At 39.8% G+C, this 57,671-nt stretch carries 47 protein-coding genes (2 of these 47 cut by a window edge); 20 read left to right on the forward strand and 27 right to left on the reverse strand.

What is annotated here, in order from left to right; all coding sequences use genetic code 11:
• The 7 genes from RYH73_RS21830 to RYH73_RS21860 form a co-directional block, all read right to left on the reverse strand.
• A protein-coding gene (locus RYH73_RS21830; RefSeq protein WP_335315609.1) for a glycoside hydrolase family 9 protein crosses the window boundary here: on the reverse strand, positions 1–1,602 show its 5' portion. 210 nt of this gene lie to the left of the window's left edge; the window shows 1,602 of its 1,812 coding nt (coding positions 1–1,602); it begins with the start codon at positions 1,600–1,602; its stop codon lies beyond the left edge, outside the window.
• Positions 1,602–3,440 (reverse strand): outer membrane protein assembly factor BamB family protein, encoded by a 1,839-nt coding sequence (locus RYH73_RS21835; protein WP_335315610.1) that lies wholly within the window; start codon positions 3,438–3,440, stop codon positions 1,602–1,604. Before RYH73_RS21835 ends, RYH73_RS21830 begins: the two co-directional genes overlap by 1 nt.
• A 70-nt stretch (positions 3,441–3,510) precedes the next feature.
• On the reverse strand, positions 3,511–4,755 hold the full coding sequence (locus tag RYH73_RS21840; protein WP_335315611.1) for an exo-beta-N-acetylmuramidase NamZ family protein: 1,245 nt from the start codon (positions 4,753–4,755) through the stop codon (positions 3,511–3,513).
• A gap of 110 nt (positions 4,756–4,865) precedes the next feature.
• Positions 4,866–6,584, reverse strand: a complete 1,719-nt coding sequence (locus tag RYH73_RS21845; protein WP_335315612.1) for a RagB/SusD family nutrient uptake outer membrane protein — start codon at positions 6,582–6,584, stop codon at positions 4,866–4,868.
• 10 nt (positions 6,585–6,594) lie between these two features.
• The gene (locus RYH73_RS21850) at positions 6,595–9,894 is read right to left on the reverse strand and encodes a SusC/RagA family TonB-linked outer membrane protein (protein ID WP_335315613.1); all 3,300 of its coding nucleotides are present in this window, start codon (positions 9,892–9,894) and stop codon (positions 6,595–6,597) included.
• 395 nt (positions 9,895–10,289) lie between these two features.
• On the reverse strand, positions 10,290–11,597 hold the full coding sequence (locus RYH73_RS21855; RefSeq protein WP_335315614.1) for a RagB/SusD family nutrient uptake outer membrane protein: 1,308 nt from the start codon (positions 11,595–11,597) through the stop codon (positions 10,290–10,292).
• A 39-nt stretch (positions 11,598–11,636) separates the two neighbouring features.
• The gene (locus RYH73_RS21860; protein ID WP_335315615.1) at positions 11,637–14,714 is read right to left on the reverse strand and encodes a SusC/RagA family TonB-linked outer membrane protein; all 3,078 of its coding nucleotides are present in this window, start codon (positions 14,712–14,714) and stop codon (positions 11,637–11,639) included.
• Positions 14,715–15,175: 461 nt separating this feature from the next.
• Between RYH73_RS21860 and RYH73_RS21865 the strand changes: the two genes are divergently transcribed.
• From RYH73_RS21865 to RYH73_RS21875, 3 genes are all read left to right on the forward strand, one after another.
• On the forward strand, positions 15,176–15,919 hold the full coding sequence (locus tag RYH73_RS21865) for a DeoR/GlpR family DNA-binding transcription regulator (RefSeq protein WP_335315616.1): 744 nt from the start codon (positions 15,176–15,178) through the stop codon (positions 15,917–15,919).
• Between the two features lie 152 nt (positions 15,920–16,071).
• Complete coding sequence (locus RYH73_RS21870; RefSeq protein ID WP_335315617.1) at positions 16,072–16,347, forward strand: hypothetical protein; 276 nt, start codon at positions 16,072–16,074, stop codon at positions 16,345–16,347.
• A 221-nt stretch (positions 16,348–16,568) separates the two neighbouring features.
• Positions 16,569–18,188, forward strand: a complete 1,620-nt coding sequence (locus RYH73_RS21875) for a S41 family peptidase (protein ID WP_335315618.1) — start codon at positions 16,569–16,571, stop codon at positions 18,186–18,188.
• Between the two features lie 29 nt (positions 18,189–18,217).
• On the opposite strand, the gene RYH73_RS21880 is transcribed toward RYH73_RS21875, so the two are convergent.
• Both RYH73_RS21880 and smc read right to left on the reverse strand, forming a co-directional pair.
• Positions 18,218–19,168 (reverse strand): M28 family peptidase, encoded by a 951-nt coding sequence (locus RYH73_RS21880; RefSeq protein ID WP_335315619.1) that lies wholly within the window; start codon positions 19,166–19,168, stop codon positions 18,218–18,220.
• Between the two features lie 396 nt (positions 19,169–19,564).
• Positions 19,565–23,107 (reverse strand): chromosome segregation protein SMC, encoded by a 3,543-nt coding sequence (smc, locus tag RYH73_RS21885; protein WP_335315620.1) that lies wholly within the window; start codon positions 23,105–23,107, stop codon positions 19,565–19,567.
• 189 nt (positions 23,108–23,296) lie between these two features.
• Between smc and RYH73_RS21890 the strand changes: the two genes are divergently transcribed.
• Positions 23,297–23,707 carry a hypothetical protein gene (locus tag RYH73_RS21890; RefSeq protein ID WP_335315621.1) on the forward strand — a complete coding sequence of 137 codons (411 nt, stop codon included), beginning with the start codon at positions 23,297–23,299 and terminating at the stop codon, positions 23,705–23,707.
• 64 nt (positions 23,708–23,771) lie between these two features.
• Here RYH73_RS21890 and RYH73_RS21895 read toward each other — a convergent pair whose 3' ends face one another.
• Positions 23,772–24,554, reverse strand: a complete 783-nt coding sequence (locus tag RYH73_RS21895) for an amidohydrolase (protein WP_335315622.1) — start codon at positions 24,552–24,554, stop codon at positions 23,772–23,774.
• Between the two features lie 217 nt (positions 24,555–24,771).
• Positions 24,772–25,920: a methionine aminotransferase gene (locus tag RYH73_RS21900; protein ID WP_335315623.1), complete on the reverse strand. Its 1,149-nt coding sequence runs from the start codon at positions 25,918–25,920 to the stop codon at positions 24,772–24,774.
• A gap of 227 nt (positions 25,921–26,147) precedes the next feature.
• Here RYH73_RS21900 and RYH73_RS21905 point away from each other — a divergent pair, with 227 nt between their 5' ends.
• From RYH73_RS21905 to trxB, 9 genes are all read left to right on the forward strand, one after another.
• Positions 26,148–27,122 (forward strand): ABC transporter substrate-binding protein, encoded by a 975-nt coding sequence (locus RYH73_RS21905; protein WP_335315624.1) that lies wholly within the window; start codon positions 26,148–26,150, stop codon positions 27,120–27,122.
• Between the two features lie 15 nt (positions 27,123–27,137).
• The gene (locus tag RYH73_RS21910; RefSeq protein ID WP_335315625.1) at positions 27,138–28,013 is read left to right on the forward strand and encodes an ABC transporter permease; all 876 of its coding nucleotides are present in this window, start codon (positions 27,138–27,140) and stop codon (positions 28,011–28,013) included.
• A gap of 2 nt (positions 28,014–28,015) precedes the next feature.
• Entirely contained in the window at positions 28,016–28,771 is a 756-nt protein-coding gene (locus tag RYH73_RS21915) for an ABC transporter ATP-binding protein (RefSeq protein WP_335315626.1), read from the forward strand.
• Positions 28,772–28,793: 22 nt separating this feature from the next.
• On the forward strand, positions 28,794–29,444 hold the full coding sequence (locus tag RYH73_RS21920; RefSeq protein ID WP_335315627.1) for an ABC transporter ATP-binding protein: 651 nt from the start codon (positions 28,794–28,796) through the stop codon (positions 29,442–29,444).
• 43 nt (positions 29,445–29,487) lie between these two features.
• A complete protein-coding gene (locus RYH73_RS21925; RefSeq protein WP_335315628.1) occupies positions 29,488–29,964 on the forward strand; it encodes a hypothetical protein in 477 nt (158 codons plus the stop codon).
• A gap of 28 nt (positions 29,965–29,992) precedes the next feature.
• Positions 29,993–30,625 carry a hypothetical protein gene (locus RYH73_RS21930; RefSeq protein WP_335315629.1) on the forward strand — a complete coding sequence of 211 codons (633 nt, stop codon included), beginning with the start codon at positions 29,993–29,995 and terminating at the stop codon, positions 30,623–30,625.
• A gap of 92 nt (positions 30,626–30,717) precedes the next feature.
• Entirely contained in the window at positions 30,718–31,755 is a 1,038-nt protein-coding gene (locus RYH73_RS21935; protein WP_335315630.1) for a LacI family DNA-binding transcriptional regulator, read from the forward strand.
• Between the two features lie 127 nt (positions 31,756–31,882).
• Positions 31,883–33,511 (forward strand): acyl-CoA carboxylase subunit beta, encoded by a 1,629-nt coding sequence (locus RYH73_RS21940; RefSeq protein ID WP_335315631.1) that lies wholly within the window; start codon positions 31,883–31,885, stop codon positions 33,509–33,511.
• A gap of 152 nt (positions 33,512–33,663) precedes the next feature.
• Complete coding sequence (trxB, locus tag RYH73_RS21945; protein WP_335315632.1) at positions 33,664–34,632, forward strand: thioredoxin-disulfide reductase; 969 nt, start codon at positions 33,664–33,666, stop codon at positions 34,630–34,632.
• 54 nt (positions 34,633–34,686) lie between these two features.
• On the opposite strand, the gene RYH73_RS21950 is transcribed toward trxB, so the two are convergent.
• The 5 genes from RYH73_RS21950 to RYH73_RS21970 form a co-directional block, all read right to left on the reverse strand.
• A complete protein-coding gene (locus tag RYH73_RS21950) occupies positions 34,687–35,004 on the reverse strand; it encodes a DMT family transporter (RefSeq protein ID WP_335315633.1) in 318 nt (105 codons plus the stop codon).
• Between the two features lie 78 nt (positions 35,005–35,082).
• On the reverse strand, positions 35,083–35,661 hold the full coding sequence (locus RYH73_RS21955) for a Crp/Fnr family transcriptional regulator (RefSeq protein WP_335315634.1): 579 nt from the start codon (positions 35,659–35,661) through the stop codon (positions 35,083–35,085).
• Positions 35,651–37,633: an OmpA family protein gene (locus RYH73_RS21960; RefSeq protein ID WP_335315635.1), complete on the reverse strand. Its 1,983-nt coding sequence runs from the start codon at positions 37,631–37,633 to the stop codon at positions 35,651–35,653. The genes RYH73_RS21955 and RYH73_RS21960 overlap by 11 nt, the downstream gene beginning before the upstream one ends.
• A gap of 23 nt (positions 37,634–37,656) precedes the next feature.
• A complete protein-coding gene (locus RYH73_RS21965) occupies positions 37,657–38,280 on the reverse strand; it encodes a 7-carboxy-7-deazaguanine synthase QueE (RefSeq protein ID WP_335315636.1) in 624 nt (207 codons plus the stop codon).
• Between the two features lie 202 nt (positions 38,281–38,482).
• Entirely contained in the window at positions 38,483–39,832 is a 1,350-nt protein-coding gene (locus tag RYH73_RS21970; RefSeq protein WP_335315637.1) for a Gfo/Idh/MocA family protein, read from the reverse strand.
• 257 nt (positions 39,833–40,089) lie between these two features.
• Between RYH73_RS21970 and RYH73_RS21975 the strand changes: the two genes are divergently transcribed.
• Together RYH73_RS21975 and RYH73_RS21980 are read left to right on the forward strand one after the other, a co-directional pair.
• Entirely contained in the window at positions 40,090–41,220 is a 1,131-nt protein-coding gene (locus RYH73_RS21975) for a phosphotransferase enzyme family protein (RefSeq protein ID WP_335315638.1), read from the forward strand.
• Between the two features lie 14 nt (positions 41,221–41,234).
• Positions 41,235–41,870 carry a carbohydrate-binding family 9-like protein gene (locus tag RYH73_RS21980; protein ID WP_335315639.1) on the forward strand — a complete coding sequence of 212 codons (636 nt, stop codon included), beginning with the start codon at positions 41,235–41,237 and terminating at the stop codon, positions 41,868–41,870.
• 13 nt (positions 41,871–41,883) lie between these two features.
• On the opposite strand, the gene rnhA is transcribed toward RYH73_RS21980, so the two are convergent.
• The 4 genes from rnhA to RYH73_RS22000 form a co-directional block, all read right to left on the reverse strand.
• Positions 41,884–42,348: a ribonuclease HI gene (gene rnhA, locus RYH73_RS21985; RefSeq protein ID WP_335315640.1), complete on the reverse strand. Its 465-nt coding sequence runs from the start codon at positions 42,346–42,348 to the stop codon at positions 41,884–41,886.
• Positions 42,349–42,379: 31 nt separating this feature from the next.
• Entirely contained in the window at positions 42,380–42,823 is a 444-nt protein-coding gene (locus RYH73_RS21990; protein WP_335315641.1) for a MarR family winged helix-turn-helix transcriptional regulator, read from the reverse strand.
• Between the two features lie 92 nt (positions 42,824–42,915).
• Positions 42,916–43,512 carry a hypothetical protein gene (locus RYH73_RS21995; protein ID WP_335315642.1) on the reverse strand — a complete coding sequence of 199 codons (597 nt, stop codon included), beginning with the start codon at positions 43,510–43,512 and terminating at the stop codon, positions 42,916–42,918.
• The gene (locus RYH73_RS22000; protein WP_335315643.1) at positions 43,499–43,996 is read right to left on the reverse strand and encodes an RNA polymerase sigma factor; all 498 of its coding nucleotides are present in this window, start codon (positions 43,994–43,996) and stop codon (positions 43,499–43,501) included. Before RYH73_RS22000 ends, RYH73_RS21995 begins: the two co-directional genes overlap by 14 nt.
• Before the next feature lie 176 nt (positions 43,997–44,172).
• On the opposite strand from RYH73_RS22000, the gene RYH73_RS22005 reads away from it, so the two are divergent.
• Complete coding sequence (locus tag RYH73_RS22005; protein WP_335315644.1) at positions 44,173–45,579, forward strand: dicarboxylate/amino acid:cation symporter; 1,407 nt, start codon at positions 44,173–44,175, stop codon at positions 45,577–45,579.
• A 66-nt stretch (positions 45,580–45,645) separates the two neighbouring features.
• Entirely contained in the window at positions 45,646–46,149 is a 504-nt protein-coding gene (locus tag RYH73_RS22010) for a hypothetical protein (RefSeq protein ID WP_335315645.1), read from the forward strand.
• Here the strand turns inward: RYH73_RS22010 and hutG are convergent.
• Genes hutG through RYH73_RS22035 form a run of 5 tightly spaced genes read right to left on the reverse strand, consistent with a single transcriptional unit; the run spans position 46,146 to position 52,099 of the window.
• The gene (gene hutG / locus RYH73_RS22015; protein ID WP_335315646.1) at positions 46,146–47,144 is read right to left on the reverse strand and encodes a formimidoylglutamase; all 999 of its coding nucleotides are present in this window, start codon (positions 47,142–47,144) and stop codon (positions 46,146–46,148) included. The genes RYH73_RS22010 and hutG overlap by 4 nt on opposite strands.
• Positions 47,125–48,357, reverse strand: coding sequence for an imidazolonepropionase (gene hutI, locus RYH73_RS22020; protein ID WP_335315647.1), 1,233 nt, complete (start codon positions 48,355–48,357; stop codon positions 47,125–47,127). Before hutI ends, hutG begins: the two co-directional genes overlap by 20 nt.
• A gap of 20 nt (positions 48,358–48,377) precedes the next feature.
• Positions 48,378–50,063, reverse strand: a complete 1,686-nt coding sequence (gene hutU, locus RYH73_RS22025; protein ID WP_335315648.1) for a urocanate hydratase — start codon at positions 50,061–50,063, stop codon at positions 48,378–48,380.
• The gene (hutH, locus tag RYH73_RS22030; protein WP_335315649.1) at positions 50,029–51,591 is read right to left on the reverse strand and encodes a histidine ammonia-lyase; all 1,563 of its coding nucleotides are present in this window, start codon (positions 51,589–51,591) and stop codon (positions 50,029–50,031) included. Before hutH ends, hutU begins: the two co-directional genes overlap by 35 nt.
• A 19-nt stretch (positions 51,592–51,610) precedes the next feature.
• Positions 51,611–52,099, reverse strand: coding sequence for a MarR family winged helix-turn-helix transcriptional regulator (locus tag RYH73_RS22035; RefSeq protein ID WP_335315650.1), 489 nt, complete (start codon positions 52,097–52,099; stop codon positions 51,611–51,613).
• Between the two features lie 333 nt (positions 52,100–52,432).
• On the opposite strand from RYH73_RS22035, the gene rplU reads away from it, so the two are divergent.
• From rplU to asnB, 3 genes are all read left to right on the forward strand, one after another.
• Positions 52,433–52,744 carry a 50S ribosomal protein L21 gene (gene rplU, locus RYH73_RS22040; protein WP_335315651.1) on the forward strand — a complete coding sequence of 104 codons (312 nt, stop codon included), beginning with the start codon at positions 52,433–52,435 and terminating at the stop codon, positions 52,742–52,744.
• A 46-nt stretch (positions 52,745–52,790) separates the two neighbouring features.
• Entirely contained in the window at positions 52,791–53,063 is a 273-nt protein-coding gene (gene rpmA / locus RYH73_RS22045; protein ID WP_335315652.1) for a 50S ribosomal protein L27, read from the forward strand.
• 462 nt (positions 53,064–53,525) lie between these two features.
• Positions 53,526–55,214, forward strand: coding sequence for an asparagine synthase B (asnB, locus tag RYH73_RS22050; RefSeq protein WP_335315653.1), 1,689 nt, complete (start codon positions 53,526–53,528; stop codon positions 55,212–55,214).
• Between the two features lie 129 nt (positions 55,215–55,343).
• Here asnB and RYH73_RS22055 read toward each other — a convergent pair whose 3' ends face one another.
• Positions 55,344–57,245, reverse strand: a complete 1,902-nt coding sequence (locus RYH73_RS22055) for an AMP-dependent synthetase/ligase (protein ID WP_335315654.1) — start codon at positions 57,243–57,245, stop codon at positions 55,344–55,346.
• 187 nt (positions 57,246–57,432) lie between these two features.
• Positions 57,433–57,671, reverse strand: partial view of a hypothetical protein gene (locus RYH73_RS22060; protein WP_335315655.1) — the 3' end only. It continues 268 nt past the right edge of the window; only the last 239 of its 507 coding nucleotides appear in the window; the start codon falls outside the window, past its right edge; the stop codon is at positions 57,433–57,435.

Raw genomic sequence — 57,671 nt, forward strand, 5'->3', positions numbered from 1 at the left:
CGGGCCGTCCACCAAGCCACCGTCTATCGGGAAGTTTTTCAGATGTGTAAATGCGGAGTGCGGATCTGTAGGGTTGTCGCCATTATGCGGTAAACCGTACACCATGCTTGTTCCCCAAGGATTGCAGCCAAAGAGCCAGTCGATATTTGATTGTTCGAGTTCTGCATAAGATTCATCATCCGCTAAATCTCGATACCATAAGCATTGAATGGCAAATGAAACTGTTAAATTGTTACTACACCAAATAAAAGGGACACCACGGAAGAACGCATTTTGTTTTGCCCTTGTCCAAACTTTTTCTATTCCTGTCCGATAATAAGAAATAATTTCTTCCCGATGTTTTCCATCCAATTGCTTCGCTAATTCATAATGGCCAAGGTTGATAAAGGGGTACCATTGATAATGGGCAGCGGTGTCAGTTTCTAACCACGGCGTTATTTTCTCCTGCCTTGCGTACTGTAATGCTTCGTTTTTGAATTTAATATCACCTGTCATCTGTAAATTGGTTGCCGCTGCTAATTCCATGTCATCTACCCAATTGTCTTCGGCATAGATGTAGGGCGATTTTACTGAAACGGTCTGAGTAACACCGGGCTTTATATTGGCAAAATGGTACGCACTTTCTGCTTTAACTCTTAACTGATGCGCATAATTACCATCTATAGCTGTAAAGATTTGGCTTCCTATACTGAAAGCGCTACTGAATTTGGCAGCAGTAGAACTCGTGCCGGTTGTATTGTTTGAGAATTTTCCGCGCTGTTGTGGCCGTCCATCGATAAAGTAAACCGGGCGCTCGTAAGCTCGACCGTAAAAGGCATCTTCGGCAGGCATTCGCATTCCGGCGTGATCACGGTCATCGGCAATTTGGTTGAACATAAGATGCGGTTCAGGATGCATTTTTAATAACCAGTCTAGTCCCCATTTCGCTTCGTCTAACACATCGGCGATACCATTGGCGCCTTCGAGTCCGTTTGCTTGCTTTTGATCCGTAAATACAGCTGGAAAGTCCCTATATGCGGCTAACAAATGATAGATCGCATTTGCGGACGTAGTGGAATATTGCAGGTAATCTGATGCATCATGCCAACCTCCTCCCACGTCAATTTTGGTGCTGTCGGGCAGACCTGCTTTTGATGCATATAAAGTGAAGCCGTCATGCGTATGACAACTATCTTGGAGGAATGGATTAAATAGACTTCGCTGTTGACGCATATAGCGAAGTACAAAATCAGCCGTCCCTCTGTACACTTCGGGTGCTATCCGAAAGGTAGGTGACTGTGTGCTACCGGCCAGAATATAGAAGCTCCCGGTATCGGTAAAATTAGAAAAATTCAATCGACGACTTTGTTGGAAAGGGCCATATGCGCCATACGATTTACCAGCTTGGATTGTTAATACTTTTTGCTCAGTGCGTGCATTTACCAGACTAAACGAATCAATATCTTCTTGATGTAGAGAGCCCCAAACCGCTACTTTTATGCCTTGTGGACTATAGCCAAGTTGATTGATGCGAATCACCGCATGTTGATTTTGCTTGAATTGTTTTGATGCACAAGCAAAGCACAGACCAAGGGTGAAACAAAAAAGGGTAAGCTTTGTCATCAGTTAAATTTTAATTTCACAATTTTTCCATCCATGGTACTGGCTGCGATATGCTTTTTATCCAAAGGTAGCAAAGGGTTCACCAGACAATTTGAAATCTTATGTTGCCAGATGAGACTCCCATCGGCACGTCTAACAGCTGATAATAACCCGGAATTACTGGGCACCCAAACAATATCCGCTGACTCTTCAATAGCGGTTGGTGCCAATTCATAAGGCAGTTGCAGTGCTGAATGCCAAACTACCTTCATATCATTGGCTTTTGTTGATACACCAATTAGTTGCCCATCCATAGTTTTAGCATATACCAGGGTGCGATCAGTAGAAAGTCCGATACTTTCGCGAACACGATAATTGTCCATTTTTTTTCTCCAGATTACCTTCCCGTTTCGCGCGTCGAGGGCTGTCATATAACGATCGGGCGCCACAATGAAAATTCGATTATTGGTTCCGACCGGATAACAGGCTGCCGGTGAGAGCATTCTGCTAGAAGCACCATTGCTCCAGTGCCAGATGGCTTTTCCGGTATTTCGATTCAATGCATAAAACTCATTTCCCCAAGTACCGAAATAGATCTTGTTCTTATAAATGAGGGGTTTCGCGGACATATAGCCCTTTAATCCTTCGAACGACCATTTTATTTTACCGGATTTGATATAAATGGCTCTGAAAACACCGTCAGAACCACCAATATAGGCAATGCCTTTATAAATAATAGGAGATCCTAATACAGCTTTATCCGTTTTGATTTTCCATTTTTGTTTCCCATTTTGTATATCGATGCCGTAAATACAACTGTCAGAAGAGGCGGCGATTACTGTGTTTTTCCAGACGCTTGGGGTCGCATATATTTTTCCTTGGGTTTGATAGGACCAGCTTTTCTTCCCTGTATTTAAATTCAGTGCATATATTTCGCCCAATGTATTGCCGGTAATCAATTTATCTTTTGCCATTGCAAGACCGGCGCCTATATCACTCTTGTCTTGGAAAGTCCACACTTCCTGAACCTGTTTAAACTTTTCATTTACTGTGTAGGAGGGACGAGAGTATACGTTAGTTTTTTTTTCAAAATGATGATTTTTTAAAGCAACTGCTAACCAGGGCGATTGTGTAAGACTATCTGGATTTCGTTCTTGGTAGATAGCCTGATCAGAAGATATATGTACTATGTTGTAACCGCCTGTATTCTTTTTTGCTCTTAAGTTTGAACGTCCCATTACACCCGGGATACCTTCGAAATCGCAGGCTTTATTTTGATGACCGTGTCCACAAAGAAAAAGTTGCACATTGTGTTTCTTGATACGGTCTATTGCCTCATACCAGTTATTTAAGGAAGAATCCTGCGGATAATGATTGATATAAATCAGTGGCAATTCATTGTCGAGCTTTAATACTGAATCCAACCAAAGTAGGTTTTCCCTTGGAATTTGACCTGGGCTCATTCGCATATTGGGTCCCGAATTGGTGCCGGCGAAGCGATACCCCTCATATGTGAAGTAGAACGTTTCAGAACCAAAAATTTGCCGGAAGCTGTTTCCACCACTTTCTGACCAGTTGGCATCATGATTGCCGGGAATAACATAATAAGGGATGTTGATACTGTCCAATATTTGTTTGGCAAGTTTCAGCTCGTTATCAGCACCGAATTCAGTAATATCACCGGAAACGATCACAAATTTTAAGTCTTTGTTTTCATTGATGTCGGTAACCGTTCTCCTTAAATCTTCAGCACCGGTTTCACTTCCCACATGTGTGTCGGTAACATGTGCAAAAAGAAAATCTTGTGCATCGGTTCTTTCAACGAAAAGGACTAGAAAAAGGATGATTATTCTTTTCATCACGGCTAATGTTTTTAATTCAGATAGTGTCTACTGTCTTTACAATAAGTGGGATTAACATAAGTTTTTGCTATTCAAAGTCTGGATACAACAGGTATTTCTTTCTCATTTTTTTATAGGCAGTGAGCTCCGGTTTCCAGCTGTCCTTAATCTGATTCTCCGTCATCCCCGCTTTAATCTGTTGTATAAGTTTGTCGTTACCGGCTAGCTTGTTGAAGAAATCGGGTCGAGCGAAAAATCGATCGGCCATGCCTGCTTGCTTAAATAACGTATAAAAATCCAGTAAGTAGTTGAGGGTAAAAGTTGAATTTTTGGGATCCACCTGTCGTAAATCCAATCCATAACATATTTTGTCTTGTTGTTCAACATGGGCGCTCATACCTGGTTTGGAGCCTGGTGTAAAAGAGAATGCACCGAATGAAGGGTTTGGATAACCCAATACCTGAAAGGGCCAATCGGTACCCCTTCCCACACTCACATCAGTTGCCTCGAATAGACATAGTGACATGTATAGACGAACGGAAACATAGTTTGGTAGACTAGGGGATGGGACCACCGGTAATTGATAGGGTGTTTTATGATCCCAATTTTTTATCGGAATAACCGTGAGGTCACATTTCTTTCCTTGATCTAACCATCCTTCACCATTGATCATCTGGGCTAATTCACCTACCGTTAAACCGTGAATCATTGCGATTTTGTGAAAGCTGATATTCGATTTATACTTATCATCTTTTCTGACAGGACCATCTACCTGATCTCCATTTGGGTTGGGACGGTCTAATACAATCATTTTTTTTCCATGATTAGCACATAATTGCATAACACGATGCATCGATGTAATATAGGTATAGAAGCGGGCACCTACATCTTGTAGGTCGAATAGCATGACATCAATGGATTGAACAATTGAATCAGCCTTTTCGTTTTTTCCATATAAACTATGCAGCGGTAAGCCTGTTTTTTCGTCTATATCATTGGCTACCTTTTCGCCCCGTTCTATACTGCCCCGAAAGCCGTGCTCAGGCGCGAATGCAAATTGAATGTCAATTTTATTCGCTAATAACACGTCTACCAAATGTTTTTTATCTGGCCCGACTACAGAAGTTTGATTTCCCATGAGTCCTACCTTTTTACCTTTTAATATAGGTAAATAAGCTTCCAGCTGGTCTGCACCTGGAAGTATTTCACCAACTGACCTGTGCAGCTTTTCTTTCTGCTTTGAATGCTGTTGGCTCTGTGGACGCTGTGAGCAAGAAGCATAAGAAAAAATAAATAGGGATAACAGAAAGGGGAGAAATTGTATATGTTTCATCGCATTTTTTCTTGATTGAGGAAAATTATTTTATGGTATTTCGGCAAAAGATAAAGATATTTTATTTTTTGCCGAAATAGTACTTTAACTGGGTGAAGTTCATTTGACGATTACCAGCCGGGGTTTTGTTTAAGTTCCGATCCGTTTTCTCGATAAAGCGTAATTTGATCGATCGGGAGCGGCCATAAATACACCCGGTCATTGTCAAAAACACGTTGGGATTCAGCCCGGAAAGCTGGAATGATATAGCCAACATCACCACCACCATCTAAAACCAAATTTGCTACTCGGCTTTTCCCATTACTATCCAGGTAATCGTTTTTGTTAATCCAGGCGCCGCGATTGATGCTTACATTATTTCTTGTATCTGCATAGCTCAGTTTCTTCCAACGCCTTAAGTCGTTCAATCGAAAACCCTCCATCATCAGTTCAGCTCTACGTTCACGTCTAATCTCCCATAAGATAGAAGATATTTCCGAATCTTTAGCTGGGTCGGAATAGACAACATTATTAACCATAGCAGAAGAACCTGATACTTGTAAATCAGGTAATTTATTTGTGAGATTTCCTCGTTTGCGAAGTACGTTGATAGATTTATCAAGATCTTCTTGATTGATGGTACCGAGTTCCGCACAGGCTTCCGCATAATTGACCAGTACTTCACCATATCGAATGATAGGCGCATCAGTCGGATTTCCGCTCAGATTCCCTTCTGGAAGGTCTTTAATAGATTCGTTAAGGAATTTATGAACTGAATACCCGGAGGTAGAATAATTGGTCGCAATTCCTTGGAGCCTTAATTCAGGTACAATTGTGCCAAGCATTCGTGGATCTCTATCGATGAGAACATTATCAATTGATTTATCGCCTTTATAAACTTTGGATAATGTTATAGGAAGCCCGTCTGTACACAAGTAATTTTCAAGTGCATTTTTTGAAATGCCAGCTTGAGGCTCTTTATTGTTATTACTGTGCAGCGCATGAGTTAAAATACCTATTGCATATTTTCTATACAGAATCATTTCCGGGTTTGTACTTAAATCCAGCGAATTAAACAAAGAACGGTAGTCTGGCCCAAGTGTATACCTACCTGATAGAATAAGCTCGTTTGCCGCCCATTTCGCTGCTTCCAAATAAGTCTTTGCTTTTTCCTGATCGATTTCGTGGTACTTTAACCAGGTTCCCTCAAATAGAAACACACGGGACATAAAAGCTAATACCACATCTTTGTTAACAGTTAGTCCCTTCTCCCCATTTTGAAGACGTACGTGTTCTGCTGCAAACTGAAAATCCGCTAACATTTTGTCTGTAACAAATTGCCTAGCATCTCTTTTTTTATAAAGTAGTTCCGTGTCCTGATCGTCTATAACCTGATCGAACCAGGGCATATCTCCAAAACGACTTACGAGTCGGTGGTATTCCAATGCTCGAAAAAAGCGAGCTACACCTATCCAATGATTTTTTGCTTCCTCTTCCATAGGCACTTGGGGTATTCCTGCTAACATAACATTAGCTCTTCGTACCCATTCAAATGTCCAAGCTGCATCGGCAGCAGAAGAAGGGACTATCTGAACAAATTGTGCGGGTGCGCTGTTTGCAAAGTCGTCGTTTAGACTTTCGCCCGAAAAGTAGTCGCCCCATGTATTACCTCTTCCATATCCTCTGAAATAACGTTCATAAAAACCATAGGAAAATGTTCTCACATTATTTTCACTAGACCAGTAATCATTATTTGTAAGTTCATCCAAGGGATCTCGCTCAAGGAAATCTTTCTTACATCCGGTGAACAGTAAGATGAAGAAAATATATATTGAAATTTTGCGTATCATAAGTGTAATTTTATAAGGTTAGTTGAACGCCTAATGAATAGGTTCTTCGATAAGGATAGACTCTCCCGAAAGAATTAGGATCATTTAATCCCCAGGATGTATAATCCGTTTCGGGATCAATCGGGATATTCACATTGTCGATCAACTCAAATAGATTTTCTCCACTGAAGAAGATTCGTAAATTTTGAATTTTTGCTTTACTGATTAGCTTTTGAGGTAATGAATACCCCAAGGTTAAATTTTTAACTCGTAGATAAGACATATCGAGTAAATATTTCGTTTGTACAAGAAAATTCTTGTTGCTCCTATTCTGTTCATGATCGGTTGGCCGTGGGTAAAAAGCATTTGGATTTTCAGGTGTCCAGTAATCTAATTGATGTTGATACCAACCCTCGGCAGCTCTAAAACCCGGGATCCCCATCGTGCCTGCAGCCCAAAGATCTCGTTTGCCAACGCCTTGTAAGAAAAATCCAAAATCAAAACCTTTATAGCTAAAATCCATTCGGTATCCATATTGCCACCGTGGTGTAGAGTTTCCGATAATCTTCTGATCACCGGGATTATCAACCGTGTTTTCTCCATCGGTGATTAACCCATCACCGTTTAAATCCTTGTATTTAATATCGCCTGGACCATAAAAGAACCAAGGACTCGTTCCCTCAAACCTTTCTTGAGAAGGGATACCATCGACTCGTATGTATCGCCCTCTTTCATCGGTAAGTAAATTACCATTTGCATCTTGTTGAAAGTCGTCTCTTGTAAAAAAGCGATCCGTGACATAACCCCAGATTTCACCACTTACCTGTCCTTCATAAATAGGGGAATTCGCGATCGTTTGTGTGAAAATTTTTGTTGAATTACCAGGGAATTCAATTACTTTTTCTGTAAAATCACTTAATTGACCCGTAGCACTTATGTTAAGTCCATTATTGAACGTGTGGTTATAGCCGATCGTCAGCTCCCAACCCTTTGTTTGCATTTTTCCTGCATTTAGTATAGGTGCAATAGCTCCAAAAGAGGAGGGAAGGGTAAGCCCCGCACTTAACATATCGCTAACCGTACGATTATACCAGTCAAAGCTCAGATTGACTTTGTCATTAAAAAAATTTGCATCCAACCCAAAGTCCGTAGTAGTAACTCGTTCCCATGTTAACGTTTCGGACACGGCTGTTGGATTCTGAAAAGTTGGCATGAACGCATCGCCTATTAACCATTGTCCCGCCAGATCGCCTGTTGAATAGGCCGTCATAATTGGTAAGAAAACATTTTCACCAACATTTTGATTACCCACACTTCCGTAAGATCCTCTTATTTTTAAAAAACTTAAATAGGGTTTGGCGAACTCCATAAACTTCTCTTGTGATAAAACATAACCTGCAGAGAACGAAGAGAAAAAGGCCCATTTGTCGTTTACGGGAAACCTAGAGGAACCATCATACCTTCCATTAAGTTCCAGCAAGAATTTATCTTGAAAAGCATAGTTAATGCGTCCGAAATAGCCAAGTGTTGACCAATGTCGAACTCTTCCTCCCACGGTTTGTGCCCCGGTAGCTAATCCAAATTCTCCTTTAGAAGGATCCATTAACCCCATTTGCTGGGAAAAGTGATTTCCATTTTGAAACACTTCCAGATTTGTCCCCAATAATGCTTTAAATGCATGATCACCGTATTCTTTAGCATAGTTTCCATATGCGTTAAAAACATGTCGGTCTTCCCAACTGGAGTTCTTTCTAACCCGGTCATGTGCCGGGGTCGTATAGGTTTCAAGGACCATTGGATTTCCGTTCCAATAATTCCATCCTTTAGCCGATCCGCCTACGATATGCTCTAGATCATTAACCTTGGTATAGGTGTAATCTGCGTCCAATGTTAATCCTGGAAGGACTTTTGCAGTACCACCTATTGTTAGACGGGTCATATTTGATTTTGTGCTTGTCATATTTGCCTGTTCTACATCGGTAATTGCATTTCTAAAGGGTTGACCCTGGTAGGTACCATAGGGAAATGTTTTAGGCCATCGATATAGATAGAACCAGGGATCATAGGTATCTCCATTATATGAATAAGGTTCGGTTAGTTTAGAGTTCGAGTAAAGTACCTTCGTACGCACGTCTAACCATTTGTTTACCGAAGCATTGACGGCTAAGTTAAGGTTATATCGATCGTATTGATCCGGGTTAACTTTCAATATACCGTCTTGATTTAAGTACCCAAATCCCATGTTATAATTGATTTTATCACTTCCCCCATTAATGCTCAAATTGTGGTTTTGTTGAGGCGTATATTTTTTCATATACATCCCCGGAGCATCCCATGGCCTATAAAAGAATAAAGCGCCATCCCTTACTTCGAAATCACGACCTTCCACCATTTCAGGTCCAAGGTCTTGACCGCCATAAAGACTTTCCCATTCTTCCATTTTTTGGATTGCCAATTCATCAAAGCGTACACCTAAACTCGAATAAAAGGGTTGTGACGGATTTCTTCGTATCGCCGCGTCTAATGCCATTCGGGTACCTGCTGCTGCGTCGGCAATTTTCGGTGTTTTTGTCGGTTTCTGTAGCGCTATATTGTTTGTATAAGTAATCCGACTGGGTGTGTCTCGTTTTCCTGATTTTGTGGTTATTAATATTACTCCCCAAGCAGCTCGAGTACCATAGATAGATGTTGATGCTGCATCTTTAAGAACAGACACGGTTGCAATATCGTTGGGATTAATCATTTGAAGAGAAGGTACTTCGACATTATCAACTAGAATAAGTGGTTGCGCACCAGCGGTACCTGTATTAATTGATCCTCTTGCTCCTCTCAATCTGATCGTTGGGTTGCTTCCCAAATCTCCACTAGGTGTGGTAATAGTCAATCCTGGAACGGTCCCTTGCAACGCTCTGACAGGATCAGTTATCGGACGCGTCTCAAAAGTCTTTTGTACATCTACCGTGGAAACAGCTCCCGTTAAATTCGCTCGCTTTTGCTTTCCAAAACCAACGATTACAACTTCGTTCAAAGTTGTTTCATTCACTGCGAGTTGAATATTGATAACATTCTCTTGTCCGATAAGGATCTCTTTTGTGTTCGATCCTACGTAAGAGAAAACAAGCGTTTGGCCAATCTTTGCGCTAATAGAATAGGAGCCAATATCATTTGTGGTCACTCCTTGATTCGTTTCTTTAACCTTGACCGATACGCCGGGGAGCGGAGATTGATCAGCTTCGGATGTGACCCTGCCTGTGACCGTTTTTTCCTGTGCCAGCAGAAGGGCCGGTGAAAGAAATAGCCATACGAAAAATAGAAGTAGTTTTCGTTTCATTTTTTGGTTGTTTTTAATGGTCAATTATGATTGTTATTTGAGTTTTTTCAAGCTATACTGGTTTGGTTTACACATTATTTCAATCTTCCGATTCAGCTTATTGGTTTTGATAGAAGGCTGTAATCCTTCATGTGTTGGTTAATATTACAAGATTACAAAATAAAAATAAAAATTGCAATTTAATGCATTTTTATTATTAAAATACTTATAAAAACGCATAATATTTTCCATTATATTGCAATAATGCGCATTTTTAATTTTGTTTATATTTCTTTAAGATTATGGAAGTGTTAATATTTGCTGATTTGCATACTTGTTAAGATGGGACGTAAAAAAGGCTGTCTTTAAAAGATAAGAAGCGAATAGGTGCCCGTGTACAGACACCTATTTTTAGGTTAAAATGTAGGGTCGGGGGGCGTATTGGGATTATTGTCTCTTTCTATAAACGGATAAGGAAAAAAGTTCCTTTTCATTTCCGATTGCGGCCGATTAAATCTTCTCATGTCTTCTAACTTTAAACCAGACATAAATAATTCGATACACCTATTTTTGTAGATCAATGTTAGGAGTTCTTCCGTGCTGAAAGATCCTGACAACGCCGGCATGGCAGCCCCAAGGCCGTAGATGTCATTGCTCGGTCTTTTTGTGATAACCTGATTGAGCGCTGCCAGTGCCAGGTCGGGTCTCGCAGTACGGGCATAAGCTTCCGCCTTGATCAAAAGCATTTCACCTGGCAAATACAGGGGAATTGGTGATTCGTTGGTGAACGAAAATCCTTTGATGCGTACAGCTGGTGGTGCAGGGTTGGCGTTTTCGATATAAAACAATACACGTTGATCGTTGGGATCGGGATATAATGGTTCCGGTAACCCCAAATGCGCGTCCTTTGGCTGAAACACATTGTTTGTCGAAGTGGCGAATGTATAAATAGGATTCGGAGAAACATTGTCGTAAGCAAATACAGACGCTTTTTGAAGGTCCACCAGCTCCGATGCGGTCAGCGCATCCTCATAATTTCCCAGATAGAGAGAGAAGCGAGCTTTTAATGCATATAGCGTGTTTTTTATGTCAATACTCGCTGTTGGGATGTCTTGTAAAAAGGCACTACTGATGGAGTCCATCTCCGTCAGAACTAAGGCACTGTCAATACCTGCAATCGCCATTTTGTATCCTTCCATTCTGTCCACAAAAGGGGCATTACGACCGATGTTGGCGGGTACTTGCTCCCAATTCATAGCTAAATCACCTAAGGAAAGCGCTTTCAGCACGGTGGTGTACGCAATTATACCACTAGCACGGTTTTTATCAGCTATATTTTTTGCGTTTTGTATAATAAGATTGGCATCATAAATGATTTTATTGCTACTTGTCCATAAACCTGCTAGCACTGTATTTGTGCCGTCTATCGTGGCGCCTCCTGTACTTAATTGTAATTCGGGTATATTCCCTTCGTTTCTGAGTAGAAGTTCATTGGTTACGAATCCATTGGCCGTTACTTTATTGTAGATATTACTTGTTCTCAAATAACTGTAAGTCCGTTGTAGTCCGATGCTTATATCCGTGAGTGCCTGGGACGACGATAAGGCTTCGTCGTTTAATGCTCTCGACGGATCGATATAGTCTTTCGTGCATGATGACATGGCAAAGACTAACGCGAACCCATAATAGAAAAGCTGTGTGTATTTTTTTTTATCTTTTTTCATGGTTGTATTTCTGCTGGTCCAAATTTTTGTTAATTGACGCTATAATTTTACTTGTATTCCCAATGTAAAGGTTCTTGGAATTGGAATAGCGCCAAAATCTATTCCGCGTAATATGGTGGACTGTCCACCCGCATTCACTTCCGGGTCATAGCCTTTGTATTTGTCAATAGAAAATAAGTTTCTACCGCTTGCGTTAAGGGTGAGGTCTTTAAGGAATTTTACTTTACCTATATGGTAGCTTAATGAAATTTCTCTCAATTTGATATAATTACCGTTATCAATTCTCCATTCTTCAACTGCATAAACGCCGGCCACATAACCTCTCGGCAATTCTCCCATTTGTTCCTGTTGCGCTATTTCACCGCTGCCAACGCCTTGTCTGGTTCGCCAGTCTGCATTCCATACATCCACACCTTGTACGGCATCAAATTGCAGGTGTAAGGATAGCTTTTTATAGGTGAAATCGTTCACAAAGCTGACTGTATAATCTGGGTTTGGGTCACCAATGACCTTACGTAAAGGGGTGCCAGCCGGTAATCCATTCGCATCCCGTTGTGGGGTGTATTCCGTTCCGTTTTGGATGCCACGCTCCATTAATGGGATTCCTTTGTTGTCCGTTAATAAGCTTCCGTCAGGGTTTCTGGCGAAAAAGGTGCCATAAAAAACACCAATAGGTTGATTGTCAATGATAGCCACCGGTGCGCCTGGGTTCGTGCTAAATAATCGCAAGCCACCAACATCAAGTGCCTTGTTCCGGTTTCGATTGTAGATGATTGCGGTGTTCCATTCAAAATTGGAATTTTTAACTGGTGTTCCATTCAGCACCAATTCGATTCCTCGGTTCTGCAGGGAACCCACATTGTCTAGAAAGCTAGAGAACCCAGTGGTAGGCGCTTCTACCCTGGAGATAAGTAAATCTGTCACCTTTTTATTATACCAGTTGAAACTAGCGCTTAATCGATTATTAAAAAAAGATAAGTCCGTACCCAGTTCCAGTTCAGCTTGGCGTTCGGGTTTAATGTTCTCGTTGGCAAGTGTAGCGCTTGAAAATAGCGAAACTCTACTTAAAAAGGTTTGTGAAGAATAGGCGTTATACCGGTCGTATGCGCCAATACCTGTTAGATTTCCCGATTGACCGTATGCCGCTCGCAACTTAAACAGGTCCCACCAATTATTGAGAGATGAATTCCTCCAATAATCGGCAGAGGACAATACATAACTACCGCTGCCCTTTACGTACACTTGCCGGCGATTATCTTTGCCGAATACGGAAGATTCATCTACACGGACTGCACCTGTTAAAAATAGATGGTCTTTGTATTTGAAATTTTGTTGAAAATATGCCCCGCTCACAGAATATTCACTTCTCGCATCCATTCCCGGTAATATAGTACTGGCTGCATTGACGGTTTGAATAAAAGGAGCCAACCCTCGTCCATTCAGCATGTTGTAATTGGATTTTTCGTATTGATAAGAAAAGCCTAGTTGAGAAGTTGATGTCAACATTTCCGACAGGTTGGCGTTATACGTGGCATTAAATTCCTGATTAATCAGAAAAGCGGCGTTGCTAGCTACACTGGCATAACCATTTTGCGTTGGATTCAAACTGCTTCCGCCGCCCCAATAATCTGGATTAACGTTGTAAGTATAGGGTGGTATATATGTTTTGCCATTTTGACCACTGTAATCCACACCAAGGGTGTAATCAATAGACAGGCCCTTTATAGGTGTAAGTTTTAGATTTAAGTTACCCAAAATACGGTTCACTTCTTGACGTTGTTGGATATCTTCAATGACGGAAACCGGATTCACCCGACCCCTTTCTCCAACGGCTTTTAAGTTTCCATCAGCATCTCTCGTAAATAAATCGTGGTAATTGGCAATGATATTGATAGCGTTTAAGGGAGAGTAAAACGAATTTCCGTCCGGTTTCTCATCTGCTCCGCTGTTGATGTAATTTAAACCTGCGCTAAACGAAATCCAATCCGCAAGCTTCTGATCGATGTTTGTTCTTAAACTAAACCGCTTAAAGTTTGTGTTTTTTACAATGCCTTGGTTATTAAAGTAGGAGGCCGATACATAATATTTGGTATCATCTTTTCCTCCGGCTACGGAAAGATTATTATCTGTGCCGCTTGCATTTCTGAAAATATAATCTTGATAATCGTACCGATTAACAGGTGTGGTGCTGGTTAGGGCAGTATTCAATACGTCTTGGGTCTCTGTATCGACTGACCCCCCGAATTTAACAGGAGATTGATTGACAGGTACTCTTTTTCTTAAATTGTTGTTAGAATAACTGGTAGAAAACGTTACTACCGGTTTTCCCACTGCGCCCCTTTTTGTGAAAATTTGCACGACACCGGCATTGGCCCTGGATCCATAGATCGCTGCTGCTGCTGCGCCATTTAACACTTCAACACGCTCAATATCTGCAGGATTAATATCTACCAGTCGATTTTGGCCGATCGTTCCAACAAAATTACCGCCATCATAACCGGCCTGCGTGTTTGTTACGCGGGTGGTGTTGTTGTTGACGATAATACCGTCAATGATGTAAAGTGGTTCAGAGGAGGAGTTTACGGAGCTTATTCCTCTTAGACGTACTGATATACCTCCTGCTGGATCACCTGAATTTTGTGATATTTGAGCTCCTGCGGTTTTGCCTTGTAATGAAGATAGTATGTTTCCGCTTCGTCCCTTCGTTAGGTCATCTCCCTTTACTGAGCTAATGTAACTGCCTAGTTGCCGTCGCGTAGTACCTGCTGAAGTGCCGGTGATGATAACTTCGTCTAAACCTACAAGATCAGTACTTAAATCACAATCTAACAAATTGGTGCCGGTTCTTAACTGAATTGTCTTCGTTTCGGTTTTGTAGCCCGTGTAACTGAATACAATATATTGCTGACCTATAAGTTCTCCGATCGGTAGCGTATATTTACCGTCAGTATCTGTAGCGCTTCCTGTTGTTGAATTTCTTATTTTTACAGAAACTCCTGCTAGGGGCTCGCCGCTCATTTTATCTACCACATGCCCGGTTATTACGGATTGCTGTGCGTAGGCAAATTGGAAAAAAAAGAAGGAAATGAGCGATAGTGATTTGATTGATTTGGTCATAAAAATTGAATGGTTAAATGATCATGTTGGGGTTACTTGGGACTTTTACTTGCATAAGGTCATGTTTATTAAATTCTATCCCGCAGTTTATAAGGTCTTACAGCTCTATTTGAAGCTTAATTGGATATGCAAGTATAATAAAAAAAAACTTCCATGCAATATTTTGCGTCTTTTTATTTTTTTTTGTATGAACGCGCATTTTTCATCAATAAATGCAATTAGATTATAAGTTTAAACGTCTAAAAAATGTTTTTTGAAAGTGAGATGCTAAAAAATGGAGAAAGCGTTTTTATGCGGGGTGCTATACCAATGAGGCACTTAACAGGTCGATGATAAAAACTATAAAGTAATAAATGAGGGTACTTCGCAAATCATTTAGGAAAACAGGGCTTCCATATGCAAAGTTTATTATCTTCACAAAACTTTTATATTTACAACTCTTACGGTAAAAATTGACCAACATGCTAAAAGAAGAAAGACAGGCTTTTATAATGCGCGAAGTAAATCTACACAATAAGGTTTTATCATCGGATCTTAGTGTGCAGCTGAATGTTTCAGAAGACACCATTAGAAGGGATCTAAATGAATTGGCTGAAAGTGGTAAGGTGCTAAAGGTATACGGTGGAGCTTTATCTAAATCTTTTCAATATCCGTTTCAGGATAACGAGGTTTATGCACGGGAATCAAAAAAGACAATTGCTCAAAAAGCAATAACGCTTATTCAGGATGGAATGGCTGTGTTATTAGGAGGAGGGACAACCATGCTGGAATTAGCGAGGGCATTACCTGAAAAAATGCAATGTACCTTCTTCACGATCAGCCCACTTGTCGCACTTGAACTGGCGGAACGATCTAGTGATGATGTAATCCTTATTGGGGGTAAGTTGGCTAGAAGTACGAATGTAACGATTGGTTCTCAAGTGATTAATCAGTTGTCTGAAATTAGGGTCGATCTTTGTTTGTTGGGTACTAACAGCCTGTCTGTTGAAGATGGAGTTACCGATTCCGATTGGGAAGTCGTTCAGATAAAAAAAGCAATGCTTCGCTGTTCACAAAAAACAGGTATTTTGAGTATTGCCGAAAAATTAAATTCGGTACAAAAGATGAAAGTCTGCAATGTGAATGCGATTGATTATTTAGTGACGGATTTAGATCCTAAACACGAAAGCTTAAGCAGATTTTCACAAGTGGTAAAGGTCATTTAGTCATTTTAATGTTACTTTAATCTTGTTTTAATGAGGTTTAGGTAGTTTAGTGTAATAAAAGTCAATGTAACGTCTTTATTTCTCACATTTTTTGAACTTACGCTGCCATTTAACTAATATTGTTATACCAAACCAACTAAAACAAATTTACTATGAGTACCGTTATTGCAGAGCTAATCAACAAGGAAGACATTCGGAATTATAAAATAATTGATGCCCCTGAAAGCCATATAAGTGAACTACGTTATAAATTGCAAAGCGCCGTCAGATTGGGCAATGAATTTAAGTCGAAATCGATCATTACCTTCAATACCACCAGTGGCCCAAAAAGGGTAGAAACTACAGTTTGGATGTTAACCGATAGTTATTTGCAATTGAAAAATGGAATTATGATTCCACTGAGCAGTTTATTGGATCTTGATTATTAGGTAGTATCACGACGATAAGATATGTAAGAAGCTGACTGGTGCCTGCCATTTTGCTTCTTATATATATATAAATTAATACAAACGCCCTGCTTGCGATCTTGTCTACGCTTAGTATCACATTATTTCTCAAAGAAACTGTCAATTAGTGTTAAATTTTTTTTCTCCTAAAAAAAAGAAATAGAGTTGTCGTATATTGCAACAAAATATCGATTGTAATAGAGATGAATAGAAAAGTACTTGGCAGGTTTTTAACAGTTTCTATTGTAGTATCATTACTAATAAACGCCTGCAAGAAAGATAATCCAAGCTCAGATCAAAATAATACAAAGCAAACGCAAACAAGTGATCGTACAGCCCTAACGAACGATTCAATTTTTTTATATGCCAAAGAAATTTATTATTGGAATCAAAATTTGCCCACCTACGATGTTTTTAATCCGAGACAATATATTTCCAACGCTGATAAATTAAAAAATTACGAAACGAATTTGTTGGCAATAGCTCAATATTCCACATCAAAGTATGATATACTTACCGCCAATAATACCGACTATACAAAGTTCTCTTATATAGAGGATGTGTCAGGTAGCAGTGGTGTTACAGCTGGCGTAAGAAACTTAACCAATAGTGTTAATTTAACAGGACAAGGAAATGATGTCGGTATTTACGATATTGCAGCCTATGGAAGTGATACGGACTTTAAAGTATTTATTCGCGCTGTTTATCCTGGATCACCTGCTGCTAGGAGTGGCTTGACTAGAGGCACTTCTATTACTAAAATAGATGGGGAAACAATAGGGGATGACTGGGATCGTGATTATGATTATATATCGCGGTTATTGGGTGACCCTTTTTCCATTCGCTTAGAGGGACAGAAACTGGGGGGGAGTTCTTATTCCATTTCATTGAGTAAGCAGACTTATAATAGTAGTCCCATCTATAAAGACACAGTACTCACTATCAATAATAAAAACATCGGTTATGTTGCTTATGCTCGCTTTTCCGACGAGGAAAACTCCTTTGATGTTCTTGATGATATTTTCTCGGATTTTGCAACAAAGAATGTTGAAGACTTAGTTATCGACTTACGCTACAATGGAGGTGGCTATGTTGCTACTGCCGAACATTTTGCTAATTTAATAGCTCCTAGCGGTACAATGGGGGTTATGTTTGTTGAGTATTATAATCAATTGATGCAAGAGGGGAAAGCGACTATACTTAAAAATCAACCTGTACGTAATTCTAATGGAGAAATAATAGGTACAGATACTTATGCTAGCTACAGCTATAAACCGGAGGCAACAGGTAACACGGTTAATTTTAAAAAAGCGGGAAATCTTGGTAATGTGAAGAATATTGTTTTTCTTGTTACTAACAATACCGCTTCCGCCAGTGAATTGTTGATTAACTCCCTGGGTGGTTTAAGCTCGTTAAATATAAAGCTGGTTGGGACAACGACTTATGGAAAGCCGGTGGGATTCTTCCCCGTTCGTCTTGAAAGCGTATATGATTTATATCTGCCAAGCTTTTCTTCAAAGAATGCAAAGGGAGAAGGTGACTACTACAACGGTTTCAAACCAGGGACAGATATTCCAGGCAAGGAAATGCTTGATAATCTTGGACAGGATTTAGATAGCTTTAGTGAGTACGATTTTGGAGATCCAAATGAGCTTTATCTAGCGGAAGCGCTGAAACAATTGGGAGTAACAGCCAGTACGACTAGCAGTGGTTCTTTAATGAGTATTCGTTCCAGGCAATCGAATAATCCCGCGCAGAACCTAATGAAAAATAAACGTTCGAATAAAGAATTTAAAGGCATGATAGAAACGCGTACAAGGTAAGATGGTATGAGCCTTAGCTGTATGAGCGTCTACATAACTTTATTTTTATTTATCTGAATCTGGCTTGATAGTTTATTGTCGATATTTTGTATCACGCCCAAAATAGCCTGCACGGCATTTACATAAAATGTCGGATTGATATTTTCATAGGTATCACTCGGTTGATGGTAATCTTTGTGATCTTCCACTCCAAAATACAAGAAGGGAATACCTTTGTCGTGAAAAGGTCCTTGATCACTTTGATTCGTCCAGTCATCGTGTCCGGTATCTGGATTATCATGCCCTAAAAGTAGTTTTACTTTTGCTTCGTCTTTTGTACCTTCTATATAGTCTTTCCATTGCGGATATTTGTATGTTCCGCAAACATATAACTCATTTTTCTCATTGTGTGCAATCATGTCCATATTGATATTGAGTTGTATGCGATTCAGTTGAACGGGAGGGTTTTCAACAAAAGCTTTGGCTCCGCATAATCCCATTTCTTCTGCATCGAAAGCCGCAAATATGAGGGTGAAATTGGGTTTGTTTTTGCTGAAATACGCGGCAAACTGCAACAAGGCGGCCACACCCGATGCATTGTCATCAGCTCCGTTATAAATTGAGTCACCTTTTTCTCCTAAATGATCGTAGTGAGCGGATATGACAAGCGTCTCCTTTAGCTTACCGGGAATATAGCCTATGATATTTTTTCCAGTATGAGCAGTTCCTTCTTTATCCGCAAATTTAAAATATTGTACATAAGTCGATTGCTCATTGAAACTTTGTAGACCTAGGCTTTTAAATCGATCGACAATGAACATTGCCGCCTTCTCTGCACCTGCCGTTCCTGTTTTTCTGCCTTCAAATCCGTCTGACGACAGCATTTTTAGGTCCTTTAATACCTGTGAATCTTGCTGCTCTGCATTTTCTTTGACACTGGCACAGCAGCTCAAGCAAAAGAATAATACTAAAAAGGAAAAACGATGAGGAATAGTAAGCATATCGATGCATGTTTTATTACAAACATACGAAATAGTTCTTAAGGACACCCCAGTATAAAAAGGAACTTTATTTGTCGCTGCAAAATTTACAGGAACGGTAGTGCCTCCCAATATTACTTGTAAATTTTGGAGGCGGCATTTTGGTAGAACGAGGGGGACTACTTTTAACCGTACTTACTAGTTTTAGCTATGTATTTAGCCTTGTGTATTGGGAAAACGGCCTTGGAGGATGCCGAGGCAACGAGCAGCAAAGCATATGCACCATCAACATGTGCCAAATTCAAATCTTTAAAACATTAAAAAAACAGGTAGCGCAACAGCCACTCAAGCCAAAGCGACAAAAAAATTGAATAAAGAAAAGGTTCGTTTAAATTAAAGCGTAAAACTTAGTGCCTATCACACTTCCCGCATATCCACAGCAACTACACGAGATACACCTTGCTCTACCATGGTTACACCATATATGATATCGGTACTCGCGATTGTCCGTTTATTATGGGATACAATAATAAATTGTGATTGATCGGAAAATTTCCGGATAATGTTATTGAATTTATCAATGTTGGTATCATCCAATGGCGCATCTACTTCATCAAAAATACAGAACGGTGCTGGTTTAAGCAGATACAGAGAAAACAATAGTGCCGTTGATGTAAGTGTTTTCTCACCACCGGAAAGCTGGTTGATGGATAGGGGGCGCTTTCCTTTTGGACGAGCCATAATTTCTATATCGGATTCGAGCGGTAAATCAGGGTTACTTAATACTAAATCACAAGAATCTTCTTCATTGAACAGGGAACGAAAGACGACAATAAAATGCTCACGCACTTGCATAAAGGACTCCATAAATTTATCGCGCGCTGTATCGTCTATTTCTTTGATCGTATCCAATAAAGATGTTTTTGCATCGAAGAGATCTTTACGTTCCTTTTGAATAAAAGTATATCGTTCATTCATTTCTTGATAAGCTTCCATGGCCATGGAATTAATAGCACCAAATTCCTCTAATTGCCTTTTCAATTTTTCAGTGCGAGTTCTCAACTCTTCTTCGCTGTCCATATGCTCGGGAAGCTCATTATCTAATAAATCGTTGATATCGATTTCAAACTCAACAGCTAATCTTTCCTTTAGTGCATTCAAGTCCAGCTTTAAGCTGGTTTTTTTATCTTTTATCTCGTTTGTCAGAATTTCAATTTGATCTTTTCTTTTACGGAAAGCCCCAATTTCTTCTTCTTTTTTATTGATATTACCCCGCATAGCATAATATTGCTGCTCCGCTTCCTGCAAAGCTTTTTCTAGGGCTTCTTTCTGCGCGTACATGGCAATTAAATCTTCATCAGAATGATCCACATGTTGTAAGGTGTCCTTAATCGATTCTTTTACCGCCTCGTATTCTGCACTGTATTGCGTAATTCGTTTTTCAAGATTTTCATGCTGACTTTCTCTGTATTCTAAATCTTTATTAATTCCAGCTACTTTATTTTGTTGTTGGTGAAAGCGTATGTTTTCTTGATTAAAAGCAGAAGATAAGGTCGTTAGCCGTTCCGATATTTCATTGAAATTTTCCTGAAAGACGATCAATTCATTTGCCTTATTTGTTTTATCAGTCATTAACGATGCTAAAGCCGGTTCTGCTCGGACAAGTTCCGCTTGAATCGTTCGGATTTTTTCTTCGATATCTTGTTTTCTATTCTGGCTATTCTGAATGAAAGAAAGGTACTGCTCTTGTTTCGTTTTTACGGAGATTAGCTCGTTGCTGAGCCTGTTCAATTGCAGCTTGGTTTCTTCTAACTGACTTTTTTTGGTATTGATCTTCAGCTCATTTAATAAAGCAGTTTCATTAACAATATCCAATTGAATCTTTTCGAGATGCGTAGCAAGTTGTTTGATCTCTTTATTTAAGTTGTCTAGATTTTTAGCCCTACCGATACGCTTTCCTTCAAATAGACCAACAGATCCACCACTCATTCCCAGTCTAAACTTCGTAAATTTACCCGTTTTATGTAAGATGGTCAGTTGCGTGTCGGGCAAAGGTGTCTCTAAATCGTTTTCATCGTCAGTTTTTAAAATGTATACATGATGTAATAATAACTTGATGAGGGGAAGATAACGAACTTCGGTATCGACTACAGATAAAGCAGGAATGAGTCGTTCGTCAGAAAAAGCATCCTGTTCATTACCGGATGGTCCGGCAATGGCCTCCAAGACGAAAAAACCAGCACGACCGCGAGATGCACTACCCAATAATTTAATAGCTTTCACTGCTTCTTCCCGCTCATTAACTACGTAATGATTCATTACCGGTTCGAGAAAGTTTTCAATAGTAACGCGATATTCTTCTTTGCAGAAGAGAACATCTGAAAGGAGGGGATAAGGTTTGGCCCAGCCTGCATTCTTTCTGAGGAATCGAATGGATTCCGGGAAGCCTTCCAAATTATCTACGAGCGATTTAGTAAGATTGTACTCATTTTGTTTTGCATCCAAGGTACGGTTATCCTTTATTACAGATTCTTTGTATGATTGGATGAGCAGTTCTTTACTAGCAATTTGTTGTTGAAGCTCTTCTTCGTAAACTAAAGTGCCATCATATTCTCCTTGTAAAGCGTCAACCCGTCCCTCTAATTCATCGACGACTTTAGAAAATTCATTGAGTTCAGTTTCCTTTGCTTCTGTATCGACAATATTTCGTTCACTTTCCTGACTTAGGGCATCTTTTTGGATATGCAGAACGGCAATTTCCTTTTCTAGTTTATAGATGTTGTTCTGGAGTTGATTATTTTCATGAATAAAAGCATCAAGTTTGGATTTTGCGGTTTGCTGTTGGCCCCTCAGTTCATCTACTTCCAGTTTCTGATCATGAAGTGAGGTGCTAATTTCATCTAACTTTTGCTGTTCAAGCAATTGCTCTTCATGTAAGCGCTTAATATTGTAGAGAACATGATTGATCTGTTGTTTATCGTTGGCCAGTTCTTTACTTAAACGTTGTTCCTTGTCATTCAGATTCCTTAATTGCTCATTTTTGACCTTTTTTTCACTCTCATAAGCTCTAATTTTGGACGTATATTCATTTGCGGCCTTTTGTTGTACAGAAAGATTCTTCTCTTCTACTAAACTTTCTTGCTTGAGTTTTTGAAGTTCAGCTTCTAAAGTGTCCAATTGTGTAACAATAAGGCTTCGTTCATTTTCTTGAATCAGTTGTTGCTCTTCTAAGCGTTCAAGCGCTTCGCGGAAGCTATTAATTCGGAAAGATGCTAACGAAACGCTCAGTTCTTTATACTGGTCCTTAAGCTTATAATAACGCTCTGCTTTTTTTGCTTGATTTTCTAAGGTTTTTAAATTCTTTTCAATCTCAAAAAGCAAATCTTCTACACGGCTTAAATCAGTTTCGGTGTCCTTCAGTTTGTGCAGTGTTTGCTTTTTTCTAACCTTATATTTTGATATACCGGAAGCCTCTTCAAAAAGTGCTCTTCTGGAATTCTCTTTATTATTAATGATTTCGTCGATCATTTTCAACTCAATGATCGAATAGGAATCATTTCCTATTCCTGTATCCAAAAACAAATCAGTGATATCTTTTAATCGGCATTGTACATCGTTTAAGCGATATTCACTTTCGCCTGTTCGATACAGTTTACGGGTAACGGTAACTTGGGAAAATTCTGTCGGGAGGATATTCTTGGTATTATCAAATGATAGCGAAACTTCCGCAAGATTGGCTGCTTTACGTGTTTTAGTACCATTGAAGATGATGTTTTCCATCTTCTCCGAGCGCAGGTTCTTCGTGCGTTGTTCACCAAGTACCCATCGGATAGCATCGACCACATTGGACTTCCCGCAGCCATTTGGGCCGACAATAGCAGTAACTCCCTCATTGAAATTGATGGTGATTTTATCGCCAAAGCTTTTGAACCCTTTTATCTCTAAGCGCGTAAGTTGCATGTGTTTCGAACAAAATTTAAGGCTGCGAATTTAATGAATTGAACCAATTTATTTAATTTTCTGCTGTTTTTTTCAGGTATTTCGCTGTTGATGAAGGTGTTTATATTAAAAGAACGTTTTTTTAATACAGTAGTGCTGATTTTCTTTGCAGGAAGGAATTAGACGAAAATTATTTTATACCTTTAATCCATGGAAAGTATTCTACCTATTATTATCGCCGCAGTTGTTTTTGGTTTCCAAATCTATACTAATTTTAAGAAAGAGCAGGAGAAGGCAAGAAAACGTACGCCATCTCATCGACCCCAACCGGATGAAACAACAACTTATAAGCCCTTGAGGCAAGAAGTACTTCAGGAAGGCTCTATTCAAGAATACAAGGAAGTACTTAAAAAACAAGTTCCTTTCGAGGATTATACGGGTGTCATTGAGGTGGAAGAAGTAAAAAGAACGAAAGAGATCCATAAAAAACACCCACATGTTTACCGCCGTTTAGAGCCCTATAAGATAGATTCAGCAGAGGAAGAAGCTAATCCCTACGCTGATTTCGATTTAAGAGATGCTGTTATCAAGTCGGCTATTTTAAATAGACCTTCCTATTAAATTTAAAATCAGCACTAAAATACTTCGATTAAAACAAAAATCTTTCCTCTTAAGGCTTAAAAAGCTATTGATCAAGCAAAACAAACTGATCGGCGTCCTGCAAAAAAGGTAATTTTTCTCTAATTCGTTTTAAATCATCTGGATACAGTGTAAAGGTATAGAGGTCTTCGTCTTCGGGCTTATAATAAACAACGCCACCATCGGGTGCTACACAGGTAGAAGCTCCTGAATGGTAAATCTGATTGCCGTCATAACCGACGCGGTTTACACCAATTACATAACATTGGTTTTCTATTGCACGCGCTGGAATAAGTGCTCTCCAATGCGCTATTCGCATATCCGGCCAACTTGCTATATATAAGAGGATATCATAAACATTGTTGAGATTTCTGCTAAAAGCCGGGAAACGGAGATCATAACAGGTCTGTAGACAGACACGCCAGCCATTGATTTCAACGATAACACGTTTTTTTCCGGCGGTAAAAACCTTTTCTTCACCAGCCATCGAAAACAAATGTCTTTTATCATATTTATGGAACGAGCCATCTGGTTTCATCCAGATAAACCGATTGTAATATTTATTGTCATCTTCGATGATCAGGCTGCCTGCCACAACACAGTTGTATTTTTTTGCTTGTTCCAGCATCCAATAGATCGTTTGCCCATCCATTTTTTCGGCGCACTTTTCCACATTCATCGTGAAACCTGTATTAAACATCTCCGGTAAAATAATCAAATCGGTTTTTTCCTTTAAAGAGGAAAGACGTAATGCAAGGTTGGATAGATTTTTTTCTGTATTTTCCCAAAAAAGATAGGCTTGAAATATTGTTATTTTTAGTGGTTTCATTTAACGTAATGTTCAGTTTTTCGTCAACGATTTTCCCGTATCCTTTAAAGAACAGGCTCATCGCATAGCAGTCTTGGTTACTCTTCTTACCAATAGTATGCCGTAATATACTAAATTAACGAAAGTTTGTAAATATCTTAATTTCTCAAAATAATCTTTTTGTTCACTATTTAATAGATGATGCACAAGCTCCGTTTCATGGAACAAAAGATTCTTACTATTTTAATCTTGCTAAATTTTCAACGGCTTTTTCTAAGGTTTCGTGCTTCTTCGCAAAACAAAATCTTATATAATGTTTGTCTAATCTGTTTTTATAAAATACAGATAGTGGAATCGTAGCAACACCATGCTTGATGGTCAACTCCTTCGTGAAGTCAAGATCCCCCCGGTCACTTATTTTGTCATAATTCGCCAATAAAAAATAAGATCCTGCAGCAGGAAGTATTTCAAAGGGTGTCGCTTGCAAAGCGTTCACGAAAAAATCCCTCTTCTCTTGAAAAAAATTACTCAGGGAGCGGTATTCTTCTTCGTCGGATAAGAAATCGGCCAACGCATACTGAATCGGCGTGTTTACGCTGAATACTAAATACTGATGAACTTTCCTGAATTCAATGGTTAGTTTCTCAGGAGCAAGACAATATCCTATTTTCCAGCCTGTTATATGGAATATTTTTCCGAAAGAAGAGATGACAAAACTACGCTCCCGAAGTTCTGGATAACTCGCTACACTAATATGTTTCTTGCCATCAAATACAACTTTATCATAAACTTCGTCACTAATGATAAATATGTCCGTTCCTTGCGTAAGCTTAATCAATTGCTTCATATCAAAGTCGGTCAAGGTAGACGATGTCGGATTATGGGGTGTGTTGATAATAAGGAGTTTCGTTTTATGCGAAAAGACTTTCTTCACATCATCCCAATTGATGTTAAAACTGTTTGGCAACAGGGAAACGGTTTTCACCATCCCACCACATAAATCGATCGCAGGTGCATAACTGTCATAACAAGGGTCAAAGCAGATGACTTCATCATCTGGCCGAATAATACTGGCAATGGCTGTGAATATTGCTTGTGTTGCACCAGCTGTGATGGTAATCTCCTTTTCGGGGTGATAAACGGCCTGTTGTTCCTTTTCTACCATCGCAGCTATTTTTTCACGTAGTTGTACAACGCCTGGCATCGGAGCATATTGATTATACCCTTTCTTCATATAGGTTTGTGCCAAGTCAATGAGCTTAGGAGAACAGTCAAAATCAGGAAAACCTTGCGAGAGATTGATCGCCCCGTGCGCATTAGCTAAAGCAGTCATTGTGCTAAAGATAGAGTTGCTTATGTTAGGAAGTTTAGATAGAACGTTGATCATAAGGGTGTAATTCAGGGATATTTGTTTTGTTTAACTTTTTTTTAAATTAGTTGTTACTGGTTAAAGATGACATTGTTTTATTCGTGTGTACTATTTTCTCGACAAAATAAGTCAAGTGTACCGTATATTCTTGTAAATTGCAGCGTCCTGAGCATACGTGTAGAACATTGTTGACAGAATTGTGATGACTTACCATTGTATAATGCAAAGGAACAAATTATATACTAATGAAATATAACAGATTTTTGATCGTATTATTGTTCGTCGTTGGGTTCATTTCTTGTAATAACCCCAAAAAACAGCATGCCATTCCACGGGTCGGATTTATCGAAGCCTTTGAGGATGCCACGATTGGCGATGCCCGTAAAGGTTTTATAGAAGCTTTAGCGGCTAATGGTTTTAACGAGCAAAATAAAACGGTAGAAATTGTCTCGAAAAATGCACAGAGTGATATGGGGGCCATGAATCAAATTGTAAGTTATATGCAGTCGGAAGCCGTAGATTGTATTGGTACCAGTACTACCATGTCGACATTGGCAACCGTTCAGCGGGTAAAAGATATTCCTATATTTATGTGTGTTACCGCGATGCCTGAAATATTAGGCTTGACAAACAAGGAAAAAAAGGGACCTAAAAATTTATTTGGTGTTGGCGAAGATCTAAATTATATCGATACCTCATTTACCATTATTCAACAAGTTGTTAAGCCTAAGAAAAAAGATAACCTGCGTATTGGTATGATATACAACCAAGCCGAGCAGCAGTCGGTTGATGCTTTCAATCGTTTAGATAAACTAGCAAAAGAAAAGCAGGTTGACCTGATCGCTTTACCTCTAAATACTTCGGCTGATGCGCAACTCGTTGTTCGCGCACTTTTAAAAAGAAAAATTGACGCTTTTTTCGCTAATCCTGATAATACGGTTTTCGCAGCTTTCGAAACCATTTTAAACAATTGCAATCAAAATGACGTTCCTGTCTTTACAAGCGAAGTGGGGCTCGTAAAAAGAGGAGCTGTAGCCGCCTATGGCGCCGATATCTACCAGTGGGGATACCAGGCCGGTCAAGAGGCCGCAAAGTTTTTGAAGTCAAAGAAAACAGATAATCTAAAGGTAGAAAAAGTCAACATCAGAAGAAGAGTATATAATGGGGCAGCTGCCGCCCGATTTGGGCTGACATTTTCGGGAGGGTTTGAAAAACTATAAAATTTTCTTCACAGCATGGATTTTTATCTCGCGGCTATTCTACAAGGCTTATGTTTTGTTCCCATGGGTTTGGGAATCTATTTAACCATGAAAATCTTCAATTTTCCCGATATAACCACCGACGGAAGTTATACACTAGGAGCTGTCATATGTGCCCTTGGTTTAAGTCACCACGTTTCTCTTTTTGTTTTAATTCCACTGATTTTATCGGGGGGCGCGCTCGCAGGTAGTTGTACAGCTATTATCCATACTAAGCTGAAAATTAATGCCCTGCTCGCAGGTATTTTGGTGATGACTGCCTTGTATTCCGTTAATCTTACTTTACTGGGACGTTCGAATATTCCGCTGCTTAGCTATGCAGGTCTTTTTTCTTCTCCTTTGGTGCAAGATAGCAATTGCAATATGCTTTTGATCGTCGGAATGATTGTGATCGTCCTCATCTTTCTACTTAGCTATTTGTTACGCACTGATTTTGGGATTGCTATGCGCGCTACAGGCAATAACGAAACCATGGTAAGAGCTCTGGGTGTGAATACTTCCAAGATAAAGTGGATCGGTTTAGCAATTACGAATGCATTGGTAGCTTTTAGTGGTTCTCTGATTGCCCAATTTCAAGGTTTTGCCGATATTAATATGGGGATTGGTGTTGTTATTAGTGGTTTAGGTTCTGTCATGATCGCCGAAGCCATTATTAGGATACTTCCCACAGATAAAGTATGGATTAATCTCATGATGGTCATTATAGGGGTGGTTGTTTTTCAATTGGTGCTTGCTTTCACCTTAAGTGTAGGGGTGGATTCTTCGCTTTTAAAACTGTTCACTTCGTGTTTTGTGCTATTAATCGTGGCCCTACCGCAAAGCAATTTTTTGAAAAGCTCTCTTAAACGGTGATTATGCTAATTATCAATAAGGTCAGTAAAACTTTTTTTCCGAACAAGCCAAATGAAATACGAGCATTGGACGATTTGTCTTTTGCCGTTTCTCCTGGAGAATTTGTTTCTGTGGTTGGCGCAAATGGATCAGGTAAGAGTACATTGCAGAATCTCATTGCCGGTACGGTGCAAGTTGATAAAGGAGAGATCAGTTTAAATGGCGAATTGATAAATCAGATGGCGGATTATCAACGAAGTCGGTGGATTGCTCGTGTGTTTCAAAATCCATTGCAAGGCACGGCACCTGAATTGAGTATCCTTGATAACTTTAGGTTGGCGTCGTTACGAGGAAAAACGAAAAAGTTTACGATTGGAATCAACAAAGCCTTTAAGGAGCGGGTTAAGGAGCAGGTGGCTCTGCTCGATATGGGATTAGAAAATAAAATACATCAACCAATGGGCTTGTTAAGTGGCGGACAGCGGCAGGCATTAACCTTACTGATGACAGTAATGAGCGATGTTAAATTGCTCCTTTTAGATGAACCTACAGCGGCTCTTGACCCACGGTCTGCTACTCGGATTATGGAATTGGCCAATAAATTAATTGGGGAGTATCAACTTGCTGTGCTGTTTATCACGCATAATATGAAAGAGGCGTTGGGCTATGGTAACCGATTAATACAAATGTCGCATGGTCGAATAAAACGAGATTTGCCAAATGAGGAAAAATCCCGACTAAAGCCGCAAGATTTATATGAATGGTTTAATGAGGATTGAATAAAACTTGTATATTCGCCCTATGTTGAGCGCTCAAGGCATAAAAAAGACATATGGTAATCTCCAAATTTTAAAAGGTGTCAATCTGGAGGTGAAGAAGGGTGAAATTGTTAGTATAGTGGGAGCTTCCGGAGCAGGGAAAAGTACCTTTTTGCATATACTTGGATCACTAGATATGCCGGATACAGGGACGGTAGTTTTAAATGGAATTGAGTTATCGAAACTATCGCCCAATAGATTGAGTGCCTTTCGTAATAAACACATTGGTTTTATTTTTCAGTTTCACCACTTACTCCCGGAATTTACTGCGCTGGAAAACATTTGTATACCCGCATTTATCGCGGGAAAAGGAACGTCTGAAAGTGAAAAACGCGCGAAAGAGTTGTTAGATATTCTTCAGGTGGGGGCTCGAGCTGATCACAAGCCTAACGCATTATCCGGTGGTGAACAACAACGCGTGTCTGTCGCACGGGCGCTTATAAATAATCCTTCCATTATTTTGGCGGATGAACCATCAGGTAACCTTGATTCAGAGAATGCGGAGGCGTTACATCATCTTTTTGTACAACTAAGAGATGAATTGCAACAGACTTTCGTTATCGTAACGCACAATGAACACCTCGCAGAGATTTCCGACCGTACTGTACATATGAAAGACGGATTGATAGTTTAGATTGAGAAAGTAAGCTCACTAGGTTTATTCGATATTGATTTTGATGAATATATTAATTACCGGCGGTATGAGTGCGCTGGCACAAAAACTAGCACGTATATTTTCAACAGAAGATCAGGTGATATTTGGTGATCATATGGCTATCCCTGATTTATTGGTTGCCAGAGGAAAGTATGTGGCGACGCCTCGGGGCAATAGTCCTTCTTTTAACCATGAAATGCTAAAGATAGGAATTGACAATCAATATGACCTGATAATTCCTTTGAGAAGAGAGGAAATCATTCAACTGGCTGCATGCAAAGATTTATTTGAAGAATATGGAATACAATTGGCGGTACCGTCTCATCAACTGTTGACGGCCCTTGATTTTATTGTCAATCCAGGTAAGGATTTGGATACCAGTGTTTTGCTTAAGGGTAAAATAATAGGAGGCGCCGAGTTTACCGGACTGGAGATGGAGTCGGGCGTATGTGTGCTTTCTGACGATGGCGGGGAACTCCTTTTCTGTTGCTTAAAATAGTCTGTTGATGATCTGCTGTGAAAAAGATATGATTACATACCGAGATTTAGCGCAAGGCAAGAAGGCTTTTATCTTTGAATTGGATAATGTACTTTATCCGGAAAAGGATTACCTCTTACAGGTGTATTACCTTTTTGCTCATTTACTGGAATATACAGAGACGGTGCCTCCCGCGGATGATTTGACGGCCTTTTTTAAAAAGGTATACGAGCATCATGGAAAGGATGGGATTTTTGAACGCGCGGCAGCGGCATTTGGTATTGATGACAAGTATCGCGAAAATTTTAAAAGGATCCATGTAAATGCGCAATTACCGTTAAAGTTGCTTCTCTTCGATGAAGTGAAAAGTTTATTGAGTGAGATCATAAAAGATGGAAAGAAAATTTTTGTATTGACGAAGGGAAATCCCTTAATGCAGCTTAATAAACTAAAGCAAATCGATTGGGGTTCCCTAGGGAAACAGGTGACCGTTTATTTTTATGATGAACTTGTGCTACAGGGAATAAAAGAACCTTTGACCTACCTTCTTCATCATCATAATTTTACTTTGCAGGAAGCGCTCGTGATTGACCGACAAATGCAACCTGATGATGAGGTTTTCAATGGCGAAGTCGATTATCTGTCAATAGACACCTTGTTAAAGAAAGGTTACTCCTTATGATCAAAAGATTTCGTACATTGCAGTTTAATTTCAGCCAATTGTCTTTACAATTGCGGAACCGCCTACAACAAGGCTTTTAATGCTGGTATTTTATGAATAAAGGCAAACAACCAACGATCAAGGAAATCGCTAAACGATTAAAGATATCTACCTCAACTGTTTCCCGCGCACTTAACGATCATCCAAGTATCGGTTTAATTACTACGATGCGAGTAAAGAAACTGGCTGAAGAATTGAATTATGAACCGAATAGAACGGCTATCTTTTTTAAACAGCGGAAAACGTTTACGATAGGAGTTATACTGCCAAGTCTATCTGAGGCTTTTTTTTCTGCTGCGATAAGTGAAATTGAAAATTTTGCAAATAGTCGTAATTATACGGTTATCCTTGGCCAATCATTGGATGATCCCGAAAGGGAAATGCGTATAATCAACACGATGAAAGAACATCGAGTGGATGGTGTCATCCTTTCTTCTGCAAAAAATACCCGTGAATTTGAGTATATTGAGATCCTTAGAAATGCAGGGATTCCAGTGGTGTTTTTCGATTGTGTTCCCGATCTAAGTCACATCAATGCGATTGTAAGTAACCTGAAAACAGGAATGAAGGAAGCGATTGATACTTTTGTATCTTGTGGACATCGTGCGATCGCTTTTATTAATGGGCCGGCCCACCTACCGGCAAGTAAAGAAAGGGAGGAGGCTTTTGTGGAGGCTTTGGCTGATAATGACCTTCTTTTGAATCGTGATTATATTGTCTATACAGATTTATCAGAAAAAGGAAATATTGATGCTACACTGCAGTTAATCAACTTAAGTGAAAGACCCTCCGCAGTTATTTCTTTTAATGATTACGTCACTTTGGACGCCATGAATGCCGTTCGCAGCAAAGGATTGACCGTTAATCAGGATGTGTTTTTTATTAGCTATGCAAACTATCCGATTTGGAAATACATGGAAAATCCACCCATGGCTTCGATCGAACAATTACCTGGAAAGCAAGGAGCACTTGCCGCAGAAATGTTATTCGGTTTGATTGATAGCGGCACAGAAGACAATACAGATGATTCGGCCCTTAAGGAAGGACAAAAAATTGTTCTGGAATCGAAGTTAGTAAACCAACACTTATAAAGCCTGCTGTCAGCTATTCATAATAAAGAGTGTCGAGTTGAACCACGATATTTCAGGATATTATTCGTGTAGAAAAGGGGAGAGGCCCATTGCTATTAAAATCATCGCTAACCATTGAGCTAAATTTATGAACCTCGATTTTAATGTAAACGAAGACGTCAACAAACAGGCTGTTTATACACTGAAAAGCCGATTAAAGAAAGTTTTTTTAGGCGGAGGAGAAGCCGCGAGCAAAAAGCAGCGCGACAGGGGCAAGCTGTTGGCGAGAGAGCGAATCGCCTATTTGTTGGACGCAGATCAGCCTTCACTGGAAATAGGGGCATTCGCAGCGGAAAACCTTTATGAGGAACAAGGAGGATGCCCTGCAGCAGGCGTCGTAGTCGTTATTGGATATATCGCCAATAGACAATGTATTGTGGTTGCAAATGATGCTACGGTGAAGGCTGGTGCGTGGTTTCCCTTAACTGCAAAGAAAAACCTTCGTGCGCAGGAAATAGCGATGGAAAATCGCTTACCCATTATTTACTTGGTGGATTCTGCAGGCGTTTACCTGCCAATGCAAGATGAGATATTTCCCGATAAAGAACATTTCGGGCGAGTTTTTCGAAATAATGCACGTATGAGTAGTGAGGGAATTGTACAGATAGCCGCTATTATGGGATCTTGCGTGGCTGGCGGCGCTTACTTGCCTGTCATGAGTGATGAAGCCATGATTGTGGACGGTACAGGCTCTGTTTTCCTTGCGGGATCTTATTTGGTAAAATCAGCTATTGGGGAAGATGTGGACAATGAAACGCTCGGTGGCGCTACAACCCATTGTGAAATATCCGGTGTAACGGACTACAAATATCCCGACGATAAAAGCTGTTTGGATAGTATCAAACATATTATCGGAAAGCTGGGAGCCCCCTTAAACAGTGGATTTAATCGAGTAAAACCTATACTTCCTGCCTTTAATCCAAAGGAGATCTATGGTTTAGTTCCCGATTCGAGGGAAAAGCCCTATGATATGAAGGAAATTATTCTGCGTTTAGTGGATGATTCGGATTTTGAAGAGTATAAAGCTTTATATGGAAAAAGTATTTTATGTGGTTTGGCCAGGATTGATGGCTGGGCAGTAGGCATTGTCGCGAATCAACGTAAAGTGGTGAAAAGTAAAAAGGGTGAAATGCAGATAGGAGGGGTCATTTATTCGGATGCAGCGGATAAAGCAGCACGTTTTATCATGAACTGCAATCAAAAGAAAATACCGCTAGTTTTCTTACAGGATGTAACCGGGTTTATGGTCGGCAGCAAATCTGAGCATGGGGGGATTATTAAAGATGGAGCGAAAATGGTCAATGCAGTAGCGAATTCAGTGGTGCCAAAGTTCACGATCGTTATTGGGAACTCGTACGGTGCTGGGAACTATGCTATGTGCGGTAAAGCTTATGACCCGCGTTTAATATATGCCTGGCCTTCGGCAAAAATCGCGGTTATGGGAGGGGAGCAAGCCGCAAAAACCTTGCTGCAGATTCAAAAGGCAACAATGAAAGCAAAAGGGCAAGACTTAGGTGAAAAGGCAGAGGAAGATCTTCTTCGTGAGATTACGGCTCGGTATAATCAACAGACGACACCTTATTACGCGGCAGCTCGTTTATGGATTGATGGAATTATTGATCCCTTAGATACCAGAAAGGTTATTTCAATGGGGATAGAAGCAGCGAATCAGTGTCCAATTGTAAAACCCTTTAATGTGGGGATCATGCAGGTATAGTTACTGGTTGTTAGTTATTGGTTAAGTTGGGTGCAGTCGGTATCCTTGAGCGGAAGGTAAGTGGGGCCGACGACTGATAAGAAATTTACAAAAGGTAAACGGATTGCTTTAATGTAATCTGTATCTTTGTGTCGAGAAAAAATAGAATTTAGATGACTGAAGAAATAGAACACGTTAAATGCTTAATAATAGGTTCGGGACCAGCAGGATATACTGCCGCTATTTATGCAGCACGTGCTGATTTAAAACCTGTTATGTATACAGGCATTGTGCCTGGCGGACAATTAACCCAAACGACGGATGTAGAAAATTTTCCAGGTTATCCTGCGGGCATTATGGGGCCTGAAATGATGGAAGATTTTAGAAAGCAGGCCGAACGTTTCGGTACCGACATACGTTTCGGTTATGCAACTGGCGTAGATTTTTCCGGCCCGGTGCATAAAGTTATTATAGACGAAATTAAGACATTAACCGCTGATACAGTAATTATAGCAACAGGTGCAACAGCAAAATGGCTGGGATTGGACAGCGAGCAAAAATATAACGGATTTGGTGTTTCAGCTTGTGCTGTATGCGATGGATTCTTCTATAAAGGACAAGATGTAGCAATTGTGGGAGCAGGAGATACAGCTGCAGAAGAAGCTACTTATCTTGCTAAACTATGTAGAAAAGTGCACATGTTAGTGAGAAGAGACGAGTTTCGGGCTTCTAAGGCCATGCAGCATCGTGTATTTAACACGCCAAATATAGAAATACATTATAATACGGAGGCAGAAGAGATCTTAGGAGATGGGAAAACAGTGAATGCGTTGCGAATCATTAACAATCAAACGAAAGAACATCAAGTACTGGATATAACTGGTTTCTTTGTAGCAATAGGCCACAAACCTAATACCGACATATTTGGAAAATGGTTGGAGATGGATGAATCAGGCTACTTAATCACAAAAGCTGATAGTACACAAACGAATATTGAAGGGGTATTTGCGGCAGGGGATGTTCAAGATCACATCTATAGACAAGCTGTGACCGCTGCTGGTAGTGGCTGTATGGCTGCTTTAGAGGCGGAGCGATATTTAGCTGCTAAAGAGCATGCTATTATAGAAACTACGGAGCAATAAATTTATTTTACCGAAAGCAAAAGGCCTCCTATGGGAGGCCTTTTGCTTTTTTAACTATTTAGAGACTACCTTTAAACCAATGATGGAAGCGATTAACGTAAAAATAAAAAACAATCGCCAGAAATCTGAAGGTTCTTTATAGAGTATTATACCCATAATAACCGTTCCTACTGCACCAATGCCTGTCCACACAGCATAGCCGGTACCGATTGGTATATCTTGTATTGCTTTGTTGAGAAGAAGAAAGCTAAGGGTAATACAAACGAAAAAACCGATAGACCATTTAACATTGGTAAAGTTATCCGATAACTTTAAACAAGAAGTGAAGCCCACTTCAAATAAACCTGCAATAATTAAATAAAACCAAGCCATATTACTTATTTTTTGTTGGCAAATATCTGGATTAAGACAGCTATCTTTTTTTACATATGTTAAAAAATCAATCGAGGATCAGCGGCTTATTTTCTTTCTTATTCTGCTTAGCGTTACTTGACTAACTCCTAGGTAAGAAGCGATATAACCTAATTGCACACGTTGAACGATAGAAGGAAATAAAGTAATCAGTTCCGTATAACGTGCTGTTGCAGTTCTGGATTGAGTACCTATTAAACGTTCTTCTGTTTTAACCAATTCTAAGCCAATTAGCCGATTAAAAAAATTGGCAATGGTTAAGTCGCTTTTGCAAAGAGCTTTTACTTTACGGTGACTTACTCTTACGAGTTGACTATCTTCTAGTAGTTCAATAGTTTCGTAGCCTGGACTTTCATTGAAGAAACTATTATACGACAGTATGACATCTGTTTCTAAACAAAAGCAAAATACCGTCTCTTTCTCTGCTGTCTGAATAAATACACGTGCTATACCATCTAAAATAAAATATAAATGAGGTTCTGTGCGACCTGCTTTTATGATTTTCGTACCTTTTTTATAATGAACTTCTTCCAGGGCATTATAAAATAAGCTTAAAGACGGTTCTCGCAAACCTAAACGTCTCATCTTTTCTTTTAATAGTGTTCGGTTATTTGCCATAATTGGTTGAGATGATCTTAAACGCTGTTCTTCTATTTTGCCGTTTACCCGTGTCCGTTGTATTGTCCGCAATCGGATGCTGTTGTCCGTAACCCTTATATTCCAGTCGGTTTCTTTCAATACCTTTGTTTAATAAATAGGTATAAACAGCAAATGCTCGCTTTTCGGAAAGCACTTGATTTGCTTGCGGAGAACCCGAATTATCTGTATGTCCCGCAATTTCTATTCGTATGTGCTTGTTGTATTGCAATAATTGAATCAATTCGACCAGATCACTCTCTGAACCAGGGAGAAGCTCATAACCGTTTACGGGAAAAAATATGTTGTTTAAAATGGCTGAATGCCCTGAATTGATACGCTCTAAGCCAATTTTTAGGGCATATATGTCTTTTGTTGTGAGTGAATCCGGTAAGGTGAAGTGTTGACTGTAAAAAAGATACTCTGGATGTAATACATGTAATGCATATTCACTTCCTACCGGGAGTGGTACCAGAAAAGATCCATCTAGATAATCCGCTTCGGAATGAAATGTTCGTTTATTATTGCGTAGATCGGTAAGCTTGATCTCTGCTTTTATCGTTTTGCCGGTTGTTTTATCAAACACACTACCTTTGATATAGGTAACGGAAGTAGGTCTTAACTCCTTGTCTAAAATAAAGGTATAGATATCAAGCCCTCCCTTGCCTTCAGGTCTTTCAGCAGAAAAGTAAGCACGTGAACCATCTAAGCTAACGCTTAATGCGCGTTGTTCCAAGTGATCATTAATAGGTGCTCCTAAGTTAATGGGGGGAAGCCTATTCCCCATACTATCCAGCTTGCTCATAAAAAGATCTTTGTTACCAAAGCCAGGCCAGCCGTTGGAAGCAAAATAAAGTGTTTCATTATCCGCATGGATAAAGGGCGTGCTTTCGTCAAAAGATGTATTCACCCGATTACCCATATTTTTTGGTATTTCCCATGTGCCATCTTGTTGCAGGGTGCTATACCAGATATCGTTTCCACCAAAGCCACCTTTTCGATTGCTGACAAAATACAGGGTATTCCCATCCGGACTAATAGCAGGCTGTGCTTCCCAAGCACCACTATTAATGGGAGAACCCAAATTATGAGGGCTGCCCCAGGCATCCCCTTCCCAGTGAGAAATATAAATGTCGCAACTCCCCTTACCGTCCGGTTTATTACAGCCCGTAAAGAATAAATACTTTCCGTCGGGAGAAATACAATGTGCGCCTTCGCTGTATAATTCTGTATTAACTCTTCCTGGAATAGGGTAGGCTTGTTTCCAGATACTGTCTTGATATTGGCTTACATAGATATATTCTAAACCACCTTTTTTTTGACGAGTAAAAATGATCGAAGATTGGTCGGCGGTCAACATTGGGAAATACTCATCGTCCTCCGAATTGATCTCGTTTCCCATCGTACGAATGGTCAATTGACGATTGATTTTTTGTGCTCTTAAACTGAAATCACAGTCCGCTAGGTATTTTTGTGCAATAAACTTTCGTTGATTTGTTTGGCTTGATGTCAGCTGAAGGTAATGTATGAAAGCTTGTTTAGATGCGGTGTAGGAACCTAAATTCAATAAACTTTCTCCTAGTCCGAACCAGGTGGAAGGTGTTAAGTTGGGAGCCAGTTTGGAGACCACTTCATAGTGTAGGGAAGCCCTTTTATAATTTTTTTGCCGTAAATAGATATCGGCCAGCTGTTGACGTGCGGTAATAAAAAGACTGTCTTCGCGCAAGAGCCGTTCCAAATTAGAGGCAGCATTTGCAAAATCACTCCGGTCTAAAAAAATTGCGGCCTCTTCAAAAAGCTTCTTTGATTTAGTTGTCGAAGGGTTGAATTGTTGGGCATACAGCTTTGGGCCGAAAAAGATTAAACTAGTGTAAAACAGACAAGATAAAAAAATAAGGCGCATACGATGAATATATCTTGGCATAGGCTCAAATCCTACACTAAGATATAACATTTTGGACCTTATTTTGTCGTTTATTAAGGAATATTGAGATATTTATGCGTTTGTAAGGAAATTTCCCATTTCGGATGTTCCTTTACGTAATCGATGATAAGTGGTGTCATTTCAGTAGCTTTAGACCACTCAGGTTGTAAATATAGCTTTCTATCTACGGGGATTTGAGAGGCATATTTTTCAGCCCATTCAAAATCACTTTTGTTAAAAACAATTACTTTTAACTCACCTGCGGCTGCAATGACATCGGGTAGGGGTGCTTTAAATTTCTTGGGGGATAGGCAGATCCAATCCCAGTGGCCGCTTAAGGAATAGGCCCCTGAAGTTTCGATGAAGGTTTTAATGCCCGCTTCTCGTAAGCCCTTTGTTAAATAATCTAAGTTATAGATCAAAGGCTCACCTCCTGTAATCACCACCGTTTTGGCAGGATATTGTGATGCATTTTTGATGATATCATCCGCTTTGGTTAAAGGGTGCAGTTCTGCATCCCAGCTTTCCTTGACATCACACCAATGGCAACCTACGTCACAACCGCCTAAACGTATAAAGTAGGCTGCTTTCCCTGTATGATAACCTTCACCTTGAATTGTATAAAACTCCTCCATGAGTGGAAGAAGCGTGCCGTCTTCTGGAACCCTTTTTGACATAATGCTGCAAAGGTAAATATTTTTTTAATGCCGCTCGTCAAGCTCTCGTAATCTATCAAGGTAGTTAGTTTTAAAAAGGCCTTAAAATAAAGACTTCATTGGTACATTAAATACAACTATCTTGAAGCACTTTCAAAATCCAAACGAATAAAAAAGCTGTGGAGTCTCCTCCACAGCTAACCAATTATCCAAACAAAATGGCTTAAAAACCACTATCATCTAACGCAAACACTACTTTACGCTCTTTCCATTTTCCATTTGTAAAATCAGGTATCTCAACGGATTTGTTTCCCTCTGCTAATGATAATGTCGATAAGGGAGTAATGACACTCATGCTAACTGAATCATAAACATCAATAGGTGTTTGCTTGTTTTGCTTTACGGATTCAATAAAGGCGTTGAAGACAAACCAATCCATTCCGCCATGTCCAGCACCTGCGGCATCATTTGCATATTTTGACCACAATGGATGATCATATTTTTTCAACCATTCATCAGCGGCATCCCATGTGTGTCCTTTTGCCGATTTTCCCTCGATATAAATTCCATTATTTAAATCCATCCACAAACCTTCTGTACCTTGGACCCGAAAGCCGATTGAGTAAGGTCGAGGCAAATGCACATCGTGAGACAATAACAGCGTTTCCCCATTGGCGCAATTGATCAAGGTGGTAGTTACATCGCCATTTTTATAGTTAATCTTTGCATTGGGATGTCCAGGTGAGGTTTTTTGCACATAATCAGCTAGTCCTCTAGCCTTACTGGAAAACGAGACCATATTGGTCATCCTGTTTCCATGGTTAACATTTGCATAGTGCATTAACGGACCTAGACCGTGTGTAGGATAAAGATCGCCATCTTGATCAATATTAAATTGCGTGCGCCATTGCGCCTCACTCATCGCTTTAGAACCATATTCAACACCGCCACCATAAGGTTGCTTGCCGTCATTGAAAAGTACTTCTCTGAGATCGTGCTGATAACCACCCTCTAGATGGATTAGTTCACCAAAGAGATTTTGTCTAACCATATTTAGAACAGCCATGACATCCCGCCGATAGCAAACATTTTCTAATGTCATATAAGGCTTTCCCGTTTGCTCTGACGTTTTAACGACTTCCCAATGGTCTTCAACTGTTAAACCAGCAATTACTTCGCATCCAACATACAAGCCCGCTTTCATTGAATCCACTGCTTGATCTTTATGAAACTGCCAAGGAGTGGCTATAATAACGGCATCTAGTTTTTCGTTGTCAAGCAGCTTTTTATAAGCGTCTATTCCACCGGTATATTCTTTTGGCAGTTTTTTATTTGCTTTTTGAAACTGTTTTCTACAACTTGCCAATGACGTCTCTTGAATGTCACAGACAGCTACTACATCAATATCCGCTCTTCCGAGCGCTATTGCTAAATGATTTCGTCCTCGCAACCCGACACCAATAAACGCCAGGCGTATTTTATTCTTATCTTGGGCAAAAAGAGTTGTGTTGGGTAGTATACTTGTTGCGGCCGCTGCGATAGAGCCGGATTTTATGAAATTTCTTCTATCCATTAGGAGTTTTTTTGATTATTAGGATATTACTTGGCGTCTTCATAAATTAGAACGCGATCTCTTGAACAAACATAGAAAAACAATTTAACAAAATCTTATGCAACCGATTGCTCTATTTTCAAAAAAATTGCGCAATCGGTTGTGTTTTTAATTATGTATGAAGTTGTCTTTCATTTTCGCATATTGCATCAAATTATAGAGAAACCGCTATTTTAAACGGTATTTTAATTTTCAACTTAAAAGTTTTTATATACTTAATGATAGATATACCTAAAAGCAAGGCTGCGGAGTTTTTACCCATTGTGAATTTTTTTGCAATCAAAGGTAAAGCCATCAATATTGAACCTTTTGGTTCAGGCCATATTAACGATACTTATAAAATATGTACAGATTTGGAAAAGGGGCCTAATTATATGTTACAGCGCGTCAATAATCATGTATTTAAGAATGTCGAACATTTGATGCAGAACGTTGCACTTGTCTGTAATCATATTAGGGAAAAGCTGATTGGGCTGAACGAGGCAAATGTTGATGGAAAGGTACTTACGCCTATACCAACAAAAGAAGGGAAACTTTTTTTTAAAGACGAGAGAAATAACTATTGGCGTGTATTTATTTTAATTGAAAATACGAAATCCTACGATATGGTAGAAACGGTGCAGCAAGCGAGAGAGGGAGGACGTGCATTTGGGAATTTCCAGGCGATGTTGTCGGATCTGAATCCACACGATGTTCATGAAGTCATCCCAAATTTTTTGAATATTGCCAGTCGGCTAAGAGACTTTAAGGAAGCGACCAATAAAAATATGGCCAATAGGATAGAAGAGGTTCAGTCGGAAATCGATTTTATACTAGAAAGGGAAAACAAAATGAATACCATTCTGAATATGGCCGCAAAATCCCAGATTCCGCTTAGAATTACCCATAACGATACAAAATTTAATAATGTGCTTTTAAATGGAGATGACAAAGTACAATGTGTAATCGATCTTGATACAGTAATGCCAGGTTATGTGGCTTACGATTTTGGAGACGCCATCCGAACTATTATTAATTCGGCAGCTGAAGATGAAATCGATTTAGATAAGATAAAGTTGAACATTCCTTTGTTTGAGGCTTATACAAAAGGATACTTGGAAGCAGCATACCATTTTTTATATCCAATGGAAATCAATTCATTGGTTGACGGCGTATTGTTACTCCCTTATATGCAGATGATTCGGTTTTTGACAGATTACCTAAATGGCGATACTTATTATAAAATAAACCACCCTACGCATAACTTACAACGTACAAGAGCACAAATGAGATTGGTGATTGAAATAGAGAAAAAGGAAGAATTGTTGCGAGATATTGTAAAAAAAGAGGCAAACGTTTACCTTAGCTAGATTGAATATTTACCATGAGTATAGAAATTCCTTATATATCTTCGTTGGATAGCACATCTACCGGAAATGCTATTCGTTTAGCGCTTGCTGACTCGGAAGCGCATACAATTGCCTCGGTGAACTGGAAAGAATATTACTATGTGCCAAAAGTAACTTTCAAAATTGCTTTTACTGACGAAAGTATTTTGTTGAACTATGAAGTGTTTGAAAAGCATATTCGGGCAACCTACCTTCATAGTAATGAACCGGTATATAAGGATAGTTGTGTTGAATTTTTTATTTCTTTTGATGGTAGCAACTATTATAATTTTGAATTTAACTGTATAGGAACCATGCTGCTAGCCTACGGCAGTCAAATCATGGAAAAAAGGCAATTAGCCTCTCACGACCAGATCGGTAGTATATACAGAGATGCGAATATTCATGCCGCACCTAATGGCGTGCAATGGGATTTGGCGGTCAATATTCCCTTCAGTGTCTTTAAAGAGGATCATATTCAGTCGTTAAAAGGAACGGAGTGTCGTGCAAACTTCTATAAATGTGGGGATGATTTGCCCATTCCGCATTTTTTGTCGTGGACAGCCATTGATTATCCTAAACCAAATTTTCACCTGCCTGCTTTCTTCGGTAAGCTTCGGTTTCAATCTTAATGGATCAGAGGTATTAAGGGGTGCCGTTTTCCATCTCGAAAACGCGGTCAATTTTGTGATTTTGCTTATCTTTCCCGGCTAATACAGCCAGTTGATCGCATCGTTCGTTTTCAGGATGACCTGCATGGCCTTTCACCCATACGAATTTGATTTGGTGGAGTTTATAGACCTGTAGGAAGCGTAGCCATAAATCCATGTTCTTTTTTCCCGCGAAGCCTTTTTTCAACCAGCCGAAAACCCATTTCTTTTCCACTGCGTCAATTACGTATTTGGAATCCGAATAAATAGTGACATGGTTTCCAGGTTTCTTTAATGCTTCCAAACCTACAATCACCGCTAGCAATTCCATTCGGTTGTTTGTGGTTTTTCTAAATCCTTCTGATAATTCCTTATAGTATTGTCCAGCTCTGAGAATTACACCATAACCTCCAGGGCCTGGGTTACCGCTGGATGCGCCATCCGTAAATATTTCAATCATTGTAGCAAAGATAAGGATAGAATCGGGGATATCACTCGGTTAAATTTTTAAAAATCGTAGTTAACACTTGATTGCATATAGTAAGCTCTTCAGCAGAAACGTTCTCAAGTGCTTCATCCATCGTTTTCTCTGCCTGTACTTTGCTTTTGTTTTGTAGCATCTTTCCCTTATGAGTCAAAAAAATGAGATTAATTCGCTTGTCAAACTTATCAGGAATGCGAACCACGAGATTGTGCTTCTCTAAATTATCAATTAATCGTGTAATACTCGGTTTGTCTCGGAAAGATTTTACGGCGAGGGACTGCTGCGTGAGCCCATCAGTACGCCAAAGCACATCTAAAATGGCCCATTGTTCTATCGTAATCAACAATCCGGCTTTTTTGAAGTTTCTTAACAATCGACGCGTTAAAGCAGTATATGTAACGCCGGTTAATAATTTTACGAGGTCCTCCTCATTTAACGCAGTTTTGTGCATAAGCAGTTCTTGTTATCACAATAAGCGTATCAAGATACGTAATATATCTATATTTTGTTAATTCGAATGGAATGAATGAGGGGCTGATAGACTTAATCCTTAAACTGATTCTCTAATTTTTTTAACTTGCTGATTAGTTCTTCTAAGCGTTCGCTTTCCTTTTTTATGTAAACTTTCATTAGTACAAAATAGCATATCAAGAACCATAGAATCGCACCTGCAATAAATAAAACGAGTGCAAATGTCGATACGTAAAAAGACATTTCAATTAAATATAATGCCAAAGCAATCGATAAACAGATAGTATAAACCGTATAATTTCGGGTATTTAATTGGTAACGATGCTGCTTATATGCTTGTAAATAGGCAATATAGGCTTCCGGTTTGTCCAGTAAACTTTCACTGCTACTAATGGCTCTATAATCCTTTATTTGGATCAACATGTAGTAGATTAAACAGGTGGTTACAATGAACATCGATAATAGGGTTGTCCACGTGTGGAACCGGAAAGAGATAAAAATGTAAATGGTTATTAAAACGATGATCGCAATACTAATAACGTGACTTAAAAGTTTAGTTGTATACTTGCTCTTCGTCTGTTTAACAGTGTTTAAGATAGCATTATAGCTAACACCATCATGTTCCTGCTGCACGTGCCAAAGCTGTTTTAATTCATTAAAATCTTTCATGGCGATTATATATTTCTGTTAGCTTGCTTTTAATGCGGTGTATTTTTACCCGAAGGTTTCCTTCTGAGATACCTGATATTTCTGCAATTTCTTGATAAGGCATTTCGTCTAGAACCATCGTAATGATAATTCTTTCATTTTCTTCTAGTTGTGATATGCATTTGTAGAGCTGGTTTACCTGTTCTTGCTTATCAGAAACGTCATCTGCTTTGGTTTCGATAAGCCTTTCGTTGATTTCGTCCGTTGCCTTTCGCTTTTCAACGCGCAGGTAGGATAAACAGGTGTTTACTGCGATTCGGTAAATCCAGGTCGATATTTGGGATTGATTCCTAAATCTATCAAGATTTTGCCATACTTTAATAAAGGTTTCTTGCATAAGATCATTCGCAGCCTCGCTATCTCCGGTATAACCGTAACAGAGGTGATACACCTTTCTGTTATTTTTATCAAAAATATCCTTAAATAGGGCTTCTTTTCGCGTCATTTTCTTTGCAACTCAGATTTAGACTAACGGAATTAGTCGGTGTTACATTTTTTTGTGTTTTTTGAGCTAATTTTTAGGGTAATCGTTTTTTTATCTCACGTAAAATTACATCTATTTATTGGAAGCTTAAGCTAAATAGTTATTTTTGTGAAATTGAGAACCGCTTAAAATATTATATGAAGTCCAAGTCAGCTGTATTTTTTTCCCTCATCACCCTAAGTATCGCCGCTTTATTATATGCCATAGATTTTATATTTAATGTAATCCCTCCTCAAGTACTGTTTATTTCCAGATGGCTTGCGATAATCGGTTTAATCGGTTATGGATTTAGGAAGAGAACGCTAACTGCATGGATTTTGATTTCATTGGTAATTGGAGCAAGTATCGGACATGATTGGCCGCAAGTAGGGATTACCTTACAGGTGGCAAGTAAAGCTTTTCTTAAGTTAATTAAAACAATTGTGTCACCGTTGATCTTCGCGACATTGGTTTATGGTATTGCAGGGCATTCTGATATAAAGCAGGTGGGTAGGATGGGCTGGAAGTCATTATTGTACTTTGAGTTGGTTACTACAATTGCTTTGTTTATAGGTTTGGCCGCCATTAATATTAGTAAAGCAGGTATGGGGATTGTTCCCCCCGCCAATCAACACGAAGAGTTACCGGACGTTAAACCCCAAACGGTAAACGATATTATTCTTCATATCTTTCCTGAAAATATAGCAAAGTCTGTAGCAGAAGGTGAAGTTTTGCAAGTAGTGATTTTCAGTGTGATTTTTGGTTTAGCGTTAATCATGGTACCTGAAAAGAAACGGATGCCGATGGTAAATTTTACCGAAAGCTTATCGGAGGTCATGTTTAAATTTACCAATATCGTCATGTATTTTGCTCCTATTGGGGTTGGGGCAGCAATGGCTTATACAGTGGGGCACATGGGGCTTGGTGTTTTGGTTAATCTTTTTCAATTATTGGCAACCTTATATGCTTCGCTTATCGCTTTTATATTGTTGGTGTTACTGCCTATTGGTTTACTAGTAGGTTTGCCTATTAGACGCTTTGTAAAGGCTGTGGGAGAACCGGTGTCTATTGCTTTTGCTACAACTAGTTCTGAAGCAGCACTACCGCGAGCTATGGAGGCTATGGAGAGTATAGGTGTTCCGCGAAAAATTGTGGCGTTTGTAATGCCTACCGGTTATAGTTTTAACCTTGATGGTACTACTTTGTATCTTTCACTAGCCAGTGTTTTTGTTGCCCAGGCTGCGGGAATTCATTTGTCATTTGGAGAGCAGCTCTTGATGGTCTTTACGCTGATGATTACCAGTAAGGGGGTCGCTGGAATTCCACGAGCATCTTTGGTCATTTTAATGGGTACAGCTGCTTCTTTTGGCTTGCCTGTTTGGCCAATTTTTATTATTCTGGGTATCGATGAATTAATGGATATGGCTCGAACATCGGTTAACGTACTTGGAAATTGCTTAGCAGCAGTAGTGGTGGCTAAATGGGAAAACGAATTCAACCCGAATGCGGTAAATGAAGACATCATGGATACAAAAATATCGCCCCACGATGAAATAAAACCCTAGCCAAAAGATCTTTGTCAACTAGTTGCAACAATACAACATAAAAACACGCTTTTAAAACTATACATCATGAGTGAACGCTCAAAAAAAATCTTTCTTTATATCTGCATTATTGTGCCCTTTTTAGGTTATTGTATTTTCTATTATAGCAATATGATTAAAAATGCACCTTTTCGATTTTCCGATTTTGAGTCGATTGAATTTAGTTATGGCGCTCCCGATAACATGCTGAACAAGTACGATTCGAAGACGCAGGAATACCAATATGTAAATAGAAGAGACTCTTTGATTAAAAGTACGTTGCGATTACGAAAAGATGACCTACTTTATTTACATAGAAAGGCAACTGAATATGGTTTTTGGAATTTTCCGGACGATATGACGAGTAAGACGGCCACATCGGATACCACTGAAAATGTCGTGCGATTTTTCCTGAAATTCAATTACAAGGAAAAAAGCAAGCAAATGCGCTTTGATTCTAACTTTGGAGGTGATCCTAAGCTTGTCGAGACCGCAAAAACCATGATCAAAGAGGTACAACGTATTTTATCGGATGCGGAAGACAGAAACTAATGCTTACTTAGCGTTTCTGTCACCTGCATGAGAATTGAGGCAACAAGTTTTGCCGTTCGATTGTCTATATCGTATAAGGGATTCGTTTCGGCTATACCGATGCTTAGTACTTTTTTGCTGTCCAATATCTGTTGTAAACAAGCCGTAAAAATAAAATCGGGGTTGATTCCATTATAGGAGGTTGCACTTACCCCTGGAGCAAATGCAGAAGCAAAAACATCCATGTCTATACTTAGATACAGAAAGTCGTTTTTCGCTATAAAGCTATCAAGGCTTTGTTGAAGGAATTTGTAATTCATGTAATGAAAATCAGCTGCTTTTATATACTGAACACCTAGTCGTGCCGCTTCATTAAATAAATGGTTGGTATTGCTTGTATGTTGGATACCGATTGCAAGATAGCGAAATGCTTGCTTTTCAGCTTGGTCCGTTTGGGCGATCTCCCAAAAGCCGGTGCCGGAGTTTACGCCATTTTCATTTGGCATGCGAAGATCAAAATGCGCATCAAAATTGATGATCCCTATTGATTTGGAGGGATCACTTAAAAAATTCTGTAGGCCGCGATAATTTGGCTGCGCGATTTCATGTCCTCCTCCCAAAAGAATTGGGAAATTTCCGGACGCCAGAATAGAAGTAACGGTCTGGGTCAAAAGTTCTCGTGCAGCCTCCAATCGTTTATTAATGCATTTTATATTACCAACATCATATAAAGCACATCCTGAAGCTTGTAAAGGCAGGTTGCTGAGCGTTTTCCTTATATGTTCTGGACCTTTCGACGCTCCCTGTCGTCCTTGATTTCTCCTGACGCCTTCATCACAAGCAAAGCCAAGCAGTACAATTCCCTTGGATGTCATTTGTGTTTCTTGCTTTAGCGACTGGAGTTTGATCCATTGGTGCCATCTTAAGTGATCAAGATCATGGCCATCTATGCGTCCACGCCACCATTCGCGTTGCGGTTCTTCGTATAATGCGTTATTATGATATCGATTTTCCATTTTTCCAAACCGTTGATGGTTTCATACTTCCTTGATAATACAATATCTCTCTGTAATCTGACGTGGGGTAAGCTTGCATATCAGCTAGTTGTCCATTCGCAATTTTGCCACGATCCGACAAATTCAATGCGTGTGCCGCGCGGTAGGTAAGCGCCGATATCGTCTCGGCTAAACTCAGCTTTTCAAACGCACCTAAAATGGCCGCTTGAGTTAGCAGTTGTCCCATCGGAGCCGAACCGGGATTCCAGTCACTTGCAATAGCTAGTGCGGCTCCGGCATCTAGTAATTTACGTGCAGGACTAAAAGGGATGCCAAGCCCAAGAGAAGCGCCGGGCAAGCAAACAGCAATTGTATCAGATTGCGCTATAAGCCGTATATCTTTTTCACTACTATGTTCCAGATGATCGGCTGATTGGGCGCCTAACATAACGGCCACTTGCGATCCACCTGGGGTGAATTGGTCTGCATGGATGGTGATTTCAAAACCTCTTAATTGTACTTTTTTTAAGAAATCGCGGGCTTCTACTGGATTAAAGGCGGATTGCTCTATAAAAATATCGAAACGTTTGCAAAGTTTCTCTTTTTCAATCATGGGAAGGAGCTGTACTACGAGCTGATTAAGATAGTCTTCTGAACTGCCTTTAAAGTCCCGAGGAAGAGTATGTGCAGCCAAACAAGTCGATACTAAATCTGCCTGAATGTGTCTGTTCGCTTCCTTGATAGCTCGCAACATTTTCAGCTCGCTTTTGGTGTTCAGTCCATAGCCACTCTTGACTTCTATTGTTGTTGTTCCATTCGTTAATGATTGGGTAGCTCTTTGAACTACGCCCTCGGTTAACTCCTGTTCGGTGGCTAGTCGGCAATGCTGAACAGTTTCCCATATACCTCCTCCTGCCTGTGCTATTTCAAGATAGCTTTTTCCCGCCGTGCGCATTGCATAGTCTTTGGCTCTGTTACCTGCATAACAGATATGAGTGTGGCAATCAATAAAGCCAGGTATAAGTGTCGATGCAGCAGTGACATGTTCTATTGTTGCGGCAGGATAAAGACGACGAAGGTGATCAAAGGAGGCAACGGCCACAACCTTAGCACCTTGAACGGCAACGGCTCCATGCTTCAGTATTTGCAGTTGCTCATCTTTCAGACTGCCTTTTAACGGCAGCGCTGCCATCGTCATGATCTGCGCAAAAGGACCTATAATTCTTATCTGCATACGCTTTGTTTTTTCATATATTACCAATTTTTCAGGCTAAATTTCTTATTGCAGGCTTCAGCCTCTTCATAGCCAGCATCTAGGTGTCTGAATATTCCCATTGCCGGATCGTTAAACAATACCCGTTTTAGACAAGCTGCTGCACGGTCGGTTCCATCTGCCAAAATTACCAACCCTGCATGCTGCGAATATCCCATGCCAACACCACCGCCGTGGTGAAAAGAGACCCAGGTGGCCCCGCCGGCTGCGTTGCTCATTAAGTTTAGTAATGGCCAGTCGGAAACAGCGTCCGATCCATCTAACATAGCTTCCGTCTCGCGGTTTGGTGAGGCAACGGAGCCACAATCTAAGTGGTCTCGCCCAATAACAATTGGACCTTTTACTTGTCCACTGCGAACCAAATCATTAAATAATAAACCGGCTTTCTCGCGTTCGCCCATCCCTAGCCAGCAGATACGTGCAGGCAAACCTTGAAATTTCACTTTTTCTCGTGCTTTGAGCAGCCAATTATGTAAACCTTTGTTTGCAGGGAAGGCTTTTATCAGTGCCTCATCAGTAACATAGATGTCTTCGGGGTCACCCGATAAAGCAACCCATCTAAAGGGACCCTTGCCTTCGCAAAATAAAGGACGTATAAAGGCTGGGGTGAAACCTGGAAAATCAAAAGCATTGGTAACACCGCCCTGTCTAGCAAATTCACGTAGATTATTTCCATAATCAAAAGTGATCGATCCCCTTGCTTGCAAAGCCAGCATAAGTTTAACATGTCTAGCCATGCTTTTAATAGACAACTCCTTGTAATGTGATGGGTTAGCCGTTCTTAATTTAAGTGCTTCTGCAGGCGAAAGGTTATGGGGAATATAACCATTTATGGGGTCATGGGCTGATGTTTGATCGGTTAATATGTCTGGTATTATTTCGTGATCCAATAGTTGTTGGAGTAGGTTTCCCGCGTCACTCACTAAGCCTACGGACAATGGTGTTTTGGATGATTGAGCCGCTCGGGTCCAATGAACCGCCTCCTCAAAAGAATTCGTCATTCGGTCTATATACCCAGTCTCGATCCTTTTCTTAATCCGAGAAGGATCCACATCAGCTCCCAGGAAAACAGCCCCCGCCATGGTAGCTGCTAAAGGTTGGGCTCCACCCATACCGCCAAGTCCGGCACTCACTAACAGTTTTCCCGATAGGTCAGCATTGAAATATTGCGCAGCACAGGAAACAAAGGTTTCGTAAGTACCCTGTAGAATGCCTTGCGTACCTATATAAATCCAACTACCTGCTGTCATTTGACCATACATCATTAGTCCCCGGCTCCGAAGTTCATTGAAATGGTCCCAGCTCGCCCAAGCAGGAACTAAATTGCTATTTGCAATTAACACCCTTGGTGCTTCGGGATGTGTACGTACGATCCCAACAGGTTTGCCTGATTGAATAAGCAGCGAGTGATGTTCATCCAGCTCTAATAGAAGGGTAATTATTTGGCGGAGTGATTCTTTATTTCTGGCAGCTTGTCCAATGCCTCCATATACCACGAGCTCTTCAGGGTTTTCGGCTACTTCCGCGTCTAGATTATTTAATAACATGCGTAAGGCCGCCTCTGCTTGCCAATTTTTGGCATGCAGCTGATTTCCAACCGGGGCCTTGTAAAAGGGATGTTGTGCATATTTTTCAAGAAAGCTGGAACTGTTCATAGTCTTTATCATTTAAGTTTATTTGGTGTTTTATTGCCACTTCGTTCGCTCGAGCAACAAACTTGCCACTGGCAATTAAGTTTTTTAAGTGTTGTATATCCGTTGAGAAGATACGATCTTCCTCCGCATAAGCAACCTGCGATCGCACGAAGCTATGACATGCTTCCAACACGGAGGTTGAGCGAATAGGATGCCTAAAATCCAAAGCTTGGGTAGCATATAACAGTTCGATGGCCAAGATGTATTCTAAATTCTCGATAACCTTATTTAGTTTTCTGCCGCTAATGGATCCCATTGAAACATGGTCTTCCTGCCCTAAAGAAGTGGGAATACTGTCGGCACTGGCGGGAAAGCACAAGCCTTTATTTTCGGAAACCAGGGCAGCGGTTGTGTACTGTGGAATCATGAAGCCTGAGTTCAGTCCGGCATCCTTTATCAATAACTTCGGCAGTCCATAACGGCCTTCAATAATCAGGTAACTTCTCCTATCCGAGATGTTCCCCAATTCCGCTGCTGCTACAGTAGCATAATCTAAGGGAATTGCTAAAGGCTGTCCGTGAAAATTTCCACCACTTATTGTATCCAACGAACCTAAAATTACCGGATTGTCTGTAACTGAATTTAATTCGATTTCTGTTAATTGTTTTAAGTGAAGCCAAGCAGTACGCGATGCCCCATGCACCTGAGGGATACAGCGGAGCGAATAGGGGTCCTGTATTCGGTCACAATTGACATGTGATTGAATGATTTCCGACTCCGCTAATAAAGCCCATATTCTGCTTGCGACAAAACGGTTGCCCGGAAAGGGCCTGAGCTCATGAAGACGCGGATCGAATGGTTTCGAAGAGCCCATCAACCCTTCTAAAGACATAGCACCGATAAGATCAGCGGCATCTAAGGCATTGTGAAAACGCGCTAAGGCATGAACCGCATGGGCTGCAATAAATTGAGTGCCATTGATAAGTGCCAAACCTTCCTTTGGGCCCAACTGGAGCGGTTCGATGTTTTCTTGCCTTAATACATCGCCTGTATCGCTCATGCGTCCCTTGTAGTAAACATTACCTAAACCAATAAGTGGTAAAAACAAATGAGAAAGCGGTGCTAAGTCGCCCGAGGCACCAACGGAGCCCTGAGCAGGTACACAAGGAAGTATATCTTGTTCAATGAACCAGTGTATCCGTTCAATGGTCGATGTCCGAACACCGGAGTAACCTAGGCAAAGCGCATGCAACTTAATGATGAGCATTATTTTTGAAATTTCGGTAGACACGATCTCTCCAACACCAACGGCATGGCTCATTAACAAATTATGCTGTAACTTGGCTGTATCAGAAGCCGAAATTAAGGTATCACAGAGAGGGCCAAAACCTGTATTAATACCATATACAACTTTACCTTTATCTACAATTTCATCCACAAAAGAGCAGCTTCGAGTAATGTTGGATAAAGCTTCATCTGTAATAATACCTTTTACATGGCCTTTGGCTAGCTGCATCGTCTTTGCGACGGTTAATTGGTCAATTCCATACTTAAATACCATGATGATAAGATTAATTTTATTATTTAGGCTGCATGTCAGCCAATATATGTTCCCTTAACGGTCTTGCTCGCAAGGTGTCTTCCAGTTTACTTAAGCGATCAAGGAAGTCTTTAAGGTTTTCGTCCCGGGTCTCGAATGTTGACAAGACAGATTCGATACTTCGCCAAACGGGTTTTATGTCATCTAACATTTTCCGTCCGGTTTTGGTTAAAGTGACGACCTGCTTTCTTGCGTCCTGCTTATCGCGTACGCTCTTTACCAATTTTTTCTGTCGAAGGTTATTGATCATCTGGCTAACAGATGAATGAGAAATTTGCAAGCGATTGGATAGATCGATCAGCGAAATCTCTTCCGCTTCTGAGAGAATATAAAAGAATGAAAACCAACTGGTGTCGAAAGGAATCCCCAAAAGTTGATAAACACTATTCAATTCACTGATATAATATTCGCTTAATCTTCGTAAACGACTGCCGAAAATGAGATAACCCGGGATTCGATAAAAGTCCATAATTGATTTATATAAGTACTTATACAATAATAAGGTGTTGTATTGTAAAAAGCAAGTGCAGCGTTGATTTTGAAGGATTGTTATTTAATTGAGTGGGGAATTAGTTAATTAGTCGATTAGCCAATTGGTGAATGTGGTAATGGGTTTGCGGGGGAGCAAAGAAATTCTTGAGTAGTTAAGTAGTATTGCCTTATAGAGTACCTCGGCTCACAACCGGCAACCCACAACTGGCAACTAATAACCAATAACGAATATGTCTTGCTAATTTGAAATATAACGCATATCTTTGCGCTTCGAAATTTAAAATAAATATTAATATCTAAACAATTAACAATGTACGCAATAGTAAATATAGCCGGACAGCAATTCAAGGTTGCAAAAGACCAGCATCTTTTTGTAAACCGTTTACAAGGGGATGAAGGCGCTAGTATTGAATTTGACAATGTATTGTTAGCAGAGAACGGTGGTAAGTTTACAGTTGGAACTCCAAGTGTAGCCGGTGCTAAGGTTTCTGCTAAAATTTTGTCGCATTTAAAAGGAGATAAAGTGATTGTTTTCAAAAAGAAACGCCGTAAGGGATACAAAAAGAAAAACGGACACCGTCAACAATTTACTAAAATCGAGATAACAGATATTACCCTTTAATTGATTTTTAAATAGGCGGTTAGCCGTCATTAATAAAGATAAAGATATGGCTCATAAAAAAGGTGCGGGTAGTTCAAAGAACGGTCGCGAATCACATAGCAAAAGATTAGGTGTTAAAATTTTTGGCGGTCAAACTGCAATTGCAGGAAATATTATTGTTCGTCAAAGAGGAACTAAGCACCATCCGGATAAGAATGTAGGAATAGGTAAAGATCATACCTTGTTTGCATTGGTAGATGGTAAAGTTACTTTTACAAAGAAAGCTAATAACAGATCATACGTATCTGTTATTCCAACTGAAGTTAAAGCAGAGGCCTAAGATTTCTTAGCTTTCTCAGCTCGCTTTTGAATAACTATAAAAAAAGCCGCAGTTTATAGAAACGTGCGGCTTTTTGTCGTATTGCTAAGTATGTCAAGCTTCTTTTTGGAGAGCGTAGGGGGAGCCAATGTTTTTCGAAGAAACGGGGATACAGGCTCGTTTTTTTGTAAAACTTTTGTTATTTATCGAAAGTGGGTAGGCCAGTATCTTCCTTTCTTCGTATAAAACCTTACAGAACCTAAAATAAATGTATTTAAAACAGTTTTATTAAACCTTGATAGACAGTTGTTTGCGTCTTATATTTTTAATTTTCCCTGTACTGTTTGTGTGTTTTTTCAATGAAATGTAATATATGTTGACAAAATTATCAAAAAATACATAAAATGTTGCGAATATTGAATAATATTTCTTTAATTTGTAAACATTTATAATTGTTAATTTTAGCTATTAAAAAATAAATTTATGTGTGGAATTATTGGTGCATTTGATCTAAAAGTAAAGTCTCAGGACTTGCGTGCCCAAGTGTTGGAGATGTCGAAGAAAATTCGCCATCGGGGGCCTGATTGGTCAGGCATATTCAGCTCAGACAAAGCGATATTAGCGCACGAGCGATTAGCCATCGTAGATCCAAAATCAGGAACACAACCTTTGTATAGTGAGGACGGAACGGTTGTTCTTGCCGTTAATGGTGAGATCTATAATCACCGTTTATTGCGTGATCAGCTTCCTAATTACAATTTTTCCACAAATTCTGACTGTGAAGTTATCTTAGCACTTTATAAAGAAAAGGGTGTCGATTTCTTGGAAGATTTGAATGGCATTTTTGCCTTTGCTTTATACGATACAGAGAAGGATGTTTATTTGATCGCGAGAGACCACATTGGTATCATTCCATTTTATATGGGGTGGGATAAAAGTGGCAATTTTTATGTTTCTTCGGAGTTAAAAGCCTTAGAAGGTATTTGTAACCGTATACAGGAATTTAAACCTGGTCATTATATTTACAGTGCCCAGGGACAAGAATTACAACGTTGGTATAGAAGAGATTGGGAAAGTTATGAGAGCGTTGCTAACAACGAATCGGATATTGCTACCTTGCGGAAAGGATTAGAAGATGCCGTTCATCGTCAGATGATGTCCGATGTGCCTTATGGCGTGTTGCTGTCGGGCGGTTTAGATTCATCTATTATTGCCGCTATAACAAAAAAGTTTGCGTCAAAACGGATTGAGTCTGATGATAAAGAAAATGCCTGGTATCCTGCTTTGCATTCTTTCGCCGTTGGATTGAAAGGGTCGCCGGACTTAGCTGCTGCTCAAAAAGCGGCGGAACATATTGGCACTATTCATCACGAAATTCATTTTACGATTCAGGAAGGTTTGGATGCTATAAGGGATGTGATTTATCATTTGGAGACTTATGATGTAACGACGATAAGAGCATCTACTCCGATGTATCTGTTAGCCCGTGTAATCAAATCAATGGGTATTAAAATGGTGCTAAGTGGCGAAGGGTCCGATGAGCTTTTTGGCGGTTACTTGTATTTTCATAAGGCACCAAACGCGAAAGAGTTCCATGAAGAGACTGTTCGCAAACTAGGTAAATTACATTTATATGATTGCCTTCGTGCTAATAAATCCTTGGCAGCCTGGGGAATTGAAGGGCGTGTACCTTTCTTGGATAAGGAGTTTATGGATATTGCTATGCGCCTAAACCCGGCAGATAAGATGGCAGGAAATGGTAAGATGGAGAAATGGATCTTGCGTAAAGCTTTCGAAGATTATTTACCGGAAAGCATTGCATGGCGGCAAAAGGAGCAATTCTCTGATGGTGTAGGCTATAGTTGGATTGATACACTGAAAGATCAAGCAGCTAATGCGGTATCCGATGAAGAATTAGCGAATGCTAAATACCGTTTTCCTATAAATCCTCCAATGTCTAAAGAAGAGTATTTTTATAGAAGTATTTTCAGTGAGCATTTTCCTTCCGATTCGGCAGCAGCGTGTGTTCCATCTGTGAAATCTGTCGCTTGTAGTACACCGGAAGCGTTGGCTTGGGATGTCTCTTTTCAGAATTTGAACGATCCATCGGGTAGAGCGGTATCAAATGTGCATAATGAAAGTTACGATAAAGAGAAAACAGCAGCTGTTTGATTTTTTTAGATAGTAAGTATTCTATGAAAAGTAGTAATAGGGATTTCCTATTACTACTTTTATTTTATCAGAAAGATTAGCTTATATATGAATATTTCCAAGGCTTAGTAGAAGGGGGATAATAACAATTTAGTTGACCTGATAAAGCTCATCAATACTTTTGGCGTATATTTTTTCGATAACTTTTCGCTTCGCTTTCAATGTAGGTGTAAGTTCGCCTGCATCAATACTAAATGGGGTTCTCTTCACTTTAAATGTCCGAATGCGTTCAAATTTAGCTAGTTCATTGGATAATCGTTTAATGTCTTGTTCTATCCAATCTATAATAGCGATATCTTCTATGAATGAATTCTCCTGATTAAAGAAGCTGTCACGCAGGTTAAAAGTTTCTTTCAGCAACTCTTGATTCGGAACGATAAGAGCAGTTAGGTATTCTCTGTTGTCGCCAATTAGAAAAATTTGTTCTATTCGCTTACTTTTTAAATATGTATTCTCGACGGGCGTGGGGTATACGTTTTTTCCGTAGGCATTGACGATCATATTTTTTAGTCGATCCGTGATTTTTAAGTTGCCCTTATAAAACTTGCCAATATCGCCGGTATGAAACCATCCCTCATCATCGATAACATGTTTAGTTTCTTCCGGTTTGTTCCAATAACCTTTCATAATGCAATGACCACGGATAATGATTTCACCTTCCTCCGTCTCTAGATTTGGATCAAAACTATCATGACTTTGTATGGTGTGTATCTTTAAACTTTCGATATCCTGGATCGCTATTTCCATTCCTGGTAGCACTCGCCCGACTGTGCCGTAAACTTGTCTGTGAAATTCTGTAACAGCTACTACCGGCGAAGTTTCCGTAAGACCATAGCCTTCTAAAATTTTGATGCCTATATTTCCAAAAAATTCACCCACGTTTTGTGGTAACGCTCCGCCGCCGGAAATCATAAATTTTAATCTTCCGCCCGTTTTTTCCTTTATTTTGTTAAATACAAGTCTTTCCGCCAAGCCATATTGTGTTGTTAACAACGGGCCCGGTTTTTTTCCAAGCTCTTTTTTTTCCCGATATTGCTTGCCTGTACGTAGTGCCCATTTAAAAACAGAAGCTTTAAAACCACCGCTTTGTGTACCATTTTTAATTGCTTTATCATGTATCTTTTCCAAGAGCCTCGGCACGGCACACATTACAGTAGGTTTTACTTCATACATATTTTTCGCTAATAGATCGATACTTTGAGCGTAGGCGATTTTTGCACCAAGTGCTAAGCACACGTGATAAGTTGCCGTACGTTCAAACACATGTGATAAGGGAAGAAATGATAGAAATGTATCAAACTGGTCCACTTCTAAAATTTGGTCCAGACAGGCTCGTACATTATTGGTGAGGTTGGCGTGCGTAAGCATCACCCCTTTTGGAGTGCCCGTTGTACCACTGGTATAAATTAAGGTTGATATGTCCGACATCAGGATACCTTCTCTCGCACTGGCAATCTCTTTTTCATAATCTAAGCGTAACAATGCGCCATCCTGAAGCACTTTGTTGAAGGGCACAACTCCTGCTTGGAGCGCCATGTTTTCGGTATATTTTTCATAGCCATCAAAGGTTGGTATGATGCGAATTAAAGCGGTGCAATTGTTAGCAATTTTAAGTACTTTCCTCAGCAAAAAAGGAGTGTTCACAATAATTGTGCGTGCTCCTGAGTCATTTAGAATATATTCAGTATCTGATTCGGGGAGGGTAGGATATATCGATACATTCACAACACCGATTTGCTGCAATCCCTGATCAAAGTAAACATAATCAGGTCCATTTTCAAGTAAAAGAGCGGCCCGATCGCCCTTTTTAAAGCCGATAGATAACAAGTAGGCAGATACTGCTTGGATATGATCTAGAGCGGTCCGATACGATATTTCTTTCCATCGATTATCTTCATGATGTATTAGAAAGGTCTGTGTGTCAGCGTGAATATGCTCTACAACATTTCGGAGCAGGCCCGGAACGGTCATATCTTTAGTGATCGGGTTCATGTATTATTCGATAATTGTGTCTAGACGAAATTTGCCTAAGTTTATAACAAGACGCAAACATAGATAAAATGCTCTTTATTTGCGAGACGGATAATAAAAAAATATACCTGTATTATCTCTATTTTTACAATAACCGATTGTAGATTCAGGTGATCAACTATTAGGAAACGGAATATAGCCTATCAGATTATTGTAAGGCAGAACAATCCGTTTTTTGATAAGAAATTGAAAATGCGGATTTGTCATCAGTGAATTGCCTTCCTGTTTCCTGATTTATACTAAACGGCTTTTGTTTAAGTTGATCATTCTGCAAAAGAAAGACGGTTCTTAGTGTATCTTGTGTTCCTTCCTGCGTAAAGCGCCAAACGACATCGAGGGTATCCCCTTGCTTTGTGCCGATAAGCGTGCCTGTTCTGCGGTCCTTTT

It is taken from the genome of Olivibacter sp. CPCC 100613, from assembly GCF_036959255.1.
GTDB lineage: Bacteria > Bacteroidota > Bacteroidia > Sphingobacteriales > Sphingobacteriaceae > Olivibacter.

Coding starts and splice junctions, on each gene's coding strand:
- RYH73_RS21995 (WP_335315642.1), bottom strand. CDS start 43,512: ATGAAAGATTTTAATGAATTAAAACAGCTTTGGCACGTGCAGCAGGAA.
- RYH73_RS21915 (WP_335315626.1), top strand. CDS start 28,016: ATGCTAATTATCAATAAGGTCAGTAAAACTTTTTTTCCGAACAAGCCA.
- hutG (WP_335315646.1), bottom strand. CDS start 47,144: ATGGAAAATCGATATCATAATAACGCATTATACGAAGAACCGCAACGC.
- RYH73_RS21975 (WP_335315638.1), top strand. CDS start 40,090: ATGATAGATATACCTAAAAGCAAGGCTGCGGAGTTTTTACCCATTGTG.
- RYH73_RS21980 (WP_335315639.1), top strand. CDS start 41,235: ATGAGTATAGAAATTCCTTATATATCTTCGTTGGATAGCACATCTACC.
- smc (WP_335315620.1), bottom strand. CDS start 23,107: ATGCAACTTACGCGCTTAGAGATAAAAGGGTTCAAAAGCTTTGGCGAT.
- RYH73_RS22035 (WP_335315650.1), bottom strand. CDS start 52,099: ATGGACTTTTATCGAATCCCGGGTTATCTCATTTTCGGCAGTCGTTTA.
- RYH73_RS21860 (WP_335315615.1), bottom strand. CDS start 14,714: ATGACCAAATCAATCAAATCACTATCGCTCATTTCCTTCTTTTTTTTC.
- RYH73_RS21955 (WP_335315634.1), bottom strand. CDS start 35,661: ATGGCAAATAACCGAACACTATTAAAAGAAAAGATGAGACGTTTAGGT.
- RYH73_RS21840 (WP_335315611.1), bottom strand. CDS start 4,755: ATGAAACATATACAATTTCTCCCCTTTCTGTTATCCCTATTTATTTTT.
- RYH73_RS21855 (WP_335315614.1), bottom strand. CDS start 11,597: ATGAAAAAAGATAAAAAAAAATACACACAGCTTTTCTATTATGGGTTC.
- RYH73_RS22010 (WP_335315645.1), top strand. CDS start 45,646: ATGAGTGAACGCTCAAAAAAAATCTTTCTTTATATCTGCATTATTGTG.
- RYH73_RS21900 (WP_335315623.1), bottom strand. CDS start 25,920: ATGATCAACGTTCTATCTAAACTTCCTAACATAAGCAACTCTATCTTT.
- RYH73_RS21835 (WP_335315610.1), bottom strand. CDS start 3,440: ATGAAAAGAATAATCATCCTTTTTCTAGTCCTTTTCGTTGAAAGAACC.
- RYH73_RS21960 (WP_335315635.1), bottom strand. CDS start 37,633: ATGTTATATCTTAGTGTAGGATTTGAGCCTATGCCAAGATATATTCAT.
- rplU (WP_335315651.1), top strand. CDS start 52,433: ATGTACGCAATAGTAAATATAGCCGGACAGCAATTCAAGGTTGCAAAA.
- hutU (WP_335315648.1), bottom strand. CDS start 50,063: ATGATAAAGACTATGAACAGTTCCAGCTTTCTTGAAAAATATGCACAA.
- asnB (WP_335315653.1), top strand. CDS start 53,526: ATGTGTGGAATTATTGGTGCATTTGATCTAAAAGTAAAGTCTCAGGAC.
- RYH73_RS22005 (WP_335315644.1), top strand. CDS start 44,173: ATGAAGTCCAAGTCAGCTGTATTTTTTTCCCTCATCACCCTAAGTATC.
- RYH73_RS21880 (WP_335315619.1), bottom strand. CDS start 19,168: ATGCTTACTATTCCTCATCGTTTTTCCTTTTTAGTATTATTCTTTTGC.
- RYH73_RS21990 (WP_335315641.1), bottom strand. CDS start 42,823: ATGCACAAAACTGCGTTAAATGAGGAGGACCTCGTAAAATTATTAACC.
- RYH73_RS21870 (WP_335315617.1), top strand. CDS start 16,072: ATGAGTACCGTTATTGCAGAGCTAATCAACAAGGAAGACATTCGGAAT.
- RYH73_RS21930 (WP_335315629.1), top strand. CDS start 29,993: ATGATTACATACCGAGATTTAGCGCAAGGCAAGAAGGCTTTTATCTTT.
- RYH73_RS22055 (WP_335315654.1), bottom strand. CDS start 57,245: ATGAACCCGATCACTAAAGATATGACCGTTCCGGGCCTGCTCCGAAAT.
- RYH73_RS21865 (WP_335315616.1), top strand. CDS start 15,176: ATGCTAAAAGAAGAAAGACAGGCTTTTATAATGCGCGAAGTAAATCTA.
- RYH73_RS21940 (WP_335315631.1), top strand. CDS start 31,883: ATGAACCTCGATTTTAATGTAAACGAAGACGTCAACAAACAGGCTGTT.
- rnhA (WP_335315640.1), bottom strand. CDS start 42,348: ATGATTGAAATATTTACGGATGGCGCATCCAGCGGTAACCCAGGCCCT.
- RYH73_RS21875 (WP_335315618.1), top strand. CDS start 16,569: ATGAATAGAAAAGTACTTGGCAGGTTTTTAACAGTTTCTATTGTAGTA.
- RYH73_RS21890 (WP_335315621.1), top strand. CDS start 23,297: ATGGAAAGTATTCTACCTATTATTATCGCCGCAGTTGTTTTTGGTTTC.
- rpmA (WP_335315652.1), top strand. CDS start 52,791: ATGGCTCATAAAAAAGGTGCGGGTAGTTCAAAGAACGGTCGCGAATCA.
- hutI (WP_335315647.1), bottom strand. CDS start 48,357: ATGCAGATAAGAATTATAGGTCCTTTTGCGCAGATCATGACGATGGCA.
- RYH73_RS22000 (WP_335315643.1), bottom strand. CDS start 43,996: ATGACGCGAAAAGAAGCCCTATTTAAGGATATTTTTGATAAAAATAAC.
- RYH73_RS21965 (WP_335315636.1), bottom strand. CDS start 38,280: ATGTCAAAAAGGGTTCCAGAAGACGGCACGCTTCTTCCACTCATGGAG.
- RYH73_RS21920 (WP_335315627.1), top strand. CDS start 28,794: ATGTTGAGCGCTCAAGGCATAAAAAAGACATATGGTAATCTCCAAATT.
- hutH (WP_335315649.1), bottom strand. CDS start 51,591: ATGGTATTTAAGTATGGAATTGACCAATTAACCGTCGCAAAGACGATG.
- RYH73_RS21925 (WP_335315628.1), top strand. CDS start 29,488: ATGAATATATTAATTACCGGCGGTATGAGTGCGCTGGCACAAAAACTA.
- trxB (WP_335315632.1), top strand. CDS start 33,664: ATGACTGAAGAAATAGAACACGTTAAATGCTTAATAATAGGTTCGGGA.
- RYH73_RS21850 (WP_335315613.1), bottom strand. CDS start 9,894: ATGAAACGAAAACTACTTCTATTTTTCGTATGGCTATTTCTTTCACCG.
- RYH73_RS21910 (WP_335315625.1), top strand. CDS start 27,138: ATGGATTTTTATCTCGCGGCTATTCTACAAGGCTTATGTTTTGTTCCC.
- RYH73_RS21845 (WP_335315612.1), bottom strand. CDS start 6,584: ATGATACGCAAAATTTCAATATATATTTTCTTCATCTTACTGTTCACC.
- RYH73_RS21895 (WP_335315622.1), bottom strand. CDS start 24,554: ATGAAACCACTAAAAATAACAATATTTCAAGCCTATCTTTTTTGGGAA.
- RYH73_RS21905 (WP_335315624.1), top strand. CDS start 26,148: ATGAAATATAACAGATTTTTGATCGTATTATTGTTCGTCGTTGGGTTC.
- RYH73_RS21950 (WP_335315633.1), bottom strand. CDS start 35,004: ATGGCTTGGTTTTATTTAATTATTGCAGGTTTATTTGAAGTGGGCTTC.
- RYH73_RS21935 (WP_335315630.1), top strand. CDS start 30,718: ATGAATAAAGGCAAACAACCAACGATCAAGGAAATCGCTAAACGATTA.
- RYH73_RS21970 (WP_335315637.1), bottom strand. CDS start 39,832: ATGGATAGAAGAAATTTCATAAAATCCGGCTCTATCGCAGCGGCCGCA.